At 71.9% G+C, this 57,671-nt stretch carries 39 protein-coding genes and 3 pseudogenes (1 of these 42 running past the window's edge); 17 read left to right on the top strand and 25 right to left on the bottom strand.

From position 1 onward, the window contains the following. On the top strand, positions 1 to 499 hold the 3' portion of the coding sequence (locus IE242_RS21985) for an Rv1733c family protein (RefSeq protein ID WP_189861897.1). It extends 86 nt beyond the left edge of the window; the window shows 499 of its 585 coding nt (coding positions 87–585); its start codon lies off the left edge, out of view; its stop codon occupies positions 497 to 499. 216 nt (positions 500 to 715) lie between these two features. Beyond that, a complete protein-coding gene (locus IE242_RS21980) occupies positions 716 to 1,588 on the top strand; it encodes a universal stress protein (protein WP_189862162.1) in 873 nt (290 codons plus the stop codon). A gap of 8 nt (positions 1,589 to 1,596) precedes the next feature. Here IE242_RS21980 and IE242_RS21975 read toward each other — a convergent pair whose 3' ends face one another. The 5 genes from IE242_RS21975 to IE242_RS21955 form a co-directional block, all read right to left on the bottom strand. Then, positions 1,597 to 2,292 (bottom strand): response regulator, encoded by a 696-nt coding sequence (locus tag IE242_RS21975; protein ID WP_189861895.1) that lies wholly within the window; start codon positions 2,290 to 2,292, stop codon positions 1,597 to 1,599. Positions 2,293 to 2,419: 127 nt separating this feature from the next. Continuing rightward, positions 2,420 to 2,665: an ATP-binding protein gene (locus tag IE242_RS39230; RefSeq protein WP_189861893.1), complete on the bottom strand. Its 246-nt coding sequence runs from the start codon at positions 2,663 to 2,665 to the stop codon at positions 2,420 to 2,422. A gap of 828 nt (positions 2,666 to 3,493) precedes the next feature. Next, positions 3,494 to 4,228 (bottom strand): nucleotidyltransferase family protein, encoded by a 735-nt coding sequence (locus tag IE242_RS21965; protein WP_268249478.1) that lies wholly within the window; start codon positions 4,226 to 4,228, stop codon positions 3,494 to 3,496. A 472-nt stretch (positions 4,229 to 4,700) separates the two neighbouring features. Continuing rightward, positions 4,701 to 4,973, bottom strand: a complete 273-nt coding sequence (locus tag IE242_RS21960) for a hypothetical protein (RefSeq protein ID WP_189861889.1) — start codon at positions 4,971 to 4,973, stop codon at positions 4,701 to 4,703. A gap of 54 nt (positions 4,974 to 5,027) precedes the next feature. Further along, positions 5,028 to 6,062, bottom strand: a complete 1,035-nt coding sequence (locus tag IE242_RS21955; protein ID WP_189861887.1) for a GDP-mannose 4,6-dehydratase — start codon at positions 6,060 to 6,062, stop codon at positions 5,028 to 5,030. Positions 6,063 to 6,288: 226 nt separating this feature from the next. Between IE242_RS21955 and IE242_RS21950 the strand changes: the two genes are divergently transcribed. Further along, positions 6,289 to 7,062, top strand: a complete 774-nt coding sequence (locus IE242_RS21950) for a thioesterase II family protein (RefSeq protein WP_189861885.1) — start codon at positions 6,289 to 6,291, stop codon at positions 7,060 to 7,062. Positions 7,063 to 8,117: 1,055 nt separating this feature from the next. Here IE242_RS21950 and IE242_RS39460 read toward each other — a convergent pair. From IE242_RS39460 to IE242_RS21940, 3 genes and pseudogenes are all read right to left on the bottom strand, one after another. Continuing rightward, positions 8,118 to 11,246: a type I polyketide synthase gene (locus IE242_RS39460; RefSeq protein WP_444545839.1), complete on the bottom strand. Its 3,129-nt coding sequence runs from the start codon at positions 11,244 to 11,246 to the stop codon at positions 8,118 to 8,120. Continuing rightward, a pseudogene (locus tag IE242_RS39455) lies at positions 11,174 to 13,219 on the bottom strand (type I polyketide synthase); the annotation flags it as partial. The pseudogene IE242_RS39455 and the gene IE242_RS39460, both read right to left, overlap by 73 nt. A 93-nt stretch (positions 13,220 to 13,312) precedes the next feature. Further along, positions 13,313 to 21,238: a type I polyketide synthase gene (locus tag IE242_RS21940; RefSeq protein WP_229859256.1), complete on the bottom strand. Its 7,926-nt coding sequence runs from the start codon at positions 21,236 to 21,238 to the stop codon at positions 13,313 to 13,315. 1,471 nt (positions 21,239 to 22,709) lie between these two features. Here IE242_RS21940 and IE242_RS21935 point away from each other — a divergent pair. Both IE242_RS21935 and IE242_RS21930 read left to right on the top strand, forming a co-directional pair. Further along, positions 22,710 to 26,192, top strand: a complete 3,483-nt coding sequence (locus IE242_RS21935) for an ATP-binding protein (protein ID WP_189861883.1) — start codon at positions 22,710 to 22,712, stop codon at positions 26,190 to 26,192. Positions 26,193 to 26,748: 556 nt separating this feature from the next. Next, the gene (locus tag IE242_RS21930) at positions 26,749 to 27,009 is read left to right on the top strand and encodes a hypothetical protein (RefSeq protein WP_189861881.1); all 261 of its coding nucleotides are present in this window, start codon (positions 26,749 to 26,751) and stop codon (positions 27,007 to 27,009) included. 207 nt (positions 27,010 to 27,216) lie between these two features. Here IE242_RS21930 and IE242_RS37850 read toward each other — a convergent pair. The 3 genes and pseudogenes from IE242_RS37850 to IE242_RS21915 all read right to left on the bottom strand — a co-directional run. After that, positions 27,217 to 27,901: pseudogene (locus IE242_RS37850) on the bottom strand (IS5 family transposase); the annotation flags it as partial. Between the two features lie 87 nt (positions 27,902 to 27,988). After that, positions 27,989 to 28,214: pseudogene (locus tag IE242_RS37845) on the bottom strand (ISAzo13 family transposase); the annotation flags it as partial. Between the two features lie 203 nt (positions 28,215 to 28,417). Then, positions 28,418 to 29,629, bottom strand: coding sequence for a helix-turn-helix domain-containing protein (locus IE242_RS21915; protein WP_189861878.1), 1,212 nt, complete (start codon positions 29,627 to 29,629; stop codon positions 28,418 to 28,420). A 378-nt stretch (positions 29,630 to 30,007) separates the two neighbouring features. Between IE242_RS21915 and IE242_RS21910 the strand changes: the two genes are divergently transcribed. After that, on the top strand, positions 30,008 to 30,523 hold the full coding sequence (locus tag IE242_RS21910; protein WP_189861876.1) for a GNAT family N-acetyltransferase: 516 nt from the start codon (positions 30,008 to 30,010) through the stop codon (positions 30,521 to 30,523). Positions 30,524 to 30,733: 210 nt separating this feature from the next. On the opposite strand, the gene IE242_RS21905 is transcribed toward IE242_RS21910, so the two are convergent. From IE242_RS21905 to IE242_RS21875, 7 genes are all read right to left on the bottom strand, one after another. Next, positions 30,734 to 32,152: an NAD(P)/FAD-dependent oxidoreductase gene (locus tag IE242_RS21905; protein ID WP_189861874.1), complete on the bottom strand. Its 1,419-nt coding sequence runs from the start codon at positions 32,150 to 32,152 to the stop codon at positions 30,734 to 30,736. 539 nt (positions 32,153 to 32,691) lie between these two features. Continuing rightward, positions 32,692 to 32,844 (bottom strand): hypothetical protein, encoded by a 153-nt coding sequence (locus IE242_RS21900; protein WP_189861873.1) that lies wholly within the window; start codon positions 32,842 to 32,844, stop codon positions 32,692 to 32,694. Positions 32,845 to 33,021: 177 nt separating this feature from the next. Continuing rightward, positions 33,022 to 33,276, bottom strand: coding sequence for an SHOCT domain-containing protein (locus IE242_RS21895; protein WP_189861872.1), 255 nt, complete (start codon positions 33,274 to 33,276; stop codon positions 33,022 to 33,024). A gap of 60 nt (positions 33,277 to 33,336) precedes the next feature. Beyond that, the gene (locus IE242_RS21890; RefSeq protein WP_189861871.1) at positions 33,337 to 34,233 is read right to left on the bottom strand and encodes a universal stress protein; all 897 of its coding nucleotides are present in this window, start codon (positions 34,231 to 34,233) and stop codon (positions 33,337 to 33,339) included. Between the two features lie 90 nt (positions 34,234 to 34,323). Beyond that, entirely contained in the window at positions 34,324 to 35,226 is a 903-nt protein-coding gene (locus IE242_RS21885) for a universal stress protein (protein ID WP_189861870.1), read from the bottom strand. A gap of 727 nt (positions 35,227 to 35,953) precedes the next feature. After that, positions 35,954 to 38,323 carry a glycoside hydrolase family 65 protein gene (locus tag IE242_RS21880; protein WP_189861869.1) on the bottom strand — a complete coding sequence of 790 codons (2,370 nt, stop codon included), beginning with the start codon at positions 38,321 to 38,323 and terminating at the stop codon, positions 35,954 to 35,956. Between the two features lie 81 nt (positions 38,324 to 38,404). Then, positions 38,405 to 39,289 (bottom strand): universal stress protein, encoded by an 885-nt coding sequence (locus tag IE242_RS21875; RefSeq protein WP_189861868.1) that lies wholly within the window; start codon positions 39,287 to 39,289, stop codon positions 38,405 to 38,407. A 176-nt stretch (positions 39,290 to 39,465) separates the two neighbouring features. Here IE242_RS21875 and IE242_RS21870 point away from each other — a divergent pair, with 176 nt between their 5' ends. From IE242_RS21870 to IE242_RS21860, 3 genes are read left to right on the top strand one after another with little or no spacing between them, the layout of a single operon-like run. Further along, complete coding sequence (locus IE242_RS21870) at positions 39,466 to 39,990, top strand: hydrogenase maturation protease (protein WP_189861867.1); 525 nt, start codon at positions 39,466 to 39,468, stop codon at positions 39,988 to 39,990. Continuing rightward, a complete protein-coding gene (gene hypF / locus IE242_RS21865) occupies positions 39,987 to 42,323 on the top strand; it encodes a carbamoyltransferase HypF (RefSeq protein WP_189861865.1) in 2,337 nt (778 codons plus the stop codon). The genes IE242_RS21870 and hypF overlap by 4 nt, the downstream gene beginning before the upstream one ends. Before the next feature lie 5 nt (positions 42,324 to 42,328). Further along, positions 42,329 to 42,607 carry a HypC/HybG/HupF family hydrogenase formation chaperone gene (locus IE242_RS21860; RefSeq protein ID WP_189862156.1) on the top strand — a complete coding sequence of 93 codons (279 nt, stop codon included), beginning with the start codon at positions 42,329 to 42,331 and terminating at the stop codon, positions 42,605 to 42,607. Between the two features lie 91 nt (positions 42,608 to 42,698). Here the strand turns inward: IE242_RS21860 and IE242_RS21855 are convergent, their stop codons facing one another. After that, on the bottom strand, positions 42,699 to 43,217 hold the full coding sequence (locus tag IE242_RS21855; protein ID WP_189861863.1) for a hydrogenase maturation protease: 519 nt from the start codon (positions 43,215 to 43,217) through the stop codon (positions 42,699 to 42,701). 160 nt (positions 43,218 to 43,377) lie between these two features. Here IE242_RS21855 and IE242_RS21850 point away from each other — a divergent pair, with 160 nt between their 5' ends. Genes IE242_RS21850 through hypE form a run of 8 tightly spaced genes read left to right on the top strand, consistent with a single transcriptional unit; the run spans position 43,378 to position 50,796 of the window. Next, positions 43,378 to 44,559: a 4Fe-4S dicluster domain-containing protein gene (locus IE242_RS21850; protein ID WP_189861861.1), complete on the top strand. Its 1,182-nt coding sequence runs from the start codon at positions 43,378 to 43,380 to the stop codon at positions 44,557 to 44,559. Beyond that, a complete protein-coding gene (locus IE242_RS21845) occupies positions 44,556 to 45,014 on the top strand; it encodes a Crp/Fnr family transcriptional regulator (RefSeq protein WP_189861860.1) in 459 nt (152 codons plus the stop codon). Before IE242_RS21850 ends, IE242_RS21845 begins: the two co-directional genes overlap by 4 nt. After that, positions 45,011 to 45,829: an FAD/NAD(P)-binding protein gene (locus tag IE242_RS21840; RefSeq protein ID WP_189861858.1), complete on the top strand. Its 819-nt coding sequence runs from the start codon at positions 45,011 to 45,013 to the stop codon at positions 45,827 to 45,829. The genes IE242_RS21845 and IE242_RS21840 overlap by 4 nt, the downstream gene beginning before the upstream one ends. Position 45,830: 1 nt before the next feature. Continuing rightward, entirely contained in the window at positions 45,831 to 46,622 is a 792-nt protein-coding gene (locus IE242_RS21835) for an NADH-quinone oxidoreductase subunit B family protein (RefSeq protein WP_189861856.1), read from the top strand. Beyond that, the gene (locus IE242_RS21830) at positions 46,619 to 47,950 is read left to right on the top strand and encodes a Ni/Fe hydrogenase subunit alpha (protein ID WP_189861854.1); all 1,332 of its coding nucleotides are present in this window, start codon (positions 46,619 to 46,621) and stop codon (positions 47,948 to 47,950) included. The genes IE242_RS21835 and IE242_RS21830 overlap by 4 nt, the downstream gene beginning before the upstream one ends. Positions 47,951 to 47,981: 31 nt before the next feature. Continuing rightward, on the top strand, positions 47,982 to 48,647 hold the full coding sequence (locus tag IE242_RS21825; protein WP_189861852.1) for a CBS domain-containing protein: 666 nt from the start codon (positions 47,982 to 47,984) through the stop codon (positions 48,645 to 48,647). Continuing rightward, positions 48,644 to 49,765 carry a hydrogenase formation protein HypD gene (hypD, locus tag IE242_RS21820; protein ID WP_189861843.1) on the top strand — a complete coding sequence of 374 codons (1,122 nt, stop codon included), beginning with the start codon at positions 48,644 to 48,646 and terminating at the stop codon, positions 49,763 to 49,765. The genes IE242_RS21825 and hypD overlap by 4 nt, the downstream gene beginning before the upstream one ends. Then, positions 49,762 to 50,796, top strand: coding sequence for a hydrogenase expression/formation protein HypE (gene hypE, locus IE242_RS21815; RefSeq protein WP_189861841.1), 1,035 nt, complete (start codon positions 49,762 to 49,764; stop codon positions 50,794 to 50,796). The genes hypD and hypE overlap by 4 nt, the downstream gene beginning before the upstream one ends. Positions 50,797 to 51,130: 334 nt before the next feature. Here the strand turns inward: hypE and IE242_RS21810 are convergent, their stop codons facing one another. The 6 genes from IE242_RS21810 to IE242_RS21785 form a co-directional block, all read right to left on the bottom strand. Beyond that, the gene (locus IE242_RS21810) at positions 51,131 to 51,805 is read right to left on the bottom strand and encodes a helix-turn-helix domain-containing protein (RefSeq protein WP_189861839.1); all 675 of its coding nucleotides are present in this window, start codon (positions 51,803 to 51,805) and stop codon (positions 51,131 to 51,133) included. A 125-nt stretch (positions 51,806 to 51,930) separates the two neighbouring features. Then, a complete protein-coding gene (locus tag IE242_RS21805) occupies positions 51,931 to 52,425 on the bottom strand; it encodes a flavodoxin domain-containing protein (protein WP_189861837.1) in 495 nt (164 codons plus the stop codon). Positions 52,426 to 52,441: 16 nt separating this feature from the next. Next, positions 52,442 to 53,173 carry a CBS domain-containing protein gene (locus tag IE242_RS21800; protein WP_189861835.1) on the bottom strand — a complete coding sequence of 244 codons (732 nt, stop codon included), beginning with the start codon at positions 53,171 to 53,173 and terminating at the stop codon, positions 52,442 to 52,444. A 39-nt stretch (positions 53,174 to 53,212) separates the two neighbouring features. Next, positions 53,213 to 55,951, bottom strand: coding sequence for a bifunctional acetate--CoA ligase family protein/GNAT family N-acetyltransferase (locus tag IE242_RS21795; protein WP_189861833.1), 2,739 nt, complete (start codon positions 55,949 to 55,951; stop codon positions 53,213 to 53,215). 188 nt (positions 55,952 to 56,139) lie between these two features. Beyond that, positions 56,140 to 57,153, bottom strand: coding sequence for a type I glyceraldehyde-3-phosphate dehydrogenase (gene gap / locus IE242_RS21790; protein WP_189861831.1), 1,014 nt, complete (start codon positions 57,151 to 57,153; stop codon positions 56,140 to 56,142). A 30-nt stretch (positions 57,154 to 57,183) separates the two neighbouring features. Next, positions 57,184 to 57,671, bottom strand: a 488-nt coding sequence (locus tag IE242_RS21785; protein WP_506417250.1) for a phosphoketolase family protein, incomplete at its 5' end; no start/stop codon positions are given.

Below are 57,671 nucleotides of genomic sequence, written 5' to 3'. Positions count from 1 at the left end.
GCTCCTGCTGACCGCATGGCTCGTCGTCGCGGTGGGGGGCCCTTGGGCGGGCGCGATGGGCGCGCAGGCGACGCACGACATTCTCGACCGGCAGCGCGCCGAGCGGCAGTCGGTCACCGCCACCCTCGTCAGCGACGCGACCGACCGCGGCGGCGACCGCACAGGCCCGGCGGGCGACCGAGTCTTGGTCACCGTCCGCTGGACGGATTCGGACGGCGCCCGGCACACGGGCAGGGCCCGGGTCGACGCCGGAACGAAAGCCGGCGAGCGCGTCGTCGTGTGGACCGACCGGCAGGACCGGATCAAGCCCCGGCCGCTGACGCCTGCCCAGGCGGAGTTCCAGGCCGTCACCATGGGCGCCACAGCATCGCTCGTTCTTGTCGGAACGGCTGCCGGCGGATACCGCATGGCACGTGTCGTGCTCGACCGGCGCCGGCGCCGCGCATGGGATGCGGAATGGCAGGAGGTGCGATCGCAGTGGGGGCGGGCGGGCGGCTGACCTGAGGGCGGGTTGCCGGCTGACCCGGCCGGTTCGCCCCTCGCCGTCGGCTGCGAACGCCATCGACCCTGGTACGGGGTAACCAGTCGCGCGCCCGCACGGGGTGGTCCGGGCCGGCGTCGATGGCCCGGCGCACCGCACCGGGCCTGACACGGCCGGGACGGGTACCCCTCGCGGTCGCACGGCCGTGGCACGAGAGGAGGAGCCATGGGCACCATGAGCGGCTCGGTGGTCGTGGGAGTGGACGGCTCCGCATCGAGCCTGGACGCCGTGGCGTACGCGGCCCGCGAGGCCGCATGCCGGAAAGCCACCCTTCGGGTGGTGCACGCCCTCGCCCGGTCCTCGGCGCACCTGCCGCTGGGCGCCACGCTGCCGGAATCGACCCGGATGCGACTGCGCACGGTGGCGGGCCGTCTGGTGGAGGACGCGGTGCATGAGGCGCGGGCACTCGCGCCGGACGTCGACGTCTTCGGCACGGTGCTGCCGGGAGGACCGTTGTCCGTACTGGACGCCGAGTCGCGGACCGCCGCCCTCGTCGTCGTGGGCAGCAGGGGCCTGGGCGGGTTCGGGGCCCCGCTGCTGGGCTCGACCGCGACCGGACTGGCCGCCCACGGGCGGTGCCCCGTGCTGGTCGTGCGCGAGCGGACCACCCCCGCCGGGCCGATCGTGCTCGGCGTCGACGGATCCCCGGCCGGCGCCGCGGCCGTACGCTTCGCCCTGGACGAGGCCGCCCTGCACGGCGCCGATGTGGTGGCCGTGCACGCATGGACGACGTGGAACGCTCCCATGCCGCCTCCACAGGATCCGGCCCTGCCCTATGCGAACCGGCCCGGCGCGCTGGCCACCGCGGAGGAGCGGCTGCTGGCCGAGGCCCTGGCGGGCACCTGCGAGCGGTATCCGGACGTGAAGGTGGAGCACAAGGTCGTACACGGCCCCACGCGCCAAGCGCTGATCGAGGCGAGCAGGTCCGCCCGGCTCACCGTCGTGGGCTCCCGAGGGCACGGCGGGTTCACCGGGCTCCGGCTCGGGTCGGTCGGCCACGCCGTGCTGCACCACGCGCACAGCCCGGTGGCAGTGGTGCGGGGATGATAACGGCGTCACCGGCCCTCACTCCGTAACCGCTCCTGGACCTGGGTGGCGATGACGGCGGCCTGGATGCGCCGCTGCACGCCGAGCTTGGCGAGCAGGCGGGAGATGTGATTCTTCACGGTCTTCTCGGCCAGGTACAGCCGCTGCCCGATCTGACGGTTGGTCAGCCCCTCCCCGATCAGGACCAGGATCTCCCGCTCCCGCTCGGTCAGTCCGGGCAGGGTGTCGTTCTCCCCCTCCTGCCGCTGCCCTTCGTCCCGAAGCCGCGCCAGGAGCTTCGTGGTGGCGCTCGCATCCAGCAGCGACTGGCCGCGTGCCACGGTCCGCACCGCCGAGACCAGGTCGGAGCCCTGGATCTGCTTCAGGACGTATCCGGAGGCGCCCGCCATGATCGAGTCCAGTAGCGCCTCCTCGTCGTCGAACGAGGTCAGCATCAGGCAGGCCAGGTCCGGCATGCGCGAGCGCAGTTCCCGGCAGACGGTCACGCCGTCACCGTCCGGCAGCCGGACGTCCAGGACCGCCACGTCCGGCCACAGAGCGGGGACACGCGCCAGGGCCTGCTCGGCCGTGGCCGCCTCACCGACCACGGTGATGTCCGGTTCGTCATCCAGCAGGTCGTGCACCCCGCGTCGTACCACCTCGTGATCGTCCAGCAGAAAGACCCGGATCGAGGTGCCGCTGCCGGCCTGCGCGCTGTCCGCCATGGCTCGCTCCCGTGGTGAGTGCGGCTGCCACTTGGCATCTTCCCCGCGTCCGGCTCCTGGGGCCAGGGCCGAGCCGCCCCGCGCCAGCTCAACGCCGTCCGATGTCCTCATCGCATGGCGGAACGCCTCAGCCCCCTATGGGGGGTATCCGAGCTGGTGGTGCGCGCCGCAGTCGCAGGCAGTAGGCGGCGCTGCCTCCCGACCCGCCGGGCTCGTGCCAGGCATCCCCACCGCCAGCCCGGGTGAGAGCGCGGACGAGCCACAGGCCCAGCCCGGCGCCCTTCGCCTCCCGCGCGGCGCCGGACGCACGGCTGAAGCGCCGGCGAACACGGGGGATGAAGTCGGACGGTGCGCCGAGGCCGTGATCCCGCACTCAAATCTCGATGTGACCGCTCGACCACAATCGGCGTCACGGTATTCAGCTTCCGTGATCCCAAGCGCGGAACTATGTGCACGCTGATGGAGCTGTTGACGTGCTCGCCCGTGGAGTACTCGGTCATCCTTCGCTGCCGGGGCAGCCACTGCCGCGCATATTCCGCGATCGTCTGCTGACCCAACGCGCGTCGCGCTTCTGCAATGGACGGCGCCGTCCGCTTCTTCTCCGCATATATCTGCGTAAGGCGTTCGATCGCGGCGTCCTGAGTTCCGTAGCCGGCCTCCTCGCGCTGTTTTCCGAGCGCGTCCCTGAAACGGATCGTGTACGGGTGCGGGCACCGGGTCGGCCTGGCGCAGCCGCAGTCCTTATAGAACGACCCCATGCCGCGGGCGAGTTGTCGAGCCACGTAGCAAAACCTTCCGAGCGGGAGCCAGGCATCTGTGCCCAGGTCCCCCGCCGCGGCGGTCACCAGGTCAGCAAGCCGGGACGCCTCCGCGTCTCATGCTGACCTTTTGCTGACCCGAGCGGCTTAATCATGCCCCTGACCTGCGCCGATGCCCAAACAGTGGATCTTGGACTTGAACATGGTACGGAACACGGAGAAACTCCCGATCTGTCGGGCATGCAGAGAAGTCACCGCTGTCAATGATGTGTTCCAGGACACAGCTGCCCCGATGAGTGTCACGCAGCGCGCCTCCCCCACCTCCCTACGCCCGGTTCCTGCAGCCGCTCAGGACAGCACGCCCGCCTCACCCTCACCGCCCAGGACCCTGACCCTCGCCGGCCGAGTCACAGGCTTGACGATCTTCGCGTTGCCTGGGTGTCTCAGATGTCGATGCCGGTGGTGCGGAACTCCTCCGGTACGAGAAGACCCGCGCCCTTGATCTCCTTGGTGGCTTCGAGTACGTCCTTCACGGTGTCGATGCCACGCCAGTAGCCCGAGAGCCGGTAACCGATCAAGGCGCCCTCGGTGGCCAGCTGCGGGAACGTGCTGTCCTCATGGTCGCCCATGTCCGGCAAGAGCCCGACGACGTGGGGTTCGAAGACGTAGATGCCTGCGTTGATCCAGTAGGGCAGCCGCGGGGACTGGACGAAGCCGCGGATGCGGTCGTTGTCCAGGTCGGCCACTCCCCAGTTGGACCGGTACGGGGACAGGGCGACCGTGACGGCCCCACCCTGATGCGTGTGGTACCGACTCAGGTCCGCGAGGGAGTCGGTGCAGATGACGTCACCGTTGAGGACGAAGAAGGGGCCGTCTTCGGGCAGTCGCTCGGCCGCATACTTGAGACCGCCGCCACGGCCCAGAGGCTGGTCCTCGATGGCGTAGCCCACGGTGACGCCGAACCGGGACCCGTCACCCACGTAGTCCTGGATTATCTCGTGCTTGTAGCCGCCGCTGATCATGACGTGTTTGACGCCGTGCTCGGCGAGCCACAGCAGCTGGTAGCCGACGATCGGCGCACCCGCCACGGGAACCATGGCCTTCGGCGCGTCGTCCGTATACGGTCGCATCCTGGTCGCCTGGCCGCCGGCCAGAATCAGCGCTTGAGTTACTGGCATCACGTTCTCCGGAGTCATTGGCCTGCTTCTGCGGCGGATCGGTGATCGCGTGCTGATCACATGCTGTCGGACACGGCAGCTGTGGTTCCGGTCGTGGCTGCTGGTCCTGGACTACCTGTCGGCGCTGGTGACAGGCTTGCGTGACGGCTTGATGGCGGCGGCGCCAGGCCATCCGGTGCAGACGTGTTCCGTGTCCCGGACGGCCGGACAGGTGGTGCGGGAACGAAGAGCCGTAGAAGCCGGAGGAGTTCGAGGCAGGTCAGCGGGACGAGCCGGGCGCCGGCCGGTCGGGCAGATCCCGCTGTGGTCGTGGCAGCGGCTGTGGGTGCGAGGACGCGGCGGCGATCAGGGAGAGCCGTGACCGGCGCATCCAGGTGTCCCCAGCACGTCACTTGGCCCCCGACCAGGCCGATCATTGTCTTGCCGAGCTGGAAGGTCCCCTCGATCCGCCGTCGGCGGCGACCGGTCACGTTCACGAGCTGGGCGGAGGTGACGTCGCCGGACGGCCGGCAGGGGAAGAGGGAGAGGAGAGCTTGCCGGTGTGCCGGTGCCGGCGGACGACCAGGACGCCGGCGCCGTCCGGGTGTCCGCCGGGGACGTCGTCGGCCCGGACGCCGGGCCGGGCCCGGTCGTACCCGCGGGTGCCCTTCGTGCCGTGTCCGGACTGCATGCGCATGCAGTGCTGCGGCAGCACCTTGTCGATCATCCGGCGGGCCTGCCCTCCGCGACCCGCTCCGTCGGCCACCACGTCTCCATCCGCGTGCGGAGGCCGGGGCCGGACAACGTCCCGGTCACGGTGTCACCAGCTGTCGGCGGCCGCCAGCAGCTCGCCGTAGTCGCGCGTCCGCGATGCCTGCTGCAGGTCCGACTCGACCATCATCTGCATCAGTTCCTCGAACTTCACCGTGGGTGCCCAGTCCAGCGCGGCCCGGGCCATGCTGGAGTCGGCGCACAGCGTCTCCACTTCGGCCGGGCGGACCAGCGACGGGTCGATCACGACGTGGTCCTCCCAGTCGAGGCCCACGGCGTCGAAGGCGATCCGTACCGCGTCGCGGACCGAGTGCATCACGCCGGTCCCGATCACGTAGTCGCCCGGCTCGTCCTGCTGGAGCATCAGGTGCATCGCCTTGACGTAGTCACCGGCGAAGCCCCAGTCACGCACCGCATCGAGGTTGCCCAGCGCCAGTTTGTCCTGCAGTCCCAGCTTGATCTGCGCGACGGCCAGTGAGATCTTCCTGGTCACGAACTCGGCACCGCGGCGCGGGGACTCGTGGTTGAACAGGATCCCGGAGACGCCGTACATGTTGAACGACTCACGGTAGTTGCGCGTGATGAAGTGGCCATAGGCCTTGGCCACCCCGTACGGGCTACGGGGGTGGAACTGAGTCGACTCCCTCTGCGGAGTCTCCGCGACCTTGCCGAACATCTCCGAGGACGAAGCCTGGTAGAACCGGATCCCACCGGATCGGGTCGACCTGGACGTGTTCAGTCCACTCACCATTCGAATGGCCTCCAGCATGCGCAGCACGCCGGCGCCGTTGATCTCCGTCACCAGTTCCGGCTGCTGCCACGACATCGGCACGAACGAGATGGCACCGAGGTTGTACACCTCGTCGGGCTGGACGTGGTCCAGCGCCGAGACCAGGCTGGCCTGGTCCATGAGGTCACCGTCCACAAAGGACAGTTCAGATACGAGGCGGCTGATCCGTGACTTTCGCGGGTTGGCCTGCCCTCGCATCAGGCCCCATACCTGGTAGCCCTGCGCCAGCAGGTGTTCCGCGAGGTACGAGCCGTCCTGGCCGGTGACCCCAGTGATAAGAGCACGTTTGGACACGAAATCCCCTTACGCCGCCACGGGAGAAGACGACCGCTACGCCCAGTGAGTTTTTGCGGGAGCAGTCCTTGGAGGTGACATTCACAGCCGCAAGTCCGTGGTGTCAACGGAAGTCGGGGCACCCTAGTGCATCACTGGGAATCGGCACGGTTACTCATCGGGACTGGGGATTTTCCAGTCAGGAAGGGGACGTACTCGTCTCTGACGACTGCCCCGAGGAGACCTCATGCCCATGCCCGGCACCGACGCAGAGCGCTGGCTGCGCCGCTTCCGGCCCAACGCCAGTGCCCGCGTACGGCTCGTCTGCTTTCCGCATGCGGGCGGCTCCGCGAGCTTCTACCACCCCGTCGCACTGGCCCACGCCGCCGCCGCCGACGTCGTGGTCCTCCAGTACCCCGGCCGCCAGGACCGCAGACGTGAGCCGCTGGTGCGCAGCGTCGCAGAGTACGTCAGTCACATCGCGCCGCTCCTCGAGCAGGAAAGGCCCTTGCCGACTGTCTACTTCGGACACAGCATGGGCGCGGTGCTCGCGTTCGAGACGGCCCTCTCACTCGCTGACACACCGGCCGCGCCCCGAGCGATCGTGGCATCCGGCCGGCGCGCGCCGGCCACGCACCGGGACGAGCAGGTGCACCTGCGCGACGACAAGGGCCTGCTCGACGAGTTGCGGCAGCTCAACGGTACCCAGGCGGACCTACTGGGCGACGAAGAGATCCTGAGGATGACCATGCCGGCGGTGCGCAGCGACTACCGGGTCATCGAGACCTACCAGGCCGTGCCGAACCGCACAGTCGACTGCCCGATCACGGTGCTGGTGGGGGACGGCGACCCGAAGACAACCGTCGCGGAGGCCGACCGGTGGCGCGAGCACTCCACCGCCGCCTTCCGCATCCGCACGTTCCCCGGCGGCCACTTCTACCTGGCCGCGCACCAGGCCGAGGTGAACGCCGAGTTGGCGGCCACGCTGTCCGCCGCCTCCAAGGGGCCCGCCATCAGGTAGTCGCTGTGGTGCCGCTGCCGCACGTCGTGTGCGGCAGCGGCCCCGGTGTGTGCATGGTGGCCGGCCCACGTAACGCTGCGGCATGGCCACCGGCATGCCGGCCGTGCCGGAGCGCCGCGAGAAGCGGCTCGCGGAGCTGCGGGCCGCCCACGCGGATCGAGGCCGAGGCCGCCGACAAGGCGTGTGGCCACGCTCGCGCGGACGACGAAGGACGCCGCCGTCGGCGACGAGCGGACTGCCGTCAGGGCTTTGCCGCCGAGCCGAAGGCTCAGGCCGGCCCCGCCCGCCCCCGACTCCGGGTCACGAAGGACAGCGATGGCGCCTGCATCCAGGCGTACGACGCCCAAGCCGCTTCACGGCCTCGCGACGGCCTCGCGACGGCCTCGGAGCAGTAAACGGCGTCGACGAGCACCTGCTTTGGGGCGACAACCGGTGTTCGCGGCAAGCACCTGCTTGGGGCGACAACCGGTGTTCGCGGCGAACTGGTCGAGCATCTCGGAGAAGTCGAACGCCGGCTGGCTGCGGGCCCGGCACCTCCATGGCCACCGGCCGCCCGGCCACGACGAGCAGGCCCCGCCCTCACCCCGTGGACGCATGACAAGGACGCCACGTCGAGGGCGAGCACATGACCCGGAAGCTGCGGACCAAGCCCGGCAAAGCTGCAAGCTGCCTGCACCCGTCGGAAATCCGTCGTCGAGCCCGTCCTCGGACCCATGGTGATCTGCCAGAACGGCCACCGGCTTCGGCTACGGGGTCGGTACGGCCGCCGGCTCCCGCTGCGGGGACAGGACGGCGCCACGGCGCCCGCGGCGATGGCGGCCACCGGCCGCCTGACACAGCCTCCTCGAGGTCTTCCGGCACGACACACCGGAACAGCCGGCATCGCTGCCATGACCGGCTGAACAGCCGGGCGCACCCGTGCACCACGTCCCCACCGGGCCATGGACCGACGGGACGGGACGAATCCGAGCATTCGGCGGTGGGAGCCGGGCGTGATCGCCCGGCTCCCACCGCCGACGGCTGCCCGATCAGGCACCCGTCACCGAGACACGTTCCTAGTTCAGACCCAGCTCGTCGTCGAGCATGCGGAACATGTCATCGTCGGTGGCCGACTCGACATCGAAGCCGTCCTCTTCCTGCTGATCTGCCGCCCACCTGCTGCGGAGCACGTCCAGCCGGCCGGCGATCTGCCGATGCAGCCGCTCGTCGTCCACCGTGAGCTCGTCCAGCGCGCGCTCCAGCCGATCCAGGTCCGCCAGCAGCGCCGCCGGTCCGGTCGGTTCGTCGGCGACCAGCCTGGGCAGCAGATGGTCGACCAGCTCGGCCGGTGTCGGATAGTCGAACAGCAGTGCCGCGGGGAGCCGTTGACCGATGGCCTCACCGATGCGGTTGCGGAACTCGACAGCGATCAGCGAGTCGAACCCGAGGTCCTGGAACCGCCGGTGCGGTGAGAGCTCTGCCGCGTCACCGTGTCCGAGGACGGCGGCGGCGTGCCCGCGGATCAGCTCCAGCACCAGCTCCGGCCGGTCGGCGGGCGCGGCCGCGGCGAGTGCCGCGACGATCCCGCCGCCGTTCGGCGCGGTGGCCGCCGCACGGCGTACCGGGGTGCGGACGAGGTTGCGCAGGAGTGCCGGCACCTCGCCCGAGCCCCGCAGGCCGGCCGGGTCCAGCCTGACCGGCACCGCCGCCGGGCCGTCCGCGGCGTCGAACAGGGCCAGCCCCTCGGCCGCGGTCAGCGGCAGCACCCCCGCCCGCCGCATCCGCGCCAGATCCGCCCCGGCCAGCTCCCCGGTCATGCCCGCACCCGGCTCCCACGGCCCCCAGGCCAGCGACACCGCCGGCCGGCCCAGCGCCCGGCGGTGCACCGCCAGCGCATCCAGGAACGCATTGCCCGCCGCATAGTTGGCCTGCCCGGCCGCGCCCAGCACCCCCGCCACCGACGAGAACACCACGAAGTGCGCCGCCTCCCCGACCAGCTCGTGCAGGTGCCACGCCGCATCCACCTTCGGCCGCAGCACCCGCTCCAGCCGCTCCGGCGTCAGCGACTCCAGCACCCCGTCGTCCAGCACCCCGGCCGCATGCACCACTCCCGCCACCGACCGCCCGGCCAGCACCGCCGCCAGCGCCGTCCGGTCCGCCACATCACACGCCACCACCTCGGCCTCGGCGCCCAGCCCGGCCAGCTCCGCGACCAGCTCCGCCGCGCCCTCGGCGGCCGGGCCCCGCCGGCTCAGCAGCAGCAGCCGGCGCACCCCGTGCGCGGCCACCACATGCCGCGCCACCAGCGCCCCCAGGCCGCCCACCCCGCCGGTGATCAGCACCGTCCCGTCAGCGTTCCACGGCCGCGGCGCCGCCGCCTCGGCCCGCACCAGCCGCGCCCCGAACGCCGCGCCGCCGCGCACCACCACCTGGGGCTCGTCCGTGACCACCGGCTCCCCGCCGTCCTCCACGTCCACCAGGTGGAACCGGCCCGGCGCCTCGGTCTGCGCCGACCGCACCAGCCCCCACACCACCGCCGCCGCCGGATCCGCCCCGCTGACCACACCCCGGGTCACGAACACCACCCGCGCATCCGGCCCCCGCACCACCTCCAATGCCCGCACCGCCAGCGCATGCGCCGACGCCACCACATCCTCACCACCCACCAACTCCACGAACCGCACATCACCCGCATCCACCGCCGACACCGGCACCGACCACTCCACCCGATACAACGAGTCCACGCGGTCCAGGCGTTCGGGGGCTCGCAGGTGCAGCGTTCCGACCGTCGCGACGGGCCCGCCGGTGCCGTCGGCGACCGCGATCTCGATGCCGGCGGCCGCGGAGCCGCTCAGTCGCACCCGCACGGTGGCCGCGCCGCTCGCGTGCAGTCCCACGCCCGTCCACGCGTACGGCAGCAGCGTGCCGGGCTCGGCGGCCTCGAGGAACGCGGCCCCGTGGAGCACGGCGTCGAGCAGCGCGGGGTGGATGCCGAAGGCCGCCACGTCACGGACCCGCTCCGGCAGCGTGACCTCGGCGAACACGTCGTCGCCGACACGCCAGGCGGCAGTGACGCCCTGGAAGGTCGGTCCGTAGCCGGTTCCGTCGTAGAAGCCGGCGAGGTCGAGCGCGACGGCCCCGGCCGGCGGCCAGTGCCCCGCGTCCCAGACCGGCTCGACGGCCGCCGCACCGAGGACGCCGGTGGCGTGCCGGATCCACTCCTCCCCGTCGCCGGAGTCGCGGGAGAAGATGTCGAGTCCGGCGCGGCCGTTCGCGTCGGGGGCCGAGACCCGCACCTGCACGGCGACCGCACCGGTCTCGGGCAGTACGAGCGGGACGGCCAGCGTCATCTCCTCGATCTGCTGCAGGCCGATCTCGTCTCCGGCGCGCAGCGCCAGCTCCACGAACCCGGTGCCGGGGAACAGCACCCGGCCGTCCACCACATGATCCGCCAGCCACGGGTGCGTCCGCAGCGACAGCCGACCGGTGAGGATGACACCGCCGCCGTCCGGCAGCTCGACGGCAGCGCCGAGCAGCGGGTGCTCCACGGACTCGAGCCCGGCCCCGGACACGTCACCGGCCGACCCGTACGTCTCCGGCCAGTAGTAGGTGTGCTGGAAGGCGTACGTCGGCAGGTCCACCCGGCGGGCGCCCGTGCCGGCGAAGAACGCCGGCCAGTCCACCGTGACACCGTGGGCGTGCAGCACCGCCAGCGCCGTGACCGCAGCCGTCTCCTCGTCCCGGCCACGCCGCAGCACCGGCACGGTCGTCACCCCGGCGGACTCCTGGACCATCGTCGACAGCGTGCCGTCCGGCCCCAGCTCCAGGAACGTGCCCACACCACTGTCCACCATCGCCCGCACCGCGTCGGCGAACCGCACGGCCCCCCGCACATGCCGGACCCAGTACTCCGCACTCGTCGGATCACCCGACATCAGCCGGATCACCGGCTCATGGAACTCGATGCCATCGAGGGCGGCCGCGAACTCCTCCAGCATCGGATCCATCAACGGCGAATGGAACGCGTGCGACACCGACAACCGCTTGTGCTTCCAACCCAGCCCGGCCGCCTGCCGCGCGACACCCTCCACGGCGTCTTCCGCCCCCGCGACCACCACGGACGACGGCCCGTTCACCGCCGCAATGCACGCGCCCTCCGGCAACACGGCGACGACATCCGCCTCCGCCGCGGACACCGCGAGCATCGCCCCGCCCTCCGGCAGCCATCCATCAACCGGGCCCGCGCACGCACCAACCGGCACGCATCCCCCAGCGACAACACACCCGCCACATGCGCCGCGACGATCTCACCCAGCGAATGCCCGGCCACCACCTCCGGCCGCACACCCCACGACTCCACCAGCCGATACAACGCCACCTCCAGCGCGAACAACGCCGGCTGCGACCACCCGGTCCGGTTCAACGCGTCGGGATCCTCGCCCCACATCACCACCCGGACATCCGCACCCAACTCCGCGATCACCGCATCAAAAGCGCCCGCGAACACCGGGAACCGCGCATACAACGCACGCCCCATCCCCAACCGCTGCGAACCCTGACCCGTGAACACGACGCCCAGCCGACCGTCACCGGCTTCCCCTTCGGTGCCCGTCCAGGACGTCAGCTTCGCCGCCAGGTCGGCGCCGTCACGGCCGACGAACGCGGCCCGGTGCGCGAGGTGTGCTCGGCCGGTGGCCAGGGTGAGGCCGATGTCCGCCGGGTGCGCACCCGTGTCCAGCCGCAGTGCCAGCTGCTCCGCCTGTGCGCGCAACGCCGCCGGCGTGTGCCCGGACAGTACCCACGGCACGACTGCGTCGACCGGCGCTTCGGTGCGCGGCCCGGCGTCCGGCGCCTGCTCCAGGATGGTGTGCGCGTTGGTGCCGGAGATGCCGAACGACGACACCGCCGCCCGCCGCGGCCGGTCCACCGCCGGCCACGGGCTCGCCTCCGCCGCGAGTGTCACCGCACCCGCAGTCCAGTCGACATGGGACGACGGTGTGTCGGCGTGGAGCGACTTCGGCACGAGCCCGTGCCGCATCGCCATCACCATCTTGATCACGCCGGCGACACCCGCCGCCGCCTGCGTGTGCCCGATGTTCGACTTCACCGAACCGAGCAGGACCGGCGTCTCACGGTCACGGCCGTAGGTCGCCAGCAGCGCCTGTGCCTCGATCGGGTCGCCCAGCTCCGTGCCCGTGCCGTGCGCCTCGACGACGTCCACGTCGGACGCTGCCAGTCCGGCGCTGTCCAGTGCCAGCTTGATGACCCGTTGCTGCGACGGGCCGTTCGGGGCGGTGAGGCCGTTCGATGCGCCGTCCTGGTTCACCGCCGAGCCCCGCACCACCGCGAGCACCGGGTGGCCGAGCCGCTGTGCGTCCGACAGGCGCTCCAGCACGAGCATGCCCACGCCCTCGGCCCAGCCGGTGCCGTCGGCGGAGTCGGAGAACGCCTTGCAGCGGCCGTCCGCGGAGAGGGCGCGCTGGCGCGAGAACTCCACGAAGGTGCTGGGCGTGGACATCACCGTCACGCCGCCGGCCAGCGCCAGCGTGCAGTCGCCGTTGCGCAGCGCCTGCGCGGCCAGGTGCAGTGTCACCAGCGACGACGAGCACGCCGTGTCGACCGTGACCGCGGGCCCCTCCAGCCCCAGGGTGTAGGCCACGCGGCCCGAGGCGACGCTGGGCAGGCTGCCGTTGGTGCGGTAGCCCTCGAAGCCGTCGTCGGCGAGCAGTTCCCGGTAGTCGCTGTACATCACGCCCGCGTACACACCGGCGCGGCTGCCGCGCAGCGACACCGGGTCGATCCCCGCCCGTTCCAGCGCCTCCCACGACGTCTCCAGCAGCAGCCGCTGCTGCGCGTCCGTCGCCATGGCCTCCCGCGGGCTCATCCCGAAGAACTCGGCGTCGAAGTCGCCCGCGTCGTGGAGGAAGCCGCCGGCCCGCGAGTAGGACGTGCCCACGTGCCCGGGGTCGGCGTCGTAGAGGGTGTCGAGGTCCCAGCCGCGGTTCGCCGGGAACTCGGTGACCGCGTCGATCCCGTCCACGACCAGCTGCCAGAGGTCCTCCGGCGAGCGCACACCGCCCGGGTACCGGCACGCCATGCCGACGATCGCGATCGGCTCGCGTCCCTTCAGCTCCAGTTCCTCGATGCGCTGGCGGGCGGTGCGCAGGTCGACCGTGACGCGCCTCAGATACTCGACAACCTTGTCCTGCTGGCCGTGGTCATCCATCGCAGGTCCTCTTCTCCATCAACGAACGGGGGGCGGTGGGCGGGTTCAGTCCTGGGAGATGCCCAGCTCGCCATCGATGATCGTGAACAGCTCGTCGACCGAAGCCGAGTTGATCTTGTCGGCGTCGATCTCGTCGGCGTGTCCGGCCGCGTCCGTCTCCGCCTGCCGCAGCCGCCGGCCGAGCTGCTCGAGCCGGTCGGCCAGCGTCGCGTGGTCGGCCGTGGGGCCGGCGGCCGCGAGGGCCGCCTCCAGCCGGTCCAGCTCCTGAAGGGGCGTGCCGGTCCCGGTCGCCTCGGGCTCGGCGGCGGGCGCCAGTTCGTTCCGCAGGTACTCCGCGAGTGCCGACGGAGTCGGGTAGTCGAACAGCAGCGTGGACGGCAGCCGGCGGCCGGTGACCGTGTTGAGCCGGTTGCGCAGCTCGACGCCGGTGAGCGAGTCGAAGCCGAGCTGCCGGAACTCGCGGGACTGCTCGATCGCGGCCGGCGAGCCGTGGCCGAGGACAGCGGCGGCCTCGATCCGTACGGCGCCGAGCACCAGCCGGAGGCGTTCGTCGGGAGCCGCGCCGGCGAGCCGCGATGCCAGGGTGGCGACCTCCGCCGCCGCGGTGGAGGCGGCGGTACGGCGGCCGGTTCCGGCGAGACCGCGCAGCACGGCCGGTACGTCGCTCCTCGTGCGCATCCTGGACAGCTCCAGCCGCATCGGCACCAGCGCCGGGGCGTCGACGGCCAGCGCCGCGTCGAACAACGCCATGCCCTGCTCCGTCGACAGCGGGGCCATGCCGTCGCGGGCCATGCGCGCGAGGTCCACGTCGGACAGCGTCGCGGTCATGCCGGCGCCCGGCGCCCACGCGCCCCAGGCCAGTGAGACGGCCGGCAGGCCCGCCGAACGGCGGTGCGCGGCCAGCGCGTCGAGGAAGGCGTTGGCGGCGGCGTAGTTGGCCTGGCCGGCGCCGCCGATGACGCCCATGACCGAGGAGAACGTCACGAAGTGGGCGAGTCGCCGGTCCTTGGTCGCCTCGTGCAGGTTCCAGGCCGCGTCGGCCTTCGCCCGCAGCACGGTCGCCAGCCGCTGCGGTGTGAGCGAGCCGATCACGCCGTCGTCGAGCACGCCCGCGGTGTGCACGACCGTGGTGAGATCGGGGATGCTCGCGACCAGCTCGCGGGTGGCGTCAGCGTCCGCGATGTCGCAGGCGACCACCCGCACCTGGACACCCAGTCCCGCCAGTTCCTCGCGCAGCTCCGTCGCGCCGTCCGCCGCCGGGCCGCGGCGTGAGGCCAGCACCATCCGGGTCACGCCCTGTCCGGCCAGGTGCAGGGCGAGTTCGCTGCCGAGGCCGCCGGTGCCGCCGGTGACGAGGACCGTGCCGTCGGTGGCGGGCCCGGCCGACATCGTGAGGGTGATCTTGCCGATGTGCCTGGCCTGGCTCATGTACCGGAAGGCGTCGCCCGCACGCCGCACGTCCCACGAGCGCACCGGCAGCGGCGCCAGCGCCCCGGCCTCGAACAGCTCACCCAGTTCGGCGAGCATGCCGGCGATACGGTCCGGGTCCACCACCATCAGGTCGAACGGCAGGTAGCGCACGCCGGGCAGGTCGGCGGGGTCGCGCAGGTCCGTCTTGCCCATCTCCACGAAACGGCCGCCGTCGGCGAGCAGGCCCAGGGACGCGTCGATGAACTCCCCGGCCAGCGAGTTGAGCACGACGTCGATCCGCTGCTCGCCCAGCACCCCGCCGAACGTCCCGGCGAAGTCGGTCGTCCGGGAGGAGGCGATGTGGTCGTCCGCGACGCCGAGGGCGCGCAGCGTGTCCCACTTGCCCTCGCTCGCCGTGGCGAACACCTCGGCGCCCAGGTGCAGCGCCAGCTGGATGGCGGCCATGCCCACACCACCGGCACCGGCGTGGACGAGTACGCGCTCGCCGCGGCGCAGCCCCGCCAGGTCGACCAGGCCGTGGTACGCGGTGAGGAACACCAACGGGACGGCTGCGGCCACCTCGTCCGGCCAGGCCGCCGGCACGGGCGCGATCAACCGCTCGTCCACGACCGCCAGCGGGCCGAAGCCGCCCGTGATCATGCCCATGACGCGGTCGCCGACGCGCACGCCCGTCACCTCGGGACCGACCTCGACGACCTCGCCCATGCCCTCGGCGCCGGGCGCGCCCGGGTCGCCGGGGTACATGCCCAGGACGTTGAGGACGTCCCGGAAGTTCACGCCCGCCGCGCGCACCCGTACGCGCACGTGCCGGCCGGCCAGTTCGCGCTCGGCCTCGGGATACGGGACGAGTGCGATGTCGTCGATGCTGCCCCGCTTCGGGATGTCCAGCCGCCATCCGCTGCCGCCGGGCGGCAGCAGGCCCGCGTCCGCGCCGAGGCGCGCCAGCCGGGCGGCGTGCACGACGCCGTCCCGCACCCAGCCCTGCGGTTCGCCGGACGCCGCCAACGCGCCGTAAGCAGGCGGGAGTTCACCGCCTTCCGGCAGGTCCAGCAGCAGGAAGCGGCCGGGGTTCTCGGTCTGAGCGGTCCGTACCAGGCCCCACACGGCGGCCGAGGCCGGATCGTCGCCCGTGACCGCGCCGTGTGTCACGAACAGCAGCGGTTCCTCGCTGTCGCGGGACAGCCGCTCCTGCACGGCCTCGAGCGCCCTGGCCGCCGCCGCGTGCGCCGCCGCCGCCATGTCGCCGGTGGCCGGCGCGAACTCCAGCACCGCGGCCGGCTCGACCGCCTCGGCCGCCGGCAGCGGCGTCCAGTCCAGTGCGAACAGCGAGTCGTACGCGAGAGCCGCGGCGGGCGTGGCGGCCGCCCGCAGCGTCAGCGACTCGACGGCCGCGACCGGTTCACCGAGCACGTCCGCGGCCGTGATGGACACGCCCGGGCCGTTCGGGGCCAGGCGGACCCGCAGCGCCGCCGCGCCGGCGGCCGGCAGGGACACTCCCTCCCAGGCGAACGGCAGGGCACCGGGCGGCACGCCCAGGTCGCCGAGGAACGCCACCTGCACGGCGGCGTCGAGCAGCGCCGGGTGCAGTCCGAAGGCGCCCGCCCGGTCGGCGACCGTGTCGGGCAGCGCGACCTCCGCGAGCACCTCGGTGTCCCGCTGCCACACCGCGCGCACGCCCCGGAACGCCGGGCCGTAGTCGAGGTTCATCGCGGCCAGCCGCTCGTAACAGTCGTCCAGCGGCAGGGCCTGCGCGCCGGCCGGCGGCCACTGGTCCCGCGCGAACGCCGTGTCCGCCGCGGGAGCGTCCGCCGCGAGGTGTCCGGTGGCGTGCAGCGTCCAGGTGCCGTCGGCCCACGAGGACACCTTCACCGGGCGGCGGCCGTCCTCGGCCGCACCGACCGCGACCTGCACGGGGACCGAGCCGCGCGCGGGCAGCTCCAGCGGTACGGCCAGCGTCAGCTCGTCCAGCCGTCCGCAGCCGGCCTCGTCGCCGGCGCGCAGCGCCAGCTCCACGAATGCGGTGCCCGGGAACAGGATCCGGCCGCCGACCACGTGGTCCGCGAGCCAGGGTTGCGCGGTGGCGGACAGCCGGCCGGTGAGCAGCACGCCGTCGCCGTCCGCCAGTTGGACGACCGCACCGAGCAGCGGATGGCCTGCCTGTTCGAGGCCCGCGCCGACGACGTCACCGGTCTCGCCGTCGTCCGGCCAGAAGCGCTGATGGCGGAACGCATAGGTGGGGAGAGACACCGTGTGCGCTCCCGTGTCCGCGAGGAAGGCCGCCCAGTCCACCTCGGTGCCGCGCACGTACAGCTCCGTCAGCGCGGTGACGGCCCGGTCCTCCTCGGGCCGGTCACGGCGCAGCAGCGGAATCGCCCGCACGTCGGCGTCGCCGACGGCGTCGGGCACCAGGGCACTGAGCGTGCCGTCCGGTCCGAGTTCGAGCACGGTGCGGACACCGGCGTCGGCCATCGCCCGGACGGCGTCCGTGAACAGCACCGGTTGCCGTACGTGCTGCACCCAGTAGATTCCGCTGTCCGGCGCGTCGATCCGTCCGGTGAGCGCCGACACGAACGGGATGCGCGGCTCCTGGAACGTCAGCTCCTCCAGCGCCTCGCCGAACCCGGCCAGCATCGGGTCCATCAGCGGCGAGTGGTAGGCGTGGGAGACCGGCAGCGGCTTCGTGCGGCGGCCCTGCTCGGTGAAGATGTCGCGGATCTTCGCCACCACCTCGCCGACACCGGCCACCACGACCGACGTCGGCCCGTTCACGGCCGCGATGGACACTCCTTCCACCAGCAGCGGGCAGACCTCGCCCACGGTCGCCTCGACGGCGAGCATCGCCCCGCCCTCGGGCAGGGCCTGCATCAAGCCGGCCCGGGTGAGCACGAGCGTCGCGGCGTCGGCCAGCGACAGCACGCCGGCGACGTGCGCGGCGGCGATCTCGCCGACCGAGTGGCCGCCGACCATGTCCGCCTTGACGCCCCACGACTGAACGAGCCGGTACAGGGCGACCTCCAGCGCGAAGAGCGCGGGCTGCGTCCAGCGGGTGCGGTCGAGTTCCGTCGCGTCCTCGCCCCACATGACGTCCCGGACCTCGGTGCCCAGTGCCGCGACGACCTCGTCGTACGCCGTGGCGAACGCGGGGAACCGCTCGTACAGGCCGCGGCCCATGCCGAGGCGCTGCGAGCCCTGGCCGGTGAACAGCACGCCCAGTTTGCCCTGGACGGCCGAGCCCTGGACGGCGTGGGCCGGGCCGGCCAGCTTGGCCCGCAGGGTGTCGCCGTCCCGGCCGGTCACGGCGAGACGATGCGCGAAGTGGGTGCGGGTGCCGGCCAGGGACAGCGCCACGTCGGCCGCACCGCCGGACGCGGTCGCGACCCGCGCCGCCTGTGCGCGCAGCGCCTCCGGCGTCGGCGCCGACACCACCCACGGGACCAGGACACCGTTCGTCTCGGGCGCGGGCTCCGGCTGGGCGGCCTGCTCCAGGACGACGTGCGCGTTCGTGCCGGAGATGCCGAACGACGAGACCGCCGCGCGTCTCGGACGGTCCGTGTCGGGCCACGGTGTGGCCTCGGTGAGCAGGTCCACCGCACCCGCCGACCAGTCCACGTGCGAAGACGGCTGTTCGACGTGCAGGGTCTGCGGCAGCATGCCGTGCTGCATGGCCTGCACCATCTTGATGACGCCCGCGATCCCCGCGGCGGCCTGCGTGTGGCCGATGTTGGACTTCAGGGAGCCGAGCAGCAGCGGCGTCTCCCGGCCCTGGCCGTAGGCCGCCAGCAGGGCCTGGGCCTCGATCGGGTCGCCGAGCCTCGTACCGGTGCCGTGCGCCTCGACCGCGTCCACGTCGGACGGACGCAGGCCCGCGTCGGCCAGCGCGGCACGGATCACCCGCTGCTGCGAGGGCCCGTTCGGTGCGGTGAGGCCGTTGGAGGCGCCGTCCTGGTTGACGGCCGAGCCACGTACGACGGCGAGTACCCGGTGTCCGTTCGCGCGGGCGGCGGACAGCCGCTCCAGTACCAGCACGCCGACGCCCTCGGACCAGCCGGTGCCGTCGGCGGTGTCGGAGAACGACTTGCACCGGCCGTCGGCGGCCAGGCCGCCCTGCCGCGTGAACTCCACGAAGTTGTCGGGCGTGGACATGATGGTCACGCCGCCCGCCAGCGCGATCCCGCACTCCCCGGCCCGCAGTGCCTGTGCGGCCAGATGCAGCGCCACCAGCGACGACGAACACGCGGTGTCGACGGTCAGGGCCGGGCCCTCCAGGCCGAGCACGTACGCCGTCCGGCCCGACATGACACTCGGCGTCGTACCGGTCATGACGAAGCCGCGGGCGTCGTCACGCCGGCCGAGCAGCGATCCGTAGTCGCCGCCGAAGGTGCCGACGAACACGCCGGTCCGGGTGCCACGCAGGGAGGCCGGGTCGAGGCCGGCGCGCTCCAGCGCCTCCCACGTGGTCTCCAGCAGCTGGCGCTGCTGAGGGTCCATCGCCTTGGCCTCGCGCGGCGAGATACCGAAGAACTCGGCGTCGAAGCCCGCCGCGTCGGGGAGGAAGCCGCCCGAGCGGGTGGCGACGGCGGGTGTGCCGTCGGAGCCGGGGGCGAACAGCGCGTCCAGGTCCCAGCCGCGGTCGGCCGGGAAGTCGCCGACCACGCACCGTCCCTCGGCGGCGACCCGCCACAGGTCCTCGGGGCCGGCGATGCCGCCCGGGAACCGGCACGCCATGCCGACGATCGCGATCGGCTCGTCGGCGACGGCCGGGGTGACGGTGGCCTCCTCGGTTACGCCGGTGACGGAGGCGTGCAGGAAGTCGGCGAGCCGGTCGGGCGTCGGGTGGTCGTAGACGACGGACGTGGGCAGCGCGACGCCGAGTGCGGCGACGAGCCGCTCCCGGAGGTCGACGGCGGTGATCGAGTCGAAGCCGAGGGCGCGCCACTCACGGGAGGTGTCGATCGCGGCCGCGTCCGTGTGCCCCAGCACGGTGGCGGCCTGCGCCCGGACGGTGTCGAGGAGCGCCGTGCGATCGAGCGCCGGGACCTCGGCGACGGCGGCGGGCTCCGGTTCACGCACGGGCGCGGCCGTGGCACCGGGACCGGCCGTCCAGTACCGGCGGCGGTCGAACGCGTACGTGGGCAGGTCGATCCGGCGGCCGCCCTCGTACAGGCCGGCCCAGTCCACCGGCACACCCCGCACGAACGCCTCGGCGAACGACCCGTACACGCGGTCCAGGCCGTCCTCGCCACGGCGCAGCGTGCCCGTCACGACGGCCCGCACGCCGGCCGCTTCGATGGCCTCGGCGATACCGACGCGCAGCACGGGATGCGGGCTGCACTCGATGAACGCGCGGTGCCCCTCGTCGAGCAGCGCGGCGATCGCGGGCCCGAAGTTCACCGTGCTGCGCAGGTTCCGGTACCAGTAGCCGCCGTCCATCGTCGCGGTGTCCAGCCACTCGCCGGTCACCGTCGAATAGAACGGCACCTGAGCGGTGCGGGGCCGGACCGGTGCGAGCAGTTCGAGCAGTTCCTCCTGGATCTTCTCGACCTGCGCCGTGTGCGAGGCGTAGTCGACGTCGATACGCCGCACTCGCACACCGTCGGCGGTCAAGGTGTCGAACAGCGTCTCCAGCGCGGCGGGTGCACCGGCGACGACGACCGAGGCCGGCCCGTTGACGACCGCGATCTGCACGGACCCGTCCGCGGGCAGCAACGACTCGACGTGCTCCACCGGCAAGGGCACCGACATCATGACGCCCTCGCCCGCGATCCGGCGGGCGATGACCTGGCTGCGCAGCGCGACCACCCGCGCACCGTCCTCGAGGGACAGTGCTCCGGCGACGACGGCGGCGGCGATCTCACCCTGCGAATGGCCGACGACCGCGTCCGGACGCACACCCCGCGCATGCCACAAGGCCGCCAGCGACACCATCACCGCGAAGGACACCGGCTGCACCACGTCCACGCGATCGAGGCTCGGCGCACCCTCGGCCTGACGCAGCACGTCCACCAGCGACCAGTCGGTGAACTCCGACAGCGCCGCCGCGCACGCGCCGATCCGCTCCGCGAACACCGGTGACTCGTCCAGCAGCCGTGCGCCCATGCCGGCCCACTGGGCGCCCTGGCCGGGGAACACGAAAACGGTCCGGCCCTCGACGTCCGCCACACCGTGGACGACAGCGGGCGTCGCCTCGCCCCGGGCGAACGCCTCCAGCCCGTCACGGTCGACGACCACCGCCCGGTGCTCGAACAGCGAACGCGTCGTCACCAGCGCATGTCCGAGATCCCGTGGATCGGCCTCCAGCCCGACCAGGCCGGCGGCCTGACCGCGCAGCGCCGCGGCGGAGCGCGCCGACAGCACCAGCGGCAACGCGGCCGGGTCCGGCTCGGTCTCCCGTTCCGCCGGGGCGGGCGCGGGCGGGGCCTCCTCCAGCAGCGCGGCACCGTCGGGTGACAGCAGCTTCCGCAGCAGGCAGGTCACATGGCACTCGACGCCCTGCCGGCTGAAGCAGCCGGCGGCGATGCCCTCGATGACGCGCGCGTCCATCGCGGAGAGTCTTCTCGCGCTCGGGCAGCACACGTGCCCCCTCGCCGTCCCCGGCCATGGGCATGGGCATGGGCATCCTGACCGGTGTCGCGGTCCTGTCGGACAGGCCACCACGCACCGCCGACCTCGGTGAGGAAGACAGTGGAGGTGGACTTCTCGCCGGACCCCATGGCGGCGACGGGCACGACGAATCGCTGGTGCCTGCCTTGCAGTGATGCGGGGAATCGACACACCGACGGCTGCTGCACGCTCGGGTGCGGCACGTCGCGGAGATCACGGCCGTATATGTCCTCGGACGAACCGATGAAGTGCCGGAGACATTTCTGGTTTCCCTGCTGGACGGTCGGTGTAATATCGCGGCTTGCCATGCACAGGCCCGGAGCTGCAAGTGCTGGACTCAGCAAGAAAAGGCTCCCTGTCGGAAACGTGAGCGCGAGATCGATCCGAAGGCTGGTGAGCGGTCGTCGAGACCGTCAGCAGGGGCGTCATCGGCCCTGGACCAGCAGTATCTCCAGACGCCGGAACATCGTGCGCCACTTACCTTGCGGGGCCCTGGACGAGTCGCTGGCGGCCCCTTGCCGTCGCCCGCCGGCGTTTCACGGGCCACTTGCCGAAAACCCTGCCCCTTGCCTGCCGTCTGCTTGCCGATCGAGGGATCGCCTGCTCGGGAGGCACTTTCCCCATGCCACGAGAGATGTGGATCCGGCTCCGGCTTCGGGTTCAGATGATGGCTCGAAGGTGGTGCCGCATCGGAGTCGGTCCAAGGCGCCGTTGAGGCAGTCGGCGCAGACGTCGGCGGTACCGCACCTCGCGCCGTGCGGGCGGGTGTGTTCGGCCTGGCGGTGATTCCGGGGCCGCCCGGCGCGTCAGCCACCACCGGGCCACCGTCTCGCGCTGCACCCGCGCCCGGACCGCGGCCTCCCGTGCCTCCGGTTCCCCGACCGGCGAACCCCGGGTACCGCCGCGGTATCGGCTGGTTAGCGCCCATGCACGCGTAACGACCACCTGTTACGGACGCTGGGAACACCATTACGGTGCCATCATGATCAGTTCCACGCTGAACCCGCTCCTCCGCAACGCAGTCGGACCTCCCCTCACTCTCCGGAGGGGCGAAGCGCACTGGAGGGCCCGCCCCTCCCCGACCGGGCAACTGGACGTCCTTCCGCGTGGATCGACGGTGAGACCACCGACCGCCACCGGGTCCGAATGGACACCCGTCACCCGGGACAGGATCTTCCACGCCGGATCGACCCGCGATACGGCCTGAAGCAACAGCACCTCACCGCTCTCGACCGCTGGCTACAGCTCCGACCAAAGCTGATGACCGCTCGGCAGAACCCGACCCTTCCCAGCGGAAGAGCCGGGCCCACCGAAAGGACCGATGGGAACCGTCATGCCCGTACCTCCGACCGCGAACGGGTCACCCATGACCATTGGCCAGACCAAGCTTTTCCTGAGCGTTCTGGGACCCATGTCGGCGCAAGTCAACGGGCATGACCTCCCGCTCGGTCCGCCACGCCGGCGGACGCTGCTCGCCCTGCTGCTCATCCGTCTCGGCCGCGTGGTGCCCACCGAACTGCTCGTCGAGGAACTGTGGGGTGACGAGGTACCCCGTCACGCCGTCGCCACCCTGCAGAGCCATGTCTCCCATCTGCGCCGGGCCCTGCACACGGCGGCGAGAACGGGGCATCCCTCGGTGCTGCGTCACAGGACGCCCGGTTACGTCCTCGATCTCGATCCCGAGCACGTCGACGCCTGCCGCTTCGAGCGTCTGGTCACCGACGGACGGCGGCTGCTGGAGCAGAGCGATCCGCGTACCGCGCAGGCCCGGCTCACCGAGGCCCTCAGGCTGTGGCGCGGCTCGCCGTACGCGGAGTTCGACAGCAATCCGCCGCTCAGCGACGAGTGCGCCCGACTGGAACAGATCCGGCTCACCGCCGTGGAGTCCCGCGCCGAGGCGCGGCTGGCTCTCGGCGCGGCCGAAGAGGTCGCCGCCGATCTGGACGGGGAAGCACGCCGTCATCCCACACGGGAGCGACTGGTCGGCCACCTCATGACAGCACTGTCCCGACTCGGCCGGCAGGCCGAGGCGCTGGAGGTGTACGAGCGGACACGCAGCCATCTGGTCGAGGAGTTCGGTGTGGACACCGCGGCCGAACTGCGCCAGGTCAGAGACATGATCCTGCGCCAGGAGCCGGGAGCGGGCACCCCTTTCGAGAAGCTCGCGTCCATCGGCACATCACCTGTGCCACCCGTGACGAACGAGACCGCTGACGGCACGCCATCGGACTCCGCAGACTCCGACGGCTCGGACGGCTCCGGGGACGGCGGCACGGCCGTCACGGCTCGCGGGCACGGCACGGCGGCAACCGACGGCGCCCACGCGACAGCCGGCTCGGTCTCGACCATCGGCCGCGACGGGACCACGGGGACCGGCGTGCGCCCGAACGCGCGAGCCGATGTGCCGCCGGAGGCGCGGGCGGACAACGTTGGCACGCAGGACGGGACAGCCCGGTGGCGGGCATTACCCCGGCCGGCGCACGAGCCGGCGACCGCCCCGAGAGCCGACAGATCCCCGGAGACCGAGCCGGGGTGGACGGCTGCCCCTTCGCCGTTCACCGGCCGCGGCCAGGAACTCGACCGGCTGACGACCGCCGCCGCAGGCGCGGCCGTGGGCCACGGCCATGTGGCCGGCGTCCTCGGCCCCCCGGGAGTCGGGAAGACCCGCCTGCTGCTCGAACTCGCCGCACGCCTGGAGAGCATGGCGGCGCAGGAGAAGGACGCCGGGCCGGAAATCGTCTGGAGCCACTGCTTCCCCGGTGAGGGCGTTCCCGCCTACTGGTTGTGGACCCAGGTCCTGCGACGGCTGTCCGCCACCCGGCCGGATGCCTTTCGCGAGGCGACGCGGCCGTACGACGCCCTGCTCGGCCCGCTCATGCCCGAACGGTCGGCGGCCCGGACCGGCGGCCCGAGCTTGTCCTCCTACGGGTCCCAGGCCCGCTTCCTCGCCCATGACGCGGTCTGCGAGGTGCTGCTCGACCTGGCCGGACAACGCCCGCTCGTGCTGCTCCTCGAAGACCTGCAATGGGCGGACACCGCCTCCCTCGACCTGCTCAGACTGTTACGCACCCGGTGCCAGGGCCAGCCGCTCGGGATCGTCCTCACGGCCCGGGAGTGCGAGGCAGAGTCGGACGCGACGCTGCGCCGGATGGTCTCCGACGTGTTACGCGGCCCCAGGACCGAGACGCTGCGGCTGTGCGGACTCTCCCCGGACGCCGTCGCCGCTCTCGTCGAGGCACATGCGGGGCCCGGTGTGGACCCGAAGGTCGTCGAGGTGCTGCACCGGCGCAGCGCAGGCAACCCGTACTTCGTGATGCAGTTGCTCTCCCTCGTGGGCGATGCGCGCAGCCTCCGTCGCCCGGACGCGGCCGACGCGCTCCTGGTCCACATTCCCACCGGTATACGCGAGGCGCTGCACCAGCGGTTCGCCGCGCTGCCCGAGCCGGTGCTGCGGTTGCTCCGGCTGTGCGCCGTCATCGGCGCCGAGGTGGACACCGACCTGCTGTACCGGACCGCCACGCCCGACGAACCGGTCGTCGCCGGTCTCGAATCGGCCCTCCGTGCCGGTCTGCTCGAGGAGGACCCGCATGATCCGGGGCGGCTGCACTTCGCTCACGCCCTGGTCCGGGAGACGCTCGTCGACGAACTGCCGCGTGCGGACCGCCACCGCCTGCACGGCAGGATCGCCGACGCGCTGCGCGCACGCCGGCGCGGACAGATGGGCGACGAGGAGATCGAGCGGGTGGCGCATCACAGCTGGCACGCCAAGAGCGCACTGCCCGCCGCCCAGGTGCTGTCCCGGCTGCTGCTCGCCGCGGAACACGCCGAGCAGTCCATGGCGTACGAGCAGGTGGAGATGTGGCTGCGCCGTGCGCAGCACCTGATCGGCTTCCTGCCGCCGGACGATCCCGCCACGGTGCGGCTGGAGCAGAAGCTGCACATCCAGCTCGGCCAGGTACTCGCCATCACGCGCGGCTACGGCCACCGCGAGGCCGAGACGGCCCTGACACGCGGTCGCGCCCTGCGCACGGCCGCTCAGGACCCCGAGGACCCGTCGGTGCTCTGGGCGCTGTGCGCGGCGCACCTGGTCACCGGCCGCTACGACGCCTCGCGGCAGTTGTCCGGCCTGCTGCGGGACATCTCGCGCCGGACCCGGGAGCCCGTGGCGTCGCTCGGTGCGGCGTACGGCGAAGGCATCGTGCTGCATGTGCGCGGAATGCTGCCGCAGGCGCTCGCCGAACTGGAGCGCGGCGTCGGCATGGCGGACCGTCTGGCCGACGAGGGGCATGCGCTGGCACGTACCTTCCAGCACGACCCGCGCGTCTCCTGCCGCTCCTACGACACCTTCACCCACTGGCTCCTCGGAAACCGGCAGACCGCCGGTGCGCGCCGACGTGAGCTCCTGAGCATCACCGAGTACGGCAGCAGGCCGTCCGACCGCTCCTTCGCACTGTACGTGGACGGGGTCGTGGCGGCTTGGGAGGGTGACACCCGCACCGCGCTCGCCTCGGGCGACGAGGGTGTCCGCGTCGCGGGCGAGCACGGACTGCTCTACTGGAAGGCGATGCTGGGTGTCGTCAAGGGGTGGGGCCTGGCGCACGCGGGAGACCACGACGAGGGCCTCGCCCTCATGCACACCTCGCTGGCCGAACTGGTCCGGTCGGGGACGTACTTGCGCCACCCTCTCCACCTGGGTCTGCTGGGCCAGGCGCAGGTGCACAGCGGGCGGACCGAGGAGGCGAGGAGCACCTTCCGGACGATGCTGGCCGTTGTCGGACAACGCCGTGAGCGTGTGTACCTCCACCCGGCGCTGCCCGCGACCCCGCTGCTCCACGAACTGCTGGGCCAGGGTGCCGACGACTGGCCCGACCCGACTGGTTCCCCGTCCCCGTGAGACACCACCACGGTCGCGGACCCAGGTGACGGGCGTGTCCTGTACGAGGGTGCCGCGGCGCTCATGGGGCGCCGCGGCACTGTTCCGTCCTCGGGTCAGCCGGCGTGGGTGAAGGTCGGCTCCAGCGTCGCGTAGTCCTTGCCGCCGTTCTCCCCGTTCTTCAGGTGGACCGTGTGCGTCACGGACTCCCCGGCGGCGACTTGGAACCGCAGGTTGCTGTTCGGCGCGGACGCCCTCTTCTACGAGAGCGCCAACGAGACCGACACCGACCCGAGCGACTCAATCATGCCCCTGACCTGCACAGATGAATCAAGAAGTTGATCTTGGACTGGAACATGGTACGGAACACGGAGAAACTCCCGATTCGCCTGCTCCCTGCCTGCGCTTTTGCAGGTCAAGGGCTGTTTCCACACCTTACGACCAGTCGCATGTTCGAGCAGCTTTCCCCGGGTCTCTCAGGACTCATGCCGACCGAATGCCGACTTCTCTGACGGTCCATCAGGCCTAGGTGAAGGGGGTTCGGAGGCAAACGCACCTCCCCGGGTCGCCCCCTCGCGTGCGCGCGTCGGTCATCAGCGGCGCGATCGGGGGTGTCATCGGCGCGGTGATGAGCGCCCTGGTCAACTACCTGGTGGTCGGTGTTCCTGCCGGCGCCGGGGCGAACGCCGCCAACCACGCCGTGTCCGGGCTGATCAGCGGCTTCCTCGCCGGGTTCCTCGGGCTGCTGATGCACCAGCGGCGGCACGGCTCCGCGCCGCGGCCTGCCGCCGGCGACGCCCCACCGGCTCATGCCGTCTCGCCGCTGCCCGAGGTCTGACGATCACCGACAACACCCGGATGTGCAGCAGTTCACATTTCTTGGAGAGACCCGTTCCTTGGAGAGACCCGCCTGTGTGCCACGTTCTTGATCAAGCCCGCCAACAGTCCCTGCCCCCGATGGGTGCCGGTCGTCGCCACTTACTGAAGTCCATGGGTGCGGCCACGGCGGTCGGCGGACTGCTGACCCTGGGGTCGTCCGGCACGGCCGCCGCCGCACGCCGCCGCTGTCGAAACCGGTGGGCCGCCCGCCTCGGAAGCCTCGGTTCAGCCGGTGTCTGCGCTGGTCGACTCGTTCGGTGATGGTGTGGCCGATGCCGCCTCGTCGCAGGTAGCGGCGATTGTTCCGGGACCTGTAGGCCTTGTCGGCCAGGACATGGTCAGGTCGGGTGCGCGGCCGTCCCACTCCGGTGCGGGGCACGCAGATCTGCGCCAGTACGTGCTCGAGCTGGGGGCCGTCACCGTAGTGTCCAGGGGTCAGGAGGAGGGCGAGTGGTCGGCACCGTCCGTCGGCGGCGAAATGGATTTTGGTGGTGAAGCCGCCGCGGGAGCATCCCAGGCACTCGCCGAGCTGACCACCTCCGCCAGCCGGCCGGCCAGCGGCCGAAGTATCGGATCGGTCTGGTTCGTCCCCCCGGCCGACCCCGTTTTTGAGGAAGCGCGGCGGGCGGTGCTTGCCTCGCGCCGACGGCGTGCTGGTGAGCTCTCACCGCGGTGGAGTCCACCGACACGTCCCAGTCGACCCGGCCCGCCGCGTCCTCGGCGGCCTGGATCTTCGACAGCAGCATCTTCCACGTCCCGTCCGCTGACCAGCGGCGGTGCCGCTTGCAGACCGTCTCCCACGGCCCGAACCGCTCCGGCAGGTCCCGCCACTGCACACCTGTCCGCACCCGCTACAGCACCCCGTTGGTACTGGGCCAAGCCCGCGCAGCGCCTCGCGCCTTGAGGGCCATCCGGAAGGGGACCAACCAATCGGAGCACCTGCGTACCCGGTCCAGAGGTCCCTCGCCGACCTGCAACTTGTCCACGCCCTTGCGGATCGTGGTTTCCCTGACCTGGGCCGCCCGTGCGACCGCCCGGATACCACCGTGCCCAGGTTCCGGGCCTCGGCCCCATCATCCGCCGCCGCTGCCGCTCGTCGATATGCGGGAACAACACCGTGAACTCAGCGGCGAGTTGACCACGGACCTCATCAGAGACGCTCATAGCACAACAACGAGCCGAATCAGATCACGAGAAGTAACAGTTTGATTCTCTGCGAGCCCTTAGGATAGCTGGCAGTTGCAGTGGAGAAATGCCGCGTGTGGACTAACCTCGCAGTACTCGTCTACTGTAACGTCAATGCGCCCTTGACCATGCTTCGTCGCCACCGACCTCGCAGTTCTCGGTTCTTCACTATTGCCCCGTCATCAGGGGGTGGGGCGCATCCGGCCATCTGTGCTCAGCGGTGGTTCCGCGAGGTACGGAAGGTAGTGACGAAGGAACAGTTCGCCGGTGAACTCTCGACGGCTACGCACGCCGGCCTTATCGAATATCTTCCTCAAGTGGTCCTGCACCGTGTAGGAGGAAATGTGCAGCGCTGCCGCCACCTGAGAAGTGGAGCGCCCGATGAGGACCAGCTGGGCGATCTGTCGTTCCCGTACGGTCAGCCCGTATGCGTCCAGGACGATGGCAGTGAGTTCTCCGGGGTGGGAGGGGCCGATCGAGATGTAGGTCAGCGGTTCGTCCTGCGGGGTTTTGTTGTTCCGCTGTGCTGTGTCACAGTGCGTTCCCGTATGCCAGGCATGGCATGTCAGCCAGCATCCCGTACTGCTGTGAAGGCGCGAAGTGATCTGATGTCCGGAGGGCACACCGCGAACCCCTGCCGCGATAGCGCACACGGCCAGCGGTAAAGTCCGGGCAGAGGCGCCGTGGCGCTCCTGAATGGTGCCGAGCCAGTAGTCAGCCGTTGGACTGACGTAACGAAGCCGGCAGTCTTCATCAAGGATCACCAGGCCTGGAGCGTCCGGCACATCAGCCCGGTCTATGCCTGCGAGCAGGAACGAGCTGCGCAGCGACCGGGCAGCCGGAACACTGAGTGCTGCGGCCAGCCCCACATCCGCCGACGTGAACGGCGCGGAGCCGCGGGCACGACAGAGGACGAGCAGCCCTCGAGTGCGGCGGCCGTCGCGAAGCAGTACCCGCAGCTCATCAGTGAGCCCTTCAGGGCGCAATACATCCTGATAGTAAACGCTTGAATCGATCTGCCCTTCCATGGTCCGGCTCAGCAGGCTGGCAGGAGCAGAGCGGCGTGCGAGGGCACGGATATTGTCCGCACCGGCCTGCTCCGCGTGTTCAATTTCGAACAAACGCGGCATGACGCGTTCGGAGAACCCGTGCTCGTGCTGCCCTCCGGTATCCAGCATGGTTGCCGGGTCCAATAGCACCGCACACCAGACATCTGCCGGTACTGCTGTGATAAGGCACTGTGCAGCGGCGTCCAGAATGTCTAGCGACCGGAAGTCCTCAGATCTGTCCAGAGCACCCGTCCTGCGCTCGAAAGCCTCGGTGAGCAGCCGTCGGCGCGCGACGAGCGATCGCGCGCGGCCCGGAAGCTGAGGGTGGTCCAGGCGTTTCTCCATGCCGAAATGGTAGGGACAACCCCAGGAAGTTGGGATAGGCCGAACGGATATGCCGGCGATACGTTGGGCCACGTTTGAAGGTGCAACGCACAGCCAAGGGGCGTGTGTAAAGGAAGACGGGATCCCAAAAGGGATGACACCGGATCACCTGGGGTAAGCACGCCCAAAGCGCGACGAGATGAGGCCGCAATGAGCAGTGCTCCCAACCATGAGAACGCGTCTCAGTCCGAGTCCGACCTCGCTCCCGTATCGGATCTCGTGCCCGTAGTGTCCCCTGGCAATATGGGCGACGAGCCTGTAGTCACACCGGACAACGTGTTGTACCCCTGGGACGCCTCGGCCAGGGTCCCCGCTCCGCCCCCGGTCTTCCTGCGCCGGATGACCCGTTGGCAGGCGGACCTGCATCGGGAGGATCTGGCGAACCTCTACCTGACCGCCAATTCGTGCCAACGTGGCACCGCATACGACGACTACCAGCACTTCCTAGGTCGGCTGACCGAGCATATGAGGCTGGTCGGCTTCGACCTGGTAGTGGCCGAGAGCAGGGAAACTGTCGGCATGGCGTACGGAGCCCCGCTCGACCGGCCAGGAACTTTCTGGCGCCACTTCGTCGGTGATCTTCCGGGCACGATAGACAACCTCACCGCGCAAGGACAGGCTTTCGCCGTTCTGGAGCTCATGGTGCTGCCGGCCTACCGACGGCTGGGTATCGCTGGCCGCTTGCTGACCACGTTGCTCAACAGGAGCGGCTTGAAACTGGCGACCGCGCTGGTACCTCCTGACAACAGGATCGCTCACGCCGCCTACCGGGCCTGGGGCTGGGCGGGCATCGGCCGACTGCGCCTGCCCGATGGACCACCCGCCTACGACGTCCTGGCAATACGGATGCCCTGAAGTCCTCTGTCGGAGTTTCCGGGTCCGAAGGCACTCTGCGCCGGAACCTGCGGCCCATCCAATACCGCTTTGACCTGATCGACAGCTGCCTGACGGGAGCTGCACCTGCGCTGACCCACCATTCACATCGCGAGACGATCAGTGACGAAGTCCTGTTGCTACTGGCCTCACGAACCGCCGCAGCGCTGCCGCCAACCGGAGGTCAGCACTTCAACCCTTGACGTTTACAGTGTGTCGACGCGGACGGCGACCGAGGACGACTTTCCCGACCACCCATGGGTGGGTCAGAGCCGTGGGCGGTGACAGCATGTTGAGCACACGGATGAACTTCCTGTAGACCTCCGGCTCCGCGGGCACGACGCGCAGCAAGCTGCGCAGGTACCACAGCCCTGCTCTGAGCGGCAACGGTGGTGTGCGCTCGTGCCGTTGCCAGCCCCAGTCGGTGGAGGTCGCCAGCAGCCACGGCATCAAGGTCATCCGGGCCAGTCTCCGCTGGAACCGACGCGTCGTTCCCGGTGACAGGGTCGTACGACCCGCCTGGGCGGCGATGACATCCCGGAGCAGCACGGCTTCCAGTGCGGCTACGGTCATGCCCTGTCCGTAGACGGGGTTGAAGGCACAGACCGCGTCACCGACAACGACCAGTCCGTCCGGCCACCGCGGCAGACGGTGGTAGGCCAGGCGCCGGTTGCCGGTGAGCGCGTATGGCCGGGGCGAGGTGATCGGGCGCATCGCTTGCAGTACAGGTGCGAGGGGGACGCGAAGAGACCCGACGAAGTTCCTGAAGTCCGCATCGCCGCGCGGTGGACGGTCGTCCTCGATGCCCTGCAGGGTGACGAGGAGGCGCCCGTCCTCCACACGGGTGGCGAAGCAGCCCCGGCGGATCGACGGAGCCTGAAGGAACTCGGCCATGGCCACCCAGTCGGGCCACCGGTCGGTGGGGTTGTCGTACAGGCGGGACGCATAGCCTACGCGCGCGTCGAGCACCGTTTCACGGGGGTGCGGCAGCCCGATGTCGGCCAGCCAGGCGGGCAGATGCGCGGAACGGCCGCCGGCCACGACGACCAGGTCGGCCTTCAGCACGACGAGGGAGTCTGCTTCCCTGCCGCGGGTGACGACGCCGGTCACCCGGCCCTGGACCGTGTCCAGCCCCACGACCTGGCACTTGTCCTGCAGACCGACGCCCGGGAGCGCGACAACCCGGCGTCGCAGGCGGGACTCGAAGAGAGGGCGGGTGAACGACTGCACGCGCAAGCCGGTCGTGCCCAGTTGCGGTGCCCAGCCGTCGGCGAAAAGCATGGAGACCTTCTCGCCGAAGTCGAATGTGGGCGCCCCGGCACCTTGCAACTCGTCGCGGAAACCGGGGAACATCTCGTCGAGCAACTGGCCGCCACGGGCGGTCAGCACGTGGACGTGGTGCGCCTGCGGGACACCGGAGCGGTGGGCGTGGGCCGTGTCGAGAGCATCGCGTTCCAGGATCGTGACATGCTGGAAGCTGTCCGACAAAGCGCGAGCGGCGAGCAGGCCGGCAATACCGGCACCCACCACGAGCGCCTCCCCGAAGGGACGGACGTCCTCCAGGGGTACAGGCACGCTGCTCGACGCCGCGTGCTCGGGATGTCGACTCATGTGGCCGCCCCCTCCTGGCGTCGCCCCGCTGAAATCTCGCGGCAGCCGCCCCCTCCCCCGCTTCCCCGCTGGTCGCTCGGTCGCTCGGTCGCTCGGTCGCGGGAACGGTCGGTACAGTGTCGCTGCCTGCGGTCCAGAGGGTGGCACCGAACAAATACACCAGCCGATGTCGCCAGGCCGGAATACCGAATCATCCCTCCCGACGCCTGCCGAAACACACGCACAGGGCCTGGGCTCACAACCGCAAGCGTATTCCGATTCAGTGGGCGGACAAGCCTGAGGGCTATGGTCACCGGCGCAGTCAGCACCACAAGGTGAGATCTGTCGTGTTGCGCCCTGATGCGGCCGCTCAGTGACTGACTTGCCTACGCCACCTCATGGTCTGTCGACATCCGGCATACGCAGTCGGTGTTCTGCCGTCCGGCCCGCGACCGCGAGCCGTCGGCAGCAACGCTGATGGCCTTCCGGCGACGATCATTGCCCCTGTCAGCACCCTCGCCTTGGGGTACCTCACACCGCTTGGCGCGCATCAGTCACCGCTATGACCTGGGTACACCGTCGAGGTCGGTCAGGGCCGCCTCGGTCACTCCTGTCAGCGCCTCGCCGTACAGGTCAGCAGCCCGGCCGCCGACCCGCGGGAGCAGCACATGGCGCAGCAACGGGCCGTCGGACGAGACGCCGACGGCGGCCAAGACGCGGCTCAGTGCCGCGCACACGCCCTCGTGCGTGACCCGGCGTCGGTGACGGTGACACGCACCACGGCGACGGTACGGAGGTATGCACGGGCCGTCCCGCTGGGCGCAGTACCGCGTGACGGACGTACGGTGCCGTCACGCAGAACAGACCGGTGCGGATGGCCCGGTGCAGACCTACGGGCCCTTTCGCAGGACGTCCAGCCGCCGCCGGTACTCCTCCTCGTCGATGTCCCCGCGGGCGAACCTCTCGGCGAGCACGTGCTCGGGAGTGCTGGGAGTGACGCCCGTGTGCGTGTCCGCGTGGCCGCGGTTCAGGGCGCGGAAGAGCACGACGGCGGCGGCGATCAGAAGGGCCCAGAAGAGGACCGTGCCGAGCGACATGGCGAACCAGCCCCAGCCACTCATGTTGTTCCCGTTCCAGTACATCATCGCGGATCATTCCCTCGGCTGGCGGTGATCGGCGGAGGGCGCGTGCGGCCCCCGTCGCGGTCAGTCGTGCGGGACCAGCGCGACCGGGCTGTTCACGTGATGGATCAGCGCGTGCGCCACCGGGCCGGTGTGCGAGCCCACCGCGGCGCGGCGCCTGCGGCGGCCCAGCACCAGCAGGCCCGCTCCGCTCGCGGCCCGTACGAGGACGTGGGCCGGTCGTCCCTCGTGGAGCGTCGCGCACACGTACACCTCGGGGTACTTCGCGCGCCACGGCTGGAGCAAGGCCGTCAGTTCCCGTTCCACCTTCTGCCTGAAGAGCGCGCGCTCCTCGGCGTCCGGGAGGCCTTCGGTGAGCGGCACGTGCCAGGCGTGCACGGCCCGCAGCGGTGCCCGGCGCAGTGCGGCGGCGCGGAAGGCGAAGTCCAGGACCTCGTCGCAGGGTGCGCCGGTGTCGAGGGCGACGGCGACGTCACGGCAGCGGGTACGGGCCGACGGCCGCCCGGAGCCGTCCGGCAGGTGTTCGCTCTCCGGCGTGTCACCGGCCCGTACGAGGACCAGCGGCCGCTGGACATGAGCCGCGGTGGCCGTCGCCACCGAACCCGCCAGGAACCCGCCGACGCCGCCGAAGCCCTGGCTGCCGATGACCAGCATCTCGGCGTTCTCCGCGGCGGCGAGCAGCGCGGGGCCGGGCTGCATGCGCAGCTGCTCGGCGGCCACGTACAACTGCGGATACCGTTCGCCCAGCCGCTCGACCGCGGCGCGCAGCACCCGGCGTGCGTGGTACTGCGGCGCGCGCACCTCGGGCAGGGTCGCATCGGTGTCGTCGTCGGGCAGGCCCTCCCAGGCGTGGACCAGACGGAGCGGCAGGTCCCGGCGCAGGGCTTCCCTGGCCGCCCAGTCGGCTGCCGCGATGCTCTCGCGGGAACCGTCCAGCCCGGCCACCATCGGCCTCGTCATGGCTCTCACCTCCGTCGCCGCTGTCCTTCTGTGCCCGGTCTCCTGGTCGTCCCGGTGGTATCGGTGAGAGGCGCGTTCCGGTCGCGTCCCTCACTCATGCGGTACGACGGCCACGGGGCAGTCGGCGTGCAGGAGTGCGGCGTGCGTGACGGGCCCCGTACGCGCGCGGACGGGTCGTTCGGCCAGGCGTCGGCCGACGACGAGCAGGCTCGCTCCGGTCGCGGCCCGCAGCAGCGCGTTCGACGCCTTGTCCTCCACCGCGGTCGCCAGGGTCTGCACCTCGGGGTATTTGTCGCTCCATGGCTGGAGAACCGCGGACAGGAAGCCCTGCCACTCCTCCGCCCGCCGGGGCTCGTCGATCAACGCGATGTCACCGGCTCCCAGGCCGAGCGGGCCCGGTGCGTGGTAGGCGTGCACGGCCCGCAGCCTCGCGCGTCGGAGCCGTGCCGCCTCGAAGGCGAACTCCATGACGTCATCGCACGGATCGCCGACGTCGAGGCCGAGCACCACGTCCCGGTAGCCGGTGCGGGTGGAGGCACTTCCGTCACCCGCCGGAAGGTGTTCGTCCGCCTCGTCCTCCTCCGCCCGCACGAGGACGACGGGACGCCTGGCCCCCGCCACCACGCCGCGGGCCACCGAGCCGACGAGGAACCCGGCGAAGCCGGTCAGCCCGCGCGAGCCCAGCACCAGCAGTTCGGACCGCTCGGCCACCTCCACCAGGGCCGTGGTCGCCGGCCCCTCGACCTGCGCCAGGACCGGCTGAACGCCAGGGGCCGCTGTCCGGACCCGCGCTTCCGCCTGCCGCAGAACTCGTCGCGCGACGTTCTGCCGCATGGCGTATGCCACTTCGTCATTCTCTTCACGAGGATGCCAGTTCACCGCGTGCACCAGCATCAACGGCCACTCGCGGCGCACGGCCTCGCGGGCCGCCCACGCGGCGGCGGCCAGGCTCTCGGCGGATCCGTCGACCCCTGCGGCAACGGGCGACATCATGGCGCGCACCCCCATCGTCGGGTTCACCTGCCAGGACCAGCATCGCGCCGCGAGCGGCGGACGGGGAGAGGCCACCAGGCCCACTCCGAGGGCCGGCCGGCCCATGCTTCGCGCGGTGACGTGCGAGATGCGGCGCCACGGTCGCACATCAGGCTTCGGGCGGCTCCGGAGCAAGGCCGTACTCAGGGGCCTCGGGAGAAGGTGAACAGACAGCACCGCTGCCGGTACCCTGCCGGTGTTCTCGCCCTGCGGCAGGCGCGTGCGCCGGGCTGTCCGCCACAACAGCACGGCCACCAGAAGTACGGCTGCCGCCCACGGCAGCAGGGAGTCGCCCAGTCCGGTGTGACGTTCGACCAGCGGGTTCCTGGGGACACGTGGCTCCGGCCATTCCCCGGCGTGTGTGGTCAACGGCACCAGCACCAGGTCCACGACCCCCAGGACGGGCAGGGCGAGCCCCATCCGCCGAAGCCAGGCCGGTCAGGCAGCACCCGCGACCAGCAGCAGGCAGGTCAGCGGCAGCCGGACCACCACCGCGTGCGCCAGCGGTACGTGCGCGGGCAGTCCGTTGATTTCGACAGGCCCCATGACAGTCCTCCGGCCGTTCCGCGGCGCGCTCCGCACCGACTGCGGACAGCGGACCACCCTTGTCCCGGCGCACCTGGCCAAAGGGGCGAATGAAGGGACGCGCATGGTGAATCATTGACTCGGCCGGAAGCGCTCTTCACTCTCACTCCGGGAGTACCAGGTGGCAGGTCTCCCCCGGCTGGACGCTGACCGCACGGTCGGGCAGTCGGATGTCGATCGGGGAGCGGTCGGACGCCGGCACGGTGATCTCCAGTCGGCCGCGCTCCAGCCGCAGCCGTACCCCCCAGTGCCCCTGGTAGCGCAGGAAGACCTGGTACGAGGACAGCTCGGGCAGGGGCACGGGGTCGAGCCAGAGCGCGCCGTGCCTGGTCTCCAGGCCGGTCAGCCCGCGCTGGACCAGGTCGAGGGTGCCGGCCATGGCGCCCAGGTGGATGCCCTCGCCGGTGGTGCCGCCCTGTACGTCGGCGATGTCGCCGCGCAGTGCCTCCTGGCAGAACTTCCAGGCCTCGGCGCGCCGGGCCCGGGCCAGGACCCAGCCGTGGACCAGGCCGCTGAGGGTGGAGCCGTGGCTGGTGCGGGCCAGGTAGTGGTCGACGGTGCGCTGCCAGGTCTCCTCGTCCAGCCGGTAGCCCAGCCGGCCGAGCAGTCCGCGGAGTTCGGCCGGTGCGAAGAGGTAACCGAGCATCAGGACGTCGGCCTGCTTGGACGCCCGGTAGCGGTTGGGAGTGTCGCCCTCGGCCTCCAGGATCCGGTCCAGGCGCCGGATGTTCCCGTACTTCTTCCGGTAGCCGTCCCAGTCGAGTTCGGCCAGGTCGCCGTAGCCCTCGAACTGGCTGATCACGCCGGAGTGGAAGGGCACGTACAGGGTGCGGGAGACGGCGTCCCACCGGTCGAGCTCGGCGTTGTCGAGGCCGGTGCGCTCGGCGAGTTCGCGGCGGCGGGGCTCGGGCAGGGCGTCCAGCAGCTCCCGGGTGCGGCAGAGCACCCAGGCGGCGGTGACGTTGGTGTACGCGTTGTCGTCCAGGCCGGGCCGGTCCGCGTCCGGATAGGCGTCGTGGTACTCGTCCGGGCCGACGACTCCCCGGATGCGGTGCCGTCCCCGCTGCTCGTCCCAGGTGGCCGAGTCCGCCCAGAAGCGGGCGATCTCCAGCAGCGTCTCGGCACCCTTGGTGTGCAGGAACTCGGTGTCGCCGCTCGCCTCGCAGTACTGCCACACGTTGTACGCGATCGCCGACCCGACGTGGTGCTGGAGATGGGAGTGATCGGGCAGCCAGCGGCCCGAGCTCGGGTTGAGGTGCAGCCGCTGGGTCTCCTCGCGCCCGTCGCTGCCGCTCTGCCACGGGTACATCGCCCCCCGGCGGCCCGCGTGCCGTGCCGCGGTGCGGGCCCGGCCCAGGCGGCGGTGCCGGTAGTGGAGCAGTGCTCGGGACACCTCGGGGAAGTGCAGGTTGAGGTAGGGCAGGACGAACAGCTCGTCCCAGAAGACGTGGCCGCGGTAGGCCTCGCCGTGCAGTCCCCGGGCCGGCACGCCCACGTCCAGGTCGGCGGTGTGCGGGGAGAGGGTCTGCAGTACGTGGAAGAGGTGCAGCCGCAGGATGCCGCCCGCTTCCCCGGGCACGTCCAGCTCGGCCCGGCGCCACAACTGGTTCCAGGCCGTCCGGTGCGAGGCCAGCAACTCGTCGAAGCCGGGCGCAGCGTCGATCCGGTCCACGGCGGCCTGCAGGGGATCACCGATCGCCGGGTCGCGCGAGGTGTGCAGGGCCACGGTCTTGTCGACGGTGGCGGACCGGCCCGGGGTCAAGGAAAGCGTGACAAACTGGACGGCGCGCGCGAGTTCCTGCACATGTGTGACCGCTGCCCGGGCCGTCAACCGGGCGGCCATCCCGACCCTGATGTCCGAGGTGCGGGTCCGGCAGCGCAGCCACACCGTGCCGGGCACGGCGGTCCCCGTGTGCACATGGGTGAGGTGGCGGCCGTCCAGCTCGCGATAGCGCGGCACCCCGGCGTTGGTGACGCCTCCGTCCAGCGCGGCCTCGACCTCCAGCTCGCCCGCGAAGTTCTCGGCCGTGAATTCGGTACGCAGGGCGGCCAGGTTGGGGTCGGCCATGTGAACGAGACGCTGCTGGCGCACGGACAACACCAGACCCCCACCGAGCGCGTACCGGGTCCGGCGCTCCAGCAGTCCCACGTCCACATGAAGGGTCTGACGGTGATCGAGGACGGTCGCCGTCTCCGGCGTGAGCCACTCCCCGCCCGCGAGGCGGAAGCGCAGGGGCAGCCAGTTGGGGAGGTTGACCATGTCCTCGTTCTCGACCTGGCGGCCCGCCACCTCGGAGGTGAGCCGGTTGTAGCAGCCGGCCACGTACGTACCCGGGTAGTGCACATCGTCCGCGGCGCACTCGGGAAGGGCCCCGCGGGTGGCGAACCGGCCGTTGCCCAGCGTGCACAGCGACTCCCGCAGCCGCTCCTCCGCGGGACGGTACCCGTCGTACTCCCAGGTCAGGTCCGTCACCAGGCGGTCTCCTCCGTCGGGGCCCGGCGCGTGGATGGTCAGTGGCTTCCTGCCGTGCGGCCGCGTTCCCCGCACTCACTGTCACACACGCTGGGGGACGACGGCCACGGGACACTCGGCGTGGTGCAGGAGCGTGTGGGCGACCCGGCCGAGCTGGAGCCCTACGTGGCCGTGCCGGCGCCGCGCCCCGACGATCACGAGGTCGGCGGCGGCCGAACGATGCACCAGCACCTTGCGGGCCGGCCCCTCAACCGTCGTACGGCTCACCCGCACGCCGGGGTGATCGGTCACCGCTCCGCGGAGCAGCTCGTCCAGCTGGGTGCGGGCCTGCTCCTCGTGGTACCGGGCCGGTCCCTCGGCGAGCGCGGGAACGTCCGCGGCCGTCTCGTACGCGGGGCAGCGCCAGGCCCGGACCACGTCGAGGACGCACCCACGGACTTCGGCTTCACGGAAGGCGAACCGCGTCGCGTCCCCACCTGTGGCCGGCTCCCCGGCGCCGAGGAGGATCCGCTCGTGGCGGCCGGCCAGGCCGGCCGCGTCGCCGCGGACCACGATCACCGGGCAGTGCGCGCGGGCCGCGACGGCCAGGCCGACGGAGCCGAGCAGCAGTCCCTTCAGCTCGCCTCGGCCCCGTGACCCGGTGACCAGGGCGGTGGCGTTGTTGCCCGCCTCGAGGAGGGCGTCCGCCGCGGCGGCGGGGACGATGTCGGTGGACACCTTCACCTCGGGATTGCGCCGCCGGGCACGCTCCACGCCGGAGGCGACGATGTGCTCGGCCATCACCTGCTCGGACGGGCGTTCCAGACGGTACGACGGTGCCATGCCTTCATATCGCTCCCACAGGGAGGCATGAACCAGCCGTAGCGGAAGATGGCGTCGAGCGGCCTCGTCCACCGCCCAGTCGACCGCCTGCAAGCAGCCGTCCGAGCCGTCGACGCCCACGACCAAGGGCAGTACCAGCGTCATCGTTCCCACCGCCTCGTCGTCGGGCGATCCGTACGGTTTACTTCCACCGTCACCACCGGGTCGGCTCGGCACGAGGGGCTGTTCGGCCCTTCGTGCCGGGGACGTTCGGCCTCTGCCGCCTCACACCCGCGGAAGCCCAGGGTGAGCAGTCGGCCCCCGAGCGATGGAGCGGGAAGATGACCGGCGCCTTGCGGATCGTGATCATCGGAGTCGGGAACGAGTTCCGTCACGACGACGGCGTGGGCCGGGCTGTGACAGCGCGCCTCGAGGAGCGCACGGCCGTCCGGCCGCTGCCGCCCGGCACGGTCCTGGCGACCTGCGACGGCGACCCGGCGAGGCTGTTGGCGCTGTGGGAGAACGCCGGGCTCGCGGTCGTGGTCGATGCCGCGCACGCCGAGCCGCCCCACCCCGGCCGCGTCCACCGGCTCACCCTCGGCGATCCGCTGGACGGCCCGCCGGACGGCCCGCGACCGGAAGGGACGGCAACGGCGAGCTCCCATGCGCTGGGCCTGGGAGAGGCCGTCGAACTGTCCCGGGTCCTGGGCCGGTTACCGCGCCGACTGGTGGTGTACGCCGTCGAGGGCGCCGACCGGTCCCTGGGCAGAGGTCTGTCCGCTCCGGTCGCGGCTCGCGTGGACGCGCTGGTGCGCGCGGTGGAGGAAGACGTCGTACGGCATGTCGCGTACGAGGAGCGGTCATGAGGGATCGGCGAACTCAGCGCATCGAGGTCTTCGGCCGCGTCCAGGGCGTCGGGTTCCGGCCGTACGTGCACCGGACGGCGACCGAGCTGAGGCTCGACGGGTGGGTCCGTAACGTGAACGGCCATGTGGAACTCACCGTCTCGGGCGACCCCGATGCCCTGCACGAGCTGATCACGCGCCTCCGAGAGAACGCGCCGCCGCTGGCCGCCGTCCGCAGCGTCGACGTCACCGACGTCACCGACGTGACCGACGTGACCGATGCGAACGGCCATTCCGGCGACAAGGTGCCCGTCCACGCCGGTTTCACCGTCGTGTCGAGCCAGGCCGACCCATCCGCCACACCGCGCGAGGTCCCGCCGGACGCAGCCATCTGCGACGCATGTCTGGACGAGCTGTTCGACCCGGCCGACCGGCGCCACCGCTACCCGTTCATCAACTGCACCGACTGCGGCCCGCGGGCCACCATCGTCGAGGACCTGCCCTACGACCGCGAGCGCACCACCATGCGTCGCTTCCCCTTGTGTCCCGCCTGCGCGGCCGAGTACGCGGACCCGACCGACCGGCGCTTCCACGCCGAGCCGCTGGCCTGCCCGGTGTGCGGTCCCCGGCTCGCCTGGGACGACCTGGCCCGGGAGGATGCGCTGTCGGCGGCGGTGCGGACGATCGCGGGCGGCGGCATCGTCGCGGTGAAAGGGCTCGGTGGCTACCAACTGGTGTGCGACGCCACCGATGCGGCGGCGGTGGCCGCGCTGCGGCAGCGTAAGCGCAGGCCCGCCAAGCCATTCGCCGTCATGGTGCGCGACCTCGCAACAGCACGGCGGCTCGCGCACGTCAACCGCACGGAAGAGGCCGTGCTGGCGTCGTCGCAGCGGCCCGTCGTCCTCCTGTGTGCACGGCGCTGCGAGGGGCCGCTCGCCCGGCAGGTGCACCCGGGCACCGGTCGCGTGGGGCTCTTCCTGCCCACCACCGGGCTGCACCATCTCCTCCTGCGCGCGCTGGACCGGCCGCTGATCGTCACCAGCGGCAATCTCGCCGACGAGCCCATCGCCACGGACGACGCCGAGGCCCGCCGGGCGCTCGACGCGGTCGCGGACGGATATCTGACCCACGACCGGCCCATCCGCGCCCGCTACGACGACTCCGTCGTCCACACCGTGCACGGCGAAGTGCTCGTCCTGCGGCGGGCACGCGGATACGCCCCCGCACCCCTCATGCTGCCGGCCTCCGCCATACTCCCGCTGGTGGGGGCCGGTGCCCAGCTCAAGCACACCTTCGCCCTGGCCGAGCACGGCCGGGTCCACCTCGGGGCGCACACGGGAGACCTGGCGGACGCGGCGACGTACGACACCTTCGAGACCTGTTACGCGACCCTCACCCACCTGACCGGGATCGCCCCGCGGGTGGCCGCTCACGACCTCCACCCCGGCTATCTGTCCACGCAGTGGGCCCGCGCCGGGCCCTTCGAGCGCCGCATCCCCGTCCAGCACCATCACGCGCACGTGGCCGCCGTCGCCGCCGAACACGGCCTGACCGAGCCATTCGTCGGTGTCGCGTACGACGGGCTCGGCCTCGGCGACGACGGCACACTGTGGGGCGGCGAAGTGCTCGTCGCCGATCTGACGGGCTACCGCCGCGTGGGCCGCTTCGCGCGGGCACCGCTGCCCGGCGGGGAGGCCGCCGTCCGCCATCCGACGCGGATGGCACTCGGCTACCTCCACGGGTTGGAGCCACTGGGCCTGCCGGGGCCCGCACCCGCGCTCGCCCGTCCCTTCACGGACCGCCTCGACGCACGTGAGACCCGAATGGTCCGAACCTTGGTGGAGCGGCGGGTGAACTGCCCCCAGGCCTCCAGCGCCGGACGCCTCTTCGACGCCGTGGCGAGCCTGCTCGGCCTCGCGGACACGGTGTCGTACGAGGGTCAGGCAGCCGTCGCCCTGGAGAGCGCGGCGGGCGACCTGCGGGCCGGTCCCCTGCCGTGGCGGCTGGTCCGGGCGGACGGCCTGTGGGTGTACGACCCCGCCACGACGCTCACCGCCCTCCTCGAGGGCCTCATGGAAGGTACTCCGGTGTCCCGTCTCGCCGCCGCCTTCCACACGACCCTCGCCGAGGTCACGGCGGCACTGGTCGAGCGAGCGGTGGCCGAGGGCGCCCCGCCCACCGTGTGCCTGGGCGGCGGCTGCTTCCAGAACCGGCGCCTGCTGACCGACGTACACCGGCTGCTGCGCGCACAGGAGCTGCGCGTACTGACGGGCCGTGCGGTCCCGGTCAACGACGGCGGCATCAGCTACGGGCAGGCGGCGGTGGCGTCCGCCCTGCTCGCAGGGGAGGAGTGAGCGCGATGTGCCTGGGCATCCCCGGCCGGATCACCGACGTCCGCGACGACGCGGGCGTGCGGATGGGCACGGTCGACTTCGGCGGCGTACGCCGCGAGGTGTGCCTCGCCTACACGCCGCAGGCCGGGGCCGGAGCGTATGTCATCGTCCACGTCGGCTTCGCCATCACGCAGATCGACGAGGCCGAGGCCGAGCGCACGCTCGACGTGCTGCGGGCCATGGCGGACGCGGTCACCGGCGAACTGGGCGAGCCGCTGCCCGCCAGAAGGGAGGGTTCTGGATGACCGGGTCCCATCCTCAGCTGGAGAAGCGGCTGACCGCCGCGCACCGCGCGATCAGGATCCGCGAGAAGTGGGTGGAGTCCTTCCCGCTCCGTCATGCCGTCTCCCGGCCGGCCACGGCTTGTGCCGCTGCCACCCGGTGCCGCACGATCTCTTCCTCCACCTGCTCGGCCAGGACATCGACCTGCGCCGCCACGGACTCCGACAGCCCTTCGCCGAGCGAGGCGTCCGCGGTCTCGACGGCGTACGCCACCAGATGGCGGGGCAGCCGGTCCAGCTGCCGGCCGAGTTCGACGGCCGCGCCGAGTCCGCGCTGACGCATCGTGCCGGGTCGCCGGAGCCCGTCGCTGTCCAGCTCCAGCCGGTAGATGCGTCCGGGGTGGCTCGGGAGGGTGTGGGCGGGCTCCAGTACGACAGCGAGTTCTGCGTGGTCCCAGAGCTGGGGGAGTCGCCCCGGATCGTCGATGTCGCACTCCGCGAGAACCGTGCCCGGGGGCAGCGGACGGTCCGCCGTCCGTTCCCTCAGGCGGGACAGCACCGCCCGGCCGATGCCGTCGTCGTGCCGGTACCGGTCGCCGACGGCGACGATCGCGATGCGGGTGGGGACAGTCATGGTGCCTCTCCCTCCACTGCGTTCGTCTCCAGCATGCCGAGACAGGACACGGGCCGCTCGGGGCCGAACGGCCTCCGGTCGGGACCGGGCGGCCCGTAGTGCCCGGCGGCGGGCGGGCCCATGCTGGAGTCAGCAGCCCCACGGCCTCTCGGAGGGGACGATGTCGGAGCGTCGCACGACCGCCGTCCTGGACCGGACCGGACTGGACGCCCTGGTCCAGGTTCTGCGCGCACGGGGACGCACGGTCATCGGACCGACGGTGCGGGACGGTGCCGTCGTGCTGGCCGATCTCGCCACGGCCGAGGAGTTGCCCTTCGGCTGGGGCACCGAGGTGGAGGCGGGCCGTTACCGGCTGGTCCCCCGCGCGGACGGCGCCGCCTTCGCGCACACCACGGGGCCCCAGTCCTGGAAGGCGTTCCTGCACCCGGAGCGGGAGAAAGTGTGGGACGCCGACCGCACGGCCGACGGACGGCTGTCGGTCGCCGAGGCGCCTCGTGCGCGGCCCTCGTACGCCTTCCTGGGCGTACGCCCCTGCGACCTGCGCGCCGTGGCGATCCAGGACCGGGTGCTGGCCGGGGGCCGTTACCAGGATCGCGGCTATCGGGAGCGGCGTGCGGGAGCGTTCCTGATAGCCGCCGAGTGCACGGAGCCGGGCGCCACCTGCTTCTGCGTGTCCATGGGCAGTGGACCGGGGGCCGACGCGGGCTTCGATCTCGCGCTCACCGAGCTCGTGGACGAAACCGGTCACCGCTTCCACGTCCGGGCCGGCAGTGACGCCGGTGACGAGCTCCTCGCCGAGGTGCCCCACCGCCCGGCCGAGCCGGAGACGCAAGCTGCGGCCCGGGACGCGGTGGACGCCGCGCGGGAGCGGATGGGCCGGGCCATGCCACCCGTGGACCTGCGCACGCTGCTGGGCGACAGCCTGGAGGCGGACCGCTGGGACGACGTCGCCGCCCGCTGCCTCACCTGCGGCAACTGCACCATGGTGTGCCCCACCTGCTTCTGCACCACGACCGAGGAGATCACCGACCTCACCGGCGACCACGCCGAGCGGTGGCAGCGCTGGGACTCCTGCTTCGACCTGGACTTCTCCTATCTGCACGGCGGCCCGGTCCGCGCCTCGGCCCGCAGCCGCTACCGGCAGTGGCTCACCCACAAGCTGTCCACCTGGTACGAGCAGTTCGGCAGCTCCGGCTGCGTGGGCTGCGGACGCTGCATCACCTGGTGCCCGGTCGGCATCGACATCACGGAGGAAGCCTCCGCCCTGCATGACGAACTCGCCGCCCGGCTGCGACGACACGACCAGGAGGGCGAGAACGGCCGGAAGGAGTCCGAGCCATGACCTCCGCCACCACCCTGACCGCGGCCCTCCCGGCCGAGCACCGGGCCCGGCTGATGCGGCACGCCCGCGAGGTCTCCTTCCCGGCGGGCACCCGCCTGTTCGAGGAAGGCCGGCGCGCAGACCGCTTCTGGATCGTACGCACCGGGACGGTCGTCCTCGACGTGCACGTCCCCGGCCGGCGGGCCGCCGTCATCGAGTCGCTGGGCCACGGCGAACTGGTCGGCTGGTCCTGGCACATCCCGCCGTACGTGTGGCACCTGGGAGCGGAGGCGATGAGCCAGGTACGGGCGTGGGAGTTCGACGCGGAGGCCGTACGGGAGATGTGCGCCCGAGATCCCGGCTTCGGCCGGGCGATCGCGGTCTGGGTCGGCCACGTGGTCGCCGACCGGCTGCGCGCCGCCCGGATCCGGCTGCTCGACCTGTACGGCCCCTACGGCAGCGGGAGCCCGCCATGACCGATGTTCCCCTGCCGTACCGGGTGACCCGGGTGCGGCCCGAGACGGCCGACACCGTCAGCGTCACGCTGGCCCCGGCGGGCGCGGCGGCAGTCGCACCGTTCGTGCCGGGTCAGTTCGCGATGGTGTACGCCTTCGGCGTCGGGGAGATCCCCGTCTCGGTGTCCCGCATCGGCCACCGCGAGCTGGTCCACACCATCCGGGCGGTCGGCGCGGTGTCGGCGGCGCTGTGCGCGCTGCGGCCGGGGGAACAGGTCGGTCTGCGCGGACCGTTCGGCACCGGCTGGAGCCTGGGCCGGGCGATCGGCCAGGACCTGCTGGTCATGGCGGGCGGCATCGGTCTCGCCCCGCTGCGGCCCCTGGTCGCCGCCGCGCTCGCCGCCCCGCACGCGTACGGGCGGCTGAACCTCCTCGTCGGCGCCCGCACCCCCGACGACCTGCTGTACGCCGGCCGGCTCCGCGCCTGGACGGCAGCGCACGGACCGCCGCGCTGCGCGGTCGCCGTCGACCGCCCCTCCCCCGGCTGGTGGGGCCGCGTCGGGGTCGTCACCACCCTGCTGAACGGCGCCCGGTTCACCCCTCGGAACACCACGGCCTTCGTGTGCGGCCCTGAGGTGATGATCCGCGCGGCTGCTCGCGAACTGGTGCACCGCGGGCTCGCCCCGCACCGGATCCGGGTGTCGCTGGAGCGCAACATGCGCTGCGCCACCGGCCACTGCGGCCACTGCCAGCTGGGCGGCGTCCTGCTGTGCCGGGACGGGCCGGTGATCGGCTGGAACCGGGCCGAGGGCCTGCTGTCCGTGAGGGAGATGTGACATGAGCACCCCGTCGCCGGCCGTGCCCACGCTCGCGGTGTTCAAGCTGGCGTCCTGCGACGGCTGCCAGCTCACCCTCCTCGACTGCGAGGACGAGTTCCTCGCCCTCGCGGGCAGGGTGCGGATCGCCCACTTCCCGGAGGCTTCCAGCTCCGTCGACCCCGGACCGTACGATCTCGGGCTCGTCGAAGGGTCCGTCACCACACCGGACGACGCCCGGCGCATCCGGGAGATCCGCGCGCAGTGCCGGGTGCTCGTGACGATCGGCGCGTGCGCCACCGCCGGCGGCATCCAGGCCCTGCGGAACTTCGCCGACGTCGAAGAGTTCCGCCGCACGGTGTACGCCCGTCCCGACTACATCGAGACCCTGGCCACCTCCACGCCCGTGTCGGCCCATGTGGACGTGGACTTCGAGCTGCGCGGCTGCCCGATCGACCGTGGGCAGTTGCTGGAGGTGCTCACGGCGTTCCTGGCGGGCCGGAAGCCGGACGTGCCGAACCACAGTGTGTGCTTCGAGTGCAAGCGGCGCGGCACGGTCTGCGTCACCGTCGCCCACGGCACGCCCTGCCTGGGACCGGTCACGCATGCCGGGTGCGGGGCGATCTGCCCGGCGTACGGGCGCGGCTGTTACGGCTGCTTCGGGCCGTCCGGGTCGGTGAACCTGCCCGCGCTGATCCCGCTGCTGCACCGCGACGGGCTGGACGACCCTGCCACTGAGCGGTTCCTGCGCACCTTCAACGCCGCTGCCTTCGACACCTGCGACAACGAGTCCGGCAAGGAGGTGCGGCCGTGACCCACCGTGGTTCCCGCGTCCTGCGCGTCGGCTCGCTCGCCCGGGTCGAGGGCGAGGGAGCCTTGCTGCTGCGCGTGTCCGGCGACCGGGTCGAGGAGGTGCGGCTGCGGATCTACGAACCGCCCCGCTTCTTCGAGGCGTTCCTGCGCGGCCGGGCGTACACCGAGCCGCCCGACATCACCGCCCGGGTGTGCGGCATCTGCCCGGTGGCGTACCAGATGAGCGCCTGCGCCGCGATCGAGGACGCCTGCGGAGTCACCGTCGACCGGCCGATCCAGGACCTGCGCCGACTGCTGTACTGCGGCGAGTGGATCGAGAGCCACGCCCTGCACATCTACCTGCTGCATGCGCCCGACTTCCTCGGCTGTGACAGTGCGATCGACCTCGCCCGCGCCGAACGGGCCGCCGTGGAGCGGGGGCTGCGCCTCAAGCAGGCGGGCAACGCGCTCCTCGAAGTCCTCGGGGGCCGCGCGATCCACCCGGTCAACGTCCGTCTCGGCGGCTTCCACCGGGCACCCGCGCCCGCCGAACTGCGCCCGCTCGCCGAGCGGTTGAGCCGGGCCGCCGACGACGCCCGGGAGACCGTGCGCTGGGCAGCGGGCTTCGACTTCCCCGAGGCCGCCGTGGACGCCGACCTCCTGGCCCTGGGCTCCCCCGGTACGTATGCCATCGAGCGCGGCACCCCGACGGTCCTGCGGACCGACGGCGCCCGGACCGCATTCGACACGTCCGTCTTCCTCGACCACGTCCGCGAGGAGCAGGTGCCCCACTCCACCGCGCTGCACTCCCGGCTCGACGGGCGACGCCATCTCACCGGTCCCCTCGCCCGGTTCGCGATCAGTGGGAGCCTGCTGTCGCCCACCGCGCTCGAGGCGGCCCGCGAGGCCGGGCTCGGCGATCCAGCGGCAGGAGCCGTGTGCCGCAACCCGTACCGGTCGGTCCTCGTACGGGCCGTGGAGGTGGTGTACGCCGTGGACGAGGCGCTGCGCCTGATCGCCGCGTACGAGCCCCCGCCCCGCCCGTACGTCGAGGTACCACCCGTCGCCGGAGGTGGCCACGGCGCGACCGAGGCACCGCGCGGCCTGCTCTACCACCGCTACCGGCTGGACGGCGACGGCACGGTCACCGACGCCCGCATCGTGCCGCCCACCGCGCAGAACCAGGGCGCCGTCGAGAACGACCTCGCCCGGATCGCCCAGGCGGCCCTCGCCGGGGGCGACCCGAGCGACGAGGAGCTCACGCGGCTGTGCGAGCGGGCCATCCGCAACCACGACCCGTGCATCTCCTGCTCCGCCCACTTCCTCGACCTCACCGTCCTCCGCACCTGACAACAACCGGCATCACCGGAGGTGAACGACCATGCGTGGCAGCCCGCACATCGTGAGCGACGTCATGACGCACACCGTCGTGGCGGTCGGCCGTGAGGCCCCGTTCAAGGACATCGTCAGGCTCATGAGGCAGTGGAAGGTCAGCGCCCTGCCGGTGGTGGCCGGCGAGAGCCGGGTGATCGGGGTCGTCTCCGAGGCCGACCTGCTGCCCAAGGAGGAGTTCCGGGGCAGCGATCCGGACTGGTCCACCCAGCGGGAGAGGCTGTCGGACCTGGCCAAGGCGGGCGGGGTGACAGCGGGGGAGCTGATGAGCACCCCGGCCGTCACCGTCCACGCCCGCTCCACCCTCGCCCAGGCCGCGCGCATCATGGCCCACCGAAGGGTCAAGCGGCTGCCGGTCGTCAACGACGAGGGTGTGCTGGAGGGCATCGTCAGCCGGGGGGACCTGCTCAAGGTGTTCCTGCGGGCCGACGAGGAGCTCGCCGAGGAGGTCCGGCGCGAAGTCGTGGCGCACCTCTTCCCCCATCCCGTCGAGCCCATCGGTGTGGACGTGCACGACGGCGTCGTCACCCTCACCGGCCACGTCCCGGACACCTCCCTCGTGCCCGTCGCGGCCCGCCTGATCCGCGCCATCGAAGGCGTCGTGGACGTCCGGTTCGACCTCGCCGGAGGCTCGGCCCGGGGCGAGCCACGGTGAAGTACCTCGACGAGTACCGCGACCCGGAACTCGCCCGGCGGCTGCTCGACGAGCTGCGCCGCACCGCGACGGCGCCGTGGCGGATCATGGAGGTGTGCGGCGGCCAGACCCACACCCTGGTCCGCCAGGGCATCGACGAGCTGCTGCCGGCGGGCATCCGCATGATCCACGGCCCCGGCTGCCCTGTCTGCGTCACCCCCCTGGAGACCCTGGACCGGGCCATGGCCATCGCCGCCCGGCCCGGAGTGATCCTCACCAGCTTCGGGGACATGCTGCGGGTCCCGGGCACGGACACCGACCTGCTGTCCCTGCGGGCGCGCGGTGCGGACGTACGCGTCGTCTACACGCCGATGGACGCGGTACGTCTGGCCGCCGGACACCCGGACCGCGAGGTGGTGTCCCTCGCCGTCGGCTTCGAGACCACCGCGCCGGCCAACGCCATGGCCGTGCTGCACGCCGCCCGCCTGGGGCTGGCGAACTACTCGATGCTGGTCAGCCACGTCCTGGTGCCGCCCGCCATGACCGCGCTGCTGGACGACCCCGGCTGCGAGGTGCAGGCGTTCCTCGCGGCCGGGCACGTGTGCGCGGTGACGGGCTGGCGCGCGTACGAGCCGATCGCCGCCCGCCACCGCGTGCCGATCGTGGTGACCGGCTTCGAACCGCTGGACCTGCTGGAGGGCATCCTCATGGCCGTGCGGCAACTGGAGTCCGGCCGGCACTCGGTGGAGAACCAGTACGTACGGGCCGTACGCCGGTCCGGCAACACGGAGGCGCAGGAGGCGGTCCGCACGGTCTTCCGCGTCACCGACCGGGCCTGGCGCGGGATCGGGAAGCTGTCCGCCAGCGGGCTCGAACTCGCCGAGCCCTACGCGCGCTTCGACGCCGCCCGCCGTTTCGCCGTGGCCGGCCTGAGCCCGGCCGAGGACGCGGAGTGCATCGCGGGCCAGGTCCTCACCGGGGCCCGGCTGCCCACCGACTGCTCCGCCTACGGCACCCGCTGCACACCCCGCCGTCCGCTCGGCGCGCCGATGGTGTCCGCGGAGGGCACTTGTGCCGCCTTCCACGCGGCCGGCCGCACCAAGGACACCGAGGACGCCAAGGAAGGGTCGACGCCATGACCGCTGCCTGCCCCGCACCGCATCACGAGGACGAGGTGGTCCTGCTCGGTCACGGCGCCGGGGGCCGACTGACCGCCGAACTCCTGGACACCCTTGTGCTGCCCGCCCTCGACGGCCCGAGCGGCCCGCTGGAGGACGCGGCGCTGCTGCCCGGTCACCCCGACCTGGTGGTCAGCACGGACAGCTTCGTCGTCAGCCCGCTGTTCTTTCCCGGTGGCGACATCGGCTCCCTCGCGGTGCACGGCACGATCAACGACCTCGCCATGCGCGGCGCCCGGCCCATCGCCCTGTCCGTCGCCCTCGTCCTCGAAGAGGGACTGCCGCTGTCCGAACTCCGTCTCGTCGTCCAGTCGCTGGGCAAGGCGGCCCGGGATGCGGGGGTGCCCGTCGTCACCGGGGACACCAAGGTCGTGGGCCGCGGCGCCGCGGACCGGATCTTCGTCAACACCACCGGTGTCGGACAGCGCCGCCTCGGACTGCGCCCGTCCGCCGCACTCGCCCGCCCCGGCGACGCCGTACTGCTGTCCGGCCCGATCGGGCTGCACGGCACCACCGTGCTCTCCACCCGCGAAGGGCTCGGTTTCGACAGCGACATCGCCTCGGACAGCCGGCCACTGCACCACCTCGTGGCCGCTCTGGCACCGCTCGGCGCACACGTCCACACCCTGCGCGACCCGACCCGGGGCGGACTGGCCGCCGCCCTGAACGAGATCGCGCGTGCCTCGTCCGCCGCCGTCGAGATCGAGGAACGGACCGTCCCCGTGCCCGAGGCGGTCGCCGCCGCGTGCGACCTGCTCGGCCTCGACCCGTTCATCGTCGCCAACGAGGGCTGTCTTGTCGCCTTCGTCGACGCCGTCGCGGCCGAGGAGGCACTGACAGCCCTGCGCTCCCGTCCGGAAGGCGGACAGGCCGTACGCATCGGCGAGGTGCTTCCCCAAGGGCCGCGGGGCCGGGTGACGCTGCGCACCCTGGTGGGCGCCCGGCGGGTGCTGGACATGCCGCTCGGGGAGCAGCTGCCCCGTATCTGCTGAAGTCCATCGCTGTGTCGAAGCCCCACAGCTGCGCGGAGCAGGTCGTCCGGGGCGCCCCGGAACTCCTCCGGGCTGCTGCAGCAACCGCTCGCCGACCGGAGTCCCCGATCTGCTGACCGTCACCCGACATCGGCCCGGCCCGCCGTCCGCTCCGGCCTGCGTCCTCACGCTGGCCCGCGAAATACCCGACACCGACCGCCGGAGATCGTCATCGAACTGGCACCCGAGCCCAAGGAGGCCTGAGGCAACGGAGGCCGTGGCGGCCGCTGAGGGGCCTGTCCCCGGCCGTGCGCACTGCGTCCACCGACCAGCGCCCTGACGCCGACGGCTCGTGTCAGGCCGTGATCCGGCGCCCGGTGACGATGACCGGCTCGATGCGCAGCCACTGCTCGCGCCGGCCTCCCGCCCAGGGCGTGCTGTACGCCCGTGCCGCGAGCCGGGCCTTCTCGGCGGGGTCCGTCACGGCCCACGCGCGGCCGCGCACCAGCACGCTCCAGCCCTCGCTGAACGCCTCGTCGATGTGATCGACCTCGAAGCCGACCTGTCGGCCGACCGCCTGCGAGGGCGTGCTGCCGGGCGCGGTGCGCAGGACGATCGCGCCATCGACGACGCTGTAGTTGACGGGCACGATCACCGGTCCCGGAAGCGTGTACACGGCCAGGCGTCCCACCCCGTGCGTCGACAGCAGGGCGCGGCACTCCTCTTCCGTCAGCTCGGTGAATTCGGGAGTGCGGGCGGCCTGGCCGAGGCCGGGCGGCAGTTCGGTGTCTCCTCCGGTCAGGTGCTTCACCGTGGTTTCCAGCGCTCCGGCCAGCCGAAGAAGTACGGCTGCCTCCGGGGAAGCGGTCGGATGCTCCTCCAAGTGCTGGAGGTAGCCCGTTGCCATGCCTGCCCGGGCGGCGGTCTCCTCCCTCGTCACGCCGAGTTCCGTGCGGCACTGGGCGATCCGGCGCCCGAGATCGCCCACAGGTCGTCCCTCCGCGGCGTGCGACGGGACCTCTTCGGTCATGACCCATCACCTCTCTCTTTCGTCGGACCACCAGAGCCGGGGCGTACCGCTGCGGCCGTAACGCGGACAGCCTGATCCTCACCGAGCCCAGGGGGTGTCCGGCACCTCCCCGCCCCGTCGGATCGTCAGCCCGTCAGCTCATGGCCGATCCGCGCCGCCCATGCCCGTATCTGATCGAAGTCACGGAAGTCCCCGCCCTGTCCGCCACGGAGGATCATGCGGGCGATCCACCCGTGCGCGCCCTCCCGCAGGCAACCGCCGAAGGTGACGTGCTCCCGGACCTCGAGCCGGACCATGACCTTGTGCACATCGCGTACGGGCGGGATGTCCCGGGCGTACGCCAAGGCGTCGAGCGGACCGCTGCTGAAGAGCCACAGCGGGCGTTCGGCCAGGGCCTTGCGGTGGTACCGGACGAAACGGCGGGCGTCCTTGTGCCAGCGACCTGCGTAGAGCCCGCCGCCGACCACCACGGCGTCGTACGCCGCCGCAGTCGGGACGGACCGGGCGGGACGCGCCCTGGCCGTCAACCCGTCCTTTCGCAGGACTTCGGCGATGGTCTCGGCGATCTCCGCCGTCGATCCGTTCGTCGTTCCGTAGGCGACCAGCACGTTCGTCGGCATGACGGTCGGCCTCCTCTCACAGCCTGCGCAGCCGGTCGTCGGCGACGCCGTGCAGTGCCTCGCCGTCCGGCCGCAGACGTGCGTCATCCAGACGCCAGGTGAGTCGGTCGACGACCGCGACCACGCCGTCGATCTGCCGGGTCATGGAGACGGCGATCTCCGTCTCGCTCTTGCGTTCCAGCTGCCCGGCGAGCGTGACCACACCTTCCGTCACGGACACGCCGATGCTGCGCGGCGCCAGCCACAGCGTGCGCACCAACACCTCGTGGATCACCTCGTTGCGGATGTCGGCGTCCGGCCGCAGGAAGACCCGCAGTAGATCGCGCCGGGTGACGATGCCGACCAGCCGGTCCTCCTCATCGAGCACGGGCAGCCGCTCCACGTGCCGTCCGGCCATGATCCGCGCCGCCTCGACGATGGTGTCGTCGGCGTGCACGGTGACCGGCGGCGCGCTCATCAGCTGGCCGGCCGTGCCGGCCGTCGCCTTCGCGGCCCGCCACCGGGCGGCGGGCTTCAGCGCGGCGAACGGGAAGCGGCGGCCGGGCTCCCTCGCATCGGAGGGTTCGGCCTGGTGGGCCATCAGGTCGGTCTCGGAGACGACACCGACGACCTTCTCGTCCTCGTCCACCACGGGGAGTCCGCTGATCCGGTGGTCCACGAGCAACCGGGCCACCTCCTTGAACGGAGTCCCGTACACGGCCCGGACCACGTCCGTGGTCATCACGGAGCCGATCTTGTCGTGTTTCATGGTGCTTCCTCCTCAGCCGGCTCGGTCGGTCGCGGCGGCTCAGCGGAGCCGGCGCAGATAGGGGTCGTGGGCCCGGCGCGGCAGCAGGCGCACACGGGCGTCGAGCACGGTGACCGCGGCGGGCGTGGCCACGACCGGGTTGAAGTCGGCCTCGGCGAGCTGCGGCAGGTCGCTCGCCATGCGCGACAGGCGCAGCAGCAGCTGCTCCAGCCCTGGCAGATCGACGGGGCGGCTGCCGTGCGAACCGAACAGCAGCGGTGCGCAGCGCGGGGCCGTGATCAGGTCGTGCACGTCCGTGTCGGTGAGCGGGGCGAGCCGGGCGGCGTGGTCGGCGAGTACTTCCGTGGCTGTTCCGCCGAGCCCGAACAGCACCAGCGGTCCGAACACCTCGTCCTGGACCACACCGGCGAACAGTTCGGTGCCGCGCGCGGCGAGCGGCTGGACGATCACACTCCTGAGCAGGTGGCCGAAGCGGACGTCGAAGTCCCGGAAGGCGGCCTGTACCTGAGCGTCGCCCCGGAGGTCGAGGTGCACGGCATGCTCCTCGGTCTTGTGCACCAGGCCCGGCCAGTAGGCCTTCATGACCACCCGGCCGTCCGCACCGCGCAGCCGCCGGGCGGCGAGGACCGCGTCCTCCTCGGTCTCGGCCCAGGCCCACGGAATCTGCGGAATGCCGTAGCAGCCGAGGAGCTGGGCGCAGGTACGCGGGTCGAGCCAGCCGCCCTCCGGGTGGTACGCGAGGTAGGTGTCGGCGATCTCGTGGGCGCGGGCGGTGACGATGCCGTCCAGGTCCGGGACCGTGCCGAGAGGCCGGCTCAGCCAGGCCGCCCGGTGTGCCGCGTGAGCCAGCGCCCCGGCCGCGGCCTGCGGTTCGGCGTACGAGGGGATCGTGCTGCCGTAGGCCGCGGGCAGCAGCGTCACCGTTACGTCCTGCTCCAGGCGGACGACGGCGACCGGCCGGACCCGGCGGCCGGGCACCTGGGTGAGGGCCCGCACCAGGACGTCGCCGGTCGCCTCGGCCACTGCGGTGGGCACCAGCGCCACCAGCACCGCATCGACGCCGTCGTTCCGCATCAGCCGGTCCACGCAACGGCCGAGCTGTTCCTCCGTCACCGCGGCCGTGGCGTCCACCGGGTTACCGACAGCGGCACCGGCGGGCAGCATGTCCCGCAGGTCAGCGACCAGTTCGGGAGCGAGCGGCGGCAGCACCGACCCCGCTTCCACACAAGCGTCGGCGGACAGCACACCGGCGCCGCCCGCGTTGGTGACGACGGCGACGCGGGTGCCCTGCGGGAGCGGCTGGGAGTGCATCAGCGCGGCGGTCCCGAGCAGCTCGCCGATCGAGTGGGTGCTGGTGATCCCGGCCTGGGTGAACAGCGCCTCGCGGGTCATGGTGCGGGTGGCGGCCGCCGCGGTGTGCGAGGCGGCGGCACGGCGGCCCGCCGCGGTACGGCCGGCGTCCACGGTGAGCACGGGCATCCGGCGGGTCACGCGCCGGGCCGTACGGGAGAAGGCGCGCGGGTTGCCGAACGACTCCAGGTGCAGCAGGGCGAGGTCAGTGCGACCGTCGCTCTCCCACCACTGGAGCATGTCGTTGCCGCTGACGTCGTACTTGTCACCCAGGGACGCGAAGCTCGACACGCCGATGCCGAGGCGGGACAGCCCGTCGAGCAGCGCGATGCCGATGCCGCCGGACTGCACGGCGACGCCCGCCGTACCCGGGCTCGGATGGCCGGCGGCGAAGGTCGCGTGGAGGCGGACCTCCGGGTCGGAGTTGGAGACACCGAGGCAGTTGGGTCCGACGAGCCGCATGCCGTACGTGCGACAGGCGGTCATCAGCGCCCGGGCCTGGTCGGCGTCCAGCCCGGCGCTCACGGCCAAGAGGCCCCGTGCGCCTGCCTTGCCGCACTCCTCGGCAGTGGCGGGCACCGCGGCGGCGGGCACGGCGAGGACCGCGAGGTCGGGAACCTTGGGCAGGGCGGCGACCGACGGGTGGCAGGGCACACCGAGGATCGAGTGCGCGGCGGGGTTGACGGCGAACAGGCGCCGGGTGAAGCCGCCCGTCTTCAGGTGGTGCAGAATCGCCCGGCCCACCGACCCGGGCCTGCGTCCGGCGCCCACGATGGCGACCGTGTCCGGCCGGAAGAGGGGTCGCAGGCTGGCCACGTCGGCGGCCCGGCCCCGCTTCTCCACGGCCGACAGGTAGGCGTCGTCCTGGTCCAGCCGGATGGCCCAGCGCACCTCGGGCCCGTCGAAGTGCCGTGCCGTGCGCAGGCCGAGGTCGGCGAAGAGCCGGAGCACCTCGTGGTTCTCGCACAGCGCGTCGGCCTCGAACGTGGTGATGCCGTCCGCGCGGGCGGCGGAGACCAGGTGCTCGACGAGCAGGGTCCCCACACCGCGGTGGTGCAGACCGTCCGCGACCACCACGGAGATCTCGGCCGTGTCCCCCGGCCCGATCGCTTCCCCCGCCTCGGCCGTGTCCCCCTTCCCGCCGGTGTCGGACTCGGCGAGACCGACCACCCTGTCCCGTGTCTCGGCGAGCAGGGCCCGGTAGCCCGGCCGCTTGGGACCGCAGGCCCGGTCGGCGGCCATGGCCGCCGACCGACGGCTCACCGCGAAGAATCGCAGCCGCAGATTCTCCGGAGACATACCCTCGTACAGATCCTGCAGCCGCTGGTGGTCGTCGGGCCGGACGGGACGTATGCACACGGTGGTGCCGTCCGCGAGCAGCGCGTGGACCGGGGGGCGGTCGAGCACATCATGATCATGTGTCGTCATGGCGGTCTCCTCCGTGCCTTCCCACGTTTCGAGCGTCCAGCGGGCCGGGAGACGGTCCCATGGGCTGACCGGGGTCGGCCGGGGACCGTTCGGCCCTACGGCCCCGCCGGTCCGCTCCTCGTGACGGGTGCGCCTGGAGTGCGCGGCCGGCCGGCAGCGCGGGACCCGCCCTCCCGGGTCGCCGTCCGTCACTCCTCCGCGACGACGCCGGTGAGGTCGAGGAGCCGGTTGGAGTAACCCCACTCGTTGTCGTACCAGCCGAAGACCTTGGCCAGGGTGCCGCTCGTGTGGGTCAGGGCCGGGTCGAGGACGCACGAGGCCGGGTCGCCGATGACGTCGCGGGAGACGATCGGGGCTCGCGTGACGCGCAGGATGCCGTTCAGTGAGCCGTCGGCGGCCTCGGTGAACGCCGTGTTGATCTCCTCCGCCGTCGCCTCCCGCCGCAGCACCACGGCCAGGTCGGTGAGCGAGCCGTCCTCGACGGGCACGCGGACCGCGATGCCGTCCAGGGCACCGGCCAGTTCGGGCAGCACCAGGCCGACGGCGCGGGCGGCACCCGTGCTGGTCGGAATGATGCTCAGCGCTGCCGAACGGGCCCGGCGCAGGTCCTTGTGCGGCCCGTCCAGCAGTGCCTGGTCGTTGGTGTAGGCGTGGATCGTGGTCATCACGCCCCGCTCGACACCGAAGGCCTCATGGAGGACCTTCACCATCGGAGCGACGCAGTTGGTGGTGCAGGAGGCGGCGGAGACGACGCGGTGGCGGTCCCGGTCATAGGTGCGGTCGTTGACTCCCATGACGATGGTGGCGTCCACGCCCTTGCCGGGGGCCGACAGCAGCACCGTCCGCGCGCCGGCCTTGAGGTGCAGGGCGGCCGAGTCGCGGTCGCGGAAGCGACCGGTGGACTCGACGACGACGTCGACTGCGTGATCGGACCAGTGCAGGGCCGCCGGGTCTCGTTCGGCGGTGACGGCGATGCGGCGGCCGTCGACGGTGATCGAGTCGTCGTCGTGCCGGACGTCGCGGCCGATGCGCCCGAAGGCCGAGTCGAACTCCAGCAGATGGGCGAGGGTGGCGGGCGGTGCGATGTCATTGACCGCGACCACCTGGAGGTCCTGAGTGCCTGCTTCGGCGCGGTCGAGTGCCGCGCGCAGGTAGGTGCGGCCGACACGGCCGAAGCCGTTGATGGCGACGCGTACGGTCATGAGGCAACTTCCTCTCGGGAAGGTGTGGGCTCAGGCGTTCCAGCTCCAGTCGGCGACCTCCGGCAGATCGGTGCCGTGCTCACGGATCCAGGCGTGGTGGCGGGTGCGCGCGTCGGCCATGCGCTGACGTACGGCCGCGGCCCGGACGGCGAGCCCGGGCACACGGTCGATGACGTCCATCACCAGCCGGAAGCGGTCGAGGTCGTTGCGGACCACCATGTCGAACGGGGTGGTCGTCGTCCCCATCTCCTTGTAGCCGCGCACATGCAGATTCGGATGGCCGGTGCGGCGGTAGGCGAGGCGGTGGATCAGCCACGGATAGCCGTGGTACGCGAAGATCACCGGCTTGTCGGTGGTGAACAGGCCGTCGTACTCGAAGTCGCTCATCCCGTGGGGATGTTCCTCGTGCGGCAACAGCTTCGTCATGTCGACGACGTTCACGACCCGGACGGACAGCTCCGGCAGATGGCGGCGCAGCAGCTGGGCGGCGGCCAGCACCTCCTGGGTGGGCACGTCCC

Source organism: Streptomyces poonensis (assembly GCF_014650915.1).
GTDB lineage: Bacteria > Actinomycetota > Actinomycetes > Streptomycetales > Streptomycetaceae > Streptomyces > Streptomyces poonensis.
This window is presented reverse-complemented; position numbering and strand designations above follow the sequence as displayed.

What these genes read in the sequence shown, in the direction of transcription:
- IE242_RS21875 (WP_189861868.1), bottom strand. Translation starts at nt 39,289, where the DNA reads ATGACGCTGGTACTGCCCTTGGTCGTGGGCGTCGACGGCTCGGACGGC.
- IE242_RS21965 (WP_268249478.1), bottom strand. Translation starts at nt 4,228, where the DNA reads ATGCCAGTAACTCAAGCGCTGATTCTGGCCGGCGGCCAGGCGACCAGG.
- IE242_RS21845 (WP_189861860.1), top strand. Translation starts at nt 44,556, where the DNA reads ATGACCTCCGCCACCACCCTGACCGCGGCCCTCCCGGCCGAGCACCGG.
- IE242_RS21860 (WP_189862156.1), top strand. Translation starts at nt 42,329, where the DNA reads ATGTGCCTGGGCATCCCCGGCCGGATCACCGACGTCCGCGACGACGCG.
- IE242_RS21890 (WP_189861871.1), bottom strand. Translation starts at nt 34,233, where the DNA reads ATGACGAGGCCGATGGTGGCCGGGCTGGACGGTTCCCGCGAGAGCATC.
- IE242_RS21885 (WP_189861870.1), bottom strand. Translation starts at nt 35,226, where the DNA reads ATGATGTCGCCCGTTGCCGCAGGGGTCGACGGATCCGCCGAGAGCCTG.
- IE242_RS21825 (WP_189861852.1), top strand. Translation starts at nt 47,982, where the DNA reads ATGCGTGGCAGCCCGCACATCGTGAGCGACGTCATGACGCACACCGTC.
- IE242_RS39460 (WP_444545839.1), bottom strand. Translation starts at nt 11,246, where the DNA reads ATGCTCGCGGTGTCCGCGGCGGAGGCGGATGTCGTCGCCGTGTTGCCG.
- IE242_RS21980 (WP_189862162.1), top strand. Translation starts at nt 716, where the DNA reads ATGAGCGGCTCGGTGGTCGTGGGAGTGGACGGCTCCGCATCGAGCCTG.
- IE242_RS21975 (WP_189861895.1), bottom strand. Translation starts at nt 2,292, where the DNA reads ATGGCGGACAGCGCGCAGGCCGGCAGCGGCACCTCGATCCGGGTCTTT.
- IE242_RS21905 (WP_189861874.1), bottom strand. Translation starts at nt 32,152, where the DNA reads ATGAGTCGACATCCCGAGCACGCGGCGTCGAGCAGCGTGCCTGTACCC.
- IE242_RS21950 (WP_189861885.1), top strand. Translation starts at nt 6,289, where the DNA reads ATGCCCATGCCCGGCACCGACGCAGAGCGCTGGCTGCGCCGCTTCCGG.
- IE242_RS21850 (WP_189861861.1), top strand. Translation starts at nt 43,378, where the DNA reads ATGTCGGAGCGTCGCACGACCGCCGTCCTGGACCGGACCGGACTGGAC.
- IE242_RS21835 (WP_189861856.1), top strand. Translation starts at nt 45,831, where the DNA reads ATGAGCACCCCGTCGCCGGCCGTGCCCACGCTCGCGGTGTTCAAGCTG.
- IE242_RS21810 (WP_189861839.1), bottom strand. Translation starts at nt 51,805, where the DNA reads ATGACCGAAGAGGTCCCGTCGCACGCCGCGGAGGGACGACCTGTGGGC.
- IE242_RS21800 (WP_189861835.1), bottom strand. Translation starts at nt 53,173, where the DNA reads ATGAAACACGACAAGATCGGCTCCGTGATGACCACGGACGTGGTCCGG.
- hypF (WP_189861865.1), top strand. Translation starts at nt 39,987, where the DNA reads ATGAGGGATCGGCGAACTCAGCGCATCGAGGTCTTCGGCCGCGTCCAG.
- hypE (WP_189861841.1), top strand. Translation starts at nt 49,762, where the DNA reads ATGACCGCTGCCTGCCCCGCACCGCATCACGAGGACGAGGTGGTCCTG.
- IE242_RS21840 (WP_189861858.1), top strand. Translation starts at nt 45,011, where the DNA reads ATGACCGATGTTCCCCTGCCGTACCGGGTGACCCGGGTGCGGCCCGAG.
- IE242_RS21940 (WP_229859256.1), bottom strand. Translation starts at nt 21,238, where the DNA reads ATGGACGCGCGCGTCATCGAGGGCATCGCCGCCGGCTGCTTCAGCCGG.
- IE242_RS21805 (WP_189861837.1), bottom strand. Translation starts at nt 52,425, where the DNA reads ATGCCGACGAACGTGCTGGTCGCCTACGGAACGACGAACGGATCGACG.
- IE242_RS21855 (WP_189861863.1), bottom strand. Translation starts at nt 43,217, where the DNA reads ATGACTGTCCCCACCCGCATCGCGATCGTCGCCGTCGGCGACCGGTAC.
- IE242_RS21935 (WP_189861883.1), top strand. Translation starts at nt 22,710, where the DNA reads ATGTCGGCGCAAGTCAACGGGCATGACCTCCCGCTCGGTCCGCCACGC.
- IE242_RS21795 (WP_189861833.1), bottom strand. Translation starts at nt 55,951, where the DNA reads ATGACGACACATGATCATGATGTGCTCGACCGCCCCCCGGTCCACGCG.
- IE242_RS21895 (WP_189861872.1), bottom strand. Translation starts at nt 33,276, where the DNA reads ATGATGTACTGGAACGGGAACAACATGAGTGGCTGGGGCTGGTTCGCC.
- IE242_RS21870 (WP_189861867.1), top strand. Translation starts at nt 39,466, where the DNA reads ATGACCGGCGCCTTGCGGATCGTGATCATCGGAGTCGGGAACGAGTTC.
- IE242_RS21915 (WP_189861878.1), bottom strand. Translation starts at nt 29,629, where the DNA reads ATGGAGAAACGCCTGGACCACCCTCAGCTTCCGGGCCGCGCGCGATCG.
- gap (WP_189861831.1), bottom strand. Translation starts at nt 57,153, where the DNA reads ATGACCGTACGCGTCGCCATCAACGGCTTCGGCCGTGTCGGCCGCACC.
- IE242_RS21910 (WP_189861876.1), top strand. Translation starts at nt 30,008, where the DNA reads ATGACCCGTTGGCAGGCGGACCTGCATCGGGAGGATCTGGCGAACCTC.